Raw genomic sequence first — 57,671 nt, forward strand, 5'->3', positions numbered from 1 at the left:
CGACATCCGCACGCCCATGAACGCCATCGTGGGCATGACGGCCATTGCTGCGGCCAACGCCGAAAATTCCGTGCTCGTTCAGGATTGTCTGAGAAAAATCACGCTTTCCAGCCGTCATCTTCTCGGCCTCATCAACGACGTGCTGGACATGTCCAAAATAGAAAGCGGCAAGCTTTCCCTCAATATGGACGTGGTCTCTCTTCGCGAAGTGCTGGAAGGCATAGTCGGCATCGTGCAGCCGCAGATCAAGGCGAAGAAGCAGCAGTTCGACATACACATCCACAATATTCTGTCCGAGAACGTCTATTCGGACAGCGTGCGGCTCAGTCAGGTGCTTCTGAATCTTCTTTCCAACGCCCTGAAGTTCACGCCGCAGGGCGGCTCCATCCAGATAACGCTGTATCAGGAAGATTCGCCGCAGGGTGAATGGTTCGCGCGCACGCATATATTGGTGAAGGATACGGGCATAGGCATGACGCCAGAGTTCCAGAAGAGGATTTTTGAATCCTTTGCCCGTGAAGACAATGCCCGCGTGCATAAGATTGAAGGCACGGGACTCGGCATGTCCATCATGAAGTACATTGTGGATCAGATGCAGGGAACCATAGAGATTCACAGCGAAGTGGACAAGGGCACGGAATTCCACATCACGCTGGATATGAAGAAAATCAACACGCAGAGTGAACAGATGCGTCTTCCCGACTGGAACGTGCTGATTGTGGACGACGATGCGGAATTGTGCCGGACGGCGGCCGGAGCCCTGACCGAAATGGGGACGACCGTGGAGTGGGCGCTGAGCGGCCGAGAGGCCGTCGTCATGGCCGAAGAGCGTCACCGTGAGGGGCGGGACTATCACGTGATTCTTCTCGACTGGAAAATGCCGGAAATGGACGGCCCCGCCACGGCCCGCAGGCTGCGTGAGATTCTGGGCAGTCAGGTGCCGGTGCTGCTGGTGTCGTCCTACGACTGGAGCGAAATAGAGCAGGAGGCGCGTCGCGCGGGGATTTCCGGATTTATTCCCAAGCCGCTCTTCAAGTCCACGCTGTTCCAGGGGATGAAGCCGTTCATGGACGTCGATGCAGGCCAGGTCGGCAGCGTGGATACGGGAATGGCGGATCTGGCCGGTCGGCGCATTCTGCTGGCGGAGGACAACGAACTGAACTGGGAAGTCGCCAGCGCCATTCTGGAAGAGTTCGGCTTCCTTCTGGACTGGGCCGAAAACGGCCAGGTCTGCGTGGACATGTTCGGCAAGTCGGAGCCCGGCTATTATGATCTGATTCTCATGGACGTCCGCATGCCGGTCATGAACGGATACGAGGCCACCAGAGCGATTCGGGCCATGGACAGGGCCGACGCCGACGTTCCCATCATCGCCATGACGGCCGACGCCTTTTCCGAAGACATTCATCAGTGTCTTGAAAGCGGCATGAACGCGCATGTGGCCAAGCCCCTGGACATCAAGGTGCTCATGCGGCTCATTCAGAAGTATATCCGGTAGGAAGTTGCAGAGAGGCTGCCTCTCGCCTCCGGCGCGGAAGTTTGCGCCGGAGGCGTCGTTGCCGACGAGAGGCGACGCGGCAAGAAAAGCCGCTTTTGGAAAAAGGCAATGATTTCGTCATGTCTGCTTCATGCTGCCGTCATGATTTCTTTCTATGTTTGCCCCGTACGCGATGTTTCCGCAGAAAAGATCCGCTGGAAACGTCCGGAGCAGTTTCCCGGGGAAACTGCCATGCATCCACCGAAGAGGATGCTGCGCAAGGGGCGTGCGACCGCTGTCAGTTGCAGTGCGAATGCGCCTTGAAGCGTGTAGGTTTTGAGCCGTGAAGAGCTCGGAGCTTTTAACGTAAACCGCTCTCAAGGGGGCATACATGACTGTTGTCGGAAACAGGATGGTTCGTTTTCGCGTTGTTGCAACGCTGCTGCTGGCTCTTGTGGTTTCTGCCGTATGGCATACGGGAGCCTATGCGGATGTTGTGCAGATTGTTTATACTTCCGATCAGCATTACGGCATTTCCCGCAAGGCTTTCCGGGGCAGGAAGCAGGTTCCCGCGACGGAGGTCAATGCGGCGCTTGTGGCTTCCATCAACAAGCTGCCCGGGCTGGTGCTGCCGCCGGACGGCGGCGTGATGGCCGGCAAGCCCGTCGAGTGGATAGACTACGTCATTTCCACCGGCGACATCGCCAACAGAATGGAAGGCTCCAGGGAAAAGGCTCCCATGACGGCAACGGAATGCTGGAACGTCTTCATGGAACAGTACGGCAAGGGGCTTGCCGTCAAGGACCGCAAGGGACAGCCCGCCGAGCTGCTCGCCGTGCCCGGCAACCACGATATGACCAATGCCGTGGGCTTTTTCCGCCCCATGTATCCCGAGAAGGACAACGGCGCACTCCGCGCCATGCTGGAAAGATCCACGGGTAAAAAGGTGCCCGCCTCCTTTGATCCCTATGCGCAGCCTGTGGTGTTCAGCCGGGAAAAGGGCGGACTGCATCTTCTTCTCATGGGCATATGGCCGGACACCGCCAGCCGTGCCTGGATGGAAAAGGAATTGAAGAAGATGCCCGCAGGTCAGCCCGCGCTGCTCTTTACGCATATGCCTCCGAATCTTACCGCCAACCGCCTGACCAATCCCAACGGCGACCACGGCCTTTCCGCGAAGGACGGCTTTGAAAACCTGACGCCGGACGTGTCGAGCGTGCGCAGCGTCAAGGAACGTCCTCTCCGCGAACATCGTGAGCTGGCGGATTTTCTCAAGGCGCATTCGGCCATTCGGGCGTATTTCCACGGGCATGAGAACTTCAACGAGTTTTATGACTGGCAGGGCCCGGATTACACGATTTCTCTGCCGACCTTCCGCGTGGATTCCCCGATGAAGGGCGACGTTTCCGCCGGAGATGAGACGGAGCTTTCCTTCCTGCTGATTTCCGCGGATACGGACACGGGAAAGATGACGGTTCGCGAAGTGCTGTGGAACACCAACGCATCCGATATGATGACCTGGGGTCAGACGCGCACGGTTTCCATCGCTGTGGATGAGGCAAAGAAGTAGTCTTCCGATCAGGATCCGTTTTTTCAGGGCATGATCGTTCTATGCAGGCGATCATGTCCTTCGTGTTTAACGGTTTTTGGACCTTGTCCGCCGCTGCGCCTGTTCGGGAAGACGCCGAAAAACGAAGCGGATCTTGCCGGAAGGGAGCAGCGGCCGTTGATCCGCGGCAGTTTTCAGGGCGACGATGTTGGAAATCGGCGTCCGCATGTTGAAAAAGGAAATCTCCCTGTACGGATGGGGAGATTTCCTTTTCGGCGTTAATGGCGTTGTTGCAGGAAAGGGGGACAGTCTCGCGAAAGGCGAAGTCTGTTCTGCGACGTTGATCAGTCGGATGCAGAAGCCCGGGACATTTCATTGACGCGTTTTGCCAGCGCGCGTCCCCAGGGTCTGGAAATACAGTGGCTGCACAACTTGAGGCAGAGGCCGTTCCAGGCTTCTTCCGCCGCTTCCAGCGTGGATTCCTGCGGGCCGGACATGCCGCAGGTTCGACACCCGACGGAGTAGAACTTGCCCAGAACGTCGATGATGCCGATGTCGGTTGATGCACAGTAGGGACAGGCGTGCTTGGTCATGCTGTGAATCCTCAAATACATGGTGGAAGGAAAAGAGAGCGCGATTATATCTCAGAAAAGCGCGGTTGACGAGTGTAAAAAAAATCACGATTCACGCCGGAAAAAAGACTTGCTTCTGTTTTTTCTAAAAAAACTTACGGGAAAATCAAAAGGTTGTTCCGATGGCAGAACTGACGGAAAAGAGCGGAACAACAGCGCGCCAATGTCTGCTTTACGCTGGGAAAAGCTGCTTTTGGAACATGTTTCGTGAGCATGAAAGCGGTTTCACATGACGGGAGAGCTCCGAAGAGAAGAGCACAGGGCGCAGACGCGGGGAGGAGCAGAGCAGTCTGCTCCTTGATAACGGTCCTGAGAAACGGAATGTTTCTGCAACAGACCGCGCAGGTTGGAACATGACGTGCGAAGGTAAAGGGAAAGCGTGCGTCATTTGTCGAGGGAGATTTTTCTGTGCCATAGCTGGGGAGGGCGCGTCTTCCGGCCGTGATGGCGGAGGCAAAAAAGGTCGAAGACATCGTGCCGAAAAGAAGTTTGTTCAGGAAAACGCTAGACTTCTCCAGAAGATGACACGGCATCCGGAGAAAAACGCCGGAGCGGCAGGAACAGGTCATATTCTGTCCATGCACCTGTGGACGGTCCTCGTCATCGCGCTGGTTCGGATGATTTTTTCTGCTATCATTCGCAGCGGAAACAGGAAAAAGGCAGGAATTGCGGAGGAAAAATTGCCGACGGCATGCCCGCGGAGCATTCGCACTCTTGCCGATGTCGTCGAAGACGGCACGACGGCGGCAGACGTCGCCCCGGAGGCCGCGAAAGGCGTCAACATCAATCATTGACCGAGGAGAGTTCATGGATCGCTTTGTTTACATACACGGATTTAATAGCAGTGCGCGGAGTCTTTCCGGTCAGAAGCTGAGCGATCTGCTGAACGCAAAAGTGATCTGCCCCGAGTACGACTATGCCCGACCGTTTTCTGAATGCATGGCTTCCATTCGGCGTCAGATTGTCGAAGCTGTGGACGAAAACAACGACAGAATATGCGTCATGGGCTCTTCTCTCGGCGGTTTTTATGCCCTGCAGCTGAGACTGCCGTCCATCATGCACGTCGTGGCATGGAATCCCGTGGTGTTTCCTGCGTTGCAGCTTGCGCAGTTTCTCGGCCGCAATACGCGCTTCAGCGACGGGCAGGAATGGGAGTTTACCCGAAGCATAATGCTGAGCTACGCCCAGAGCCCCGATCCCCGTCCGTGGCGGAATGAAATGTGGTTTCGGGAAGAGCGTCGGGAGCGCGGCATGACGAATGACGCGTCCTGCGAGAGGATCGATCATGAGCGGGCGTTTTCGAGCTGCGCCGGAGAAAGAACGGCGATGTCGGCCGGAGCTTCGGTCCTGCAGGATGGGCCGGACGTGCCTCGCCGGGACATTTTCCTCGGCGACAGCGATGACGTGCTGGATGCCGATCTCACGCGCGCCTTCTGGCAGCACAGCGCCGTGCTTCACGATATTGTTTCCGGGCATCAGATTGTTGACTATTCGCATGCCGAAGCATTGCTGAAGAAAGGCAAGCTGCTGAACGATTTTTCGGACTGGAAGGCGGGCGAAGAGTGGTGCGTGCCGTTTCTGAAGGGCGGAGCGTTCAGCATGGCCGCCTTTTTCGAGCCCGGGGAGGATATGGAAAACGTGTGCAGACTGCTCAGCGTGGCCGAGGCGGACTATCTGGAGTTGCACGGGGAGAAGAACGGGGCTCCGCGTGATTTCCTGGGCGTGTTTTTTTATCCGAGGCATGAGGCCAGAATGAAAAGGCTGATCGCCGGTCTGGTGAGACATGGCGGAAAGAAGCGCTATCTGCTGCTCCGGGCAGATGGGCGTGTCTTGCGGCATCAGGTGGCGTCGAATTATCTGATGGACTCCGAAGTTCACGCGCGTCCTTCGGAGCGGAACGTGGCGGCGTTTCTTCGGAACGCGTTTCCGGGCTGGCAGGGAAAGACGCTGGAATGGCGCGAGCGCAGGAAGACAAGTTCCTTTAATCAGGCCGTGGCGCGTTCTCATTTTGCGGCGCTGTGGAGCAGGGAAGTCGATCCCGTGGAAGCGTTTGAACGCAGCGTTCATGCGGCGGATGGTCAGGAGGGGCGGAGGAATTAATCTGAAACTGCGTCGAAGATCCGTAACCATGCGTTGTTGCTCCGCCGAAGTGCAGGTCGGATACGACGGGGTGATGTCGTCTGCCTGGCGGACTGTGCGCTCGGCATGCGTCGGGAGCACAGTTTTTTTACCGGCGCGGCGCGAAACGCTCAAAAAGCACGGTGTGCCGTCATACCCGTCAACAGGCAGGGGGGATTCTCGGTAGCATCTCAAGTCGGTCTGGACTATCATGAGCAGGCATGCCGCAGTACTCATGCTTCGGCGCGCAGCGCGTATCGGAGTCCCCGGGGCGTTGTTGCTGCCCGCAGCATGATGGGCGGCGTCCGTTTTATGAGGAGAAACGCTGCCATGGCCATGATGATTCCGCCCGGTCCGCCCGGGGACGCCACCCTCGGAGAAAAGCGGCTTTACCGTCTTTTTGAAAAACTTCCCGTGCTTTTTACTGCCTGGATCAATCCTTCTCTTGATGGAGTCACGGCCGATCTCATTCTTTATGCGCCGAAGAACGGACTCATTGTCTTCGAGGTCAAGGATTGGACGCTGGATCAGGTGATTTCGGCGGACAGAAACGAGGTTCAGCTTCGTGTCGGCTGGGAGGTGGTGAAAAGGACCTGTCCTCTCGGCCAGACACGGATGTACCTGAACCGTCTGAAAGCCATGTTTCAGCGACCGGGAGAGAAGTTATTTCTGCTTCCGCTGCAGTGCGGCGTCGTGTTCCCAAACATGCGCCGAGCTGAATTTATGCATCGCCGGAGTCATGACGTGAGCATACAGGAGCTTGCCGACCCCGCAACCACGCTGTTCGGGGATGATCTTGACGCTCTGGAGCAGGCGCACGACAAAGGGGGCTTCTTTCAGCAGTTTCTTGACGTTCATTTTGCGCGGCCTTTTGCCTACGAGCACAGCGCCGGTCTTGTGCAGATCGTCAGGAAAAAACTGGGACAGAGCGTGATTGCAGCGCTTCCCGCCCGGGACTGGAAGCGGGAGGAAAAGACGCTTGTCGCACTTGACGAAGAACAGGAGCATCTGGCGCTTCAGCTGCCGGCTGGCCGACGTCTTCTTCGCGGTCCGGCGGGCAGCGGCAAGACGCTCGTTCTTGTCCGGAGGGCCGAGGAGCTTTTGAAAAAGGGCAAGGGCGGCCCCATACTGTTTTTATGCTATAATCATGCGTTCGCCGGGTATCTTCGCAGACTGCTTTCGGAAAAGGGTGTTCCTCTCGGCCCGGAAGGCGTGGACGTCGTGCCGGTGTTCGATCTCATGGCCCGCATGCTCGGCGGGCGTCTGGAGGAGAAGGCGCATTCCGAATACTATGAGACGATAGCGGATCTGGTGGTGGAAGAACTGGAAGCCGGAAGAGCGCTTCCCGGATCGTGGAGCGCCGTTCTTGTGGACGAAGCTCAGGATTTTTCCGCAAAGATGGTGCAGTTCGTCAAGCTGCTGCTTCCGCAGGGGGCCTCGCTGCTGGCGGCCATGGATGCGGATCAGCATTTGTACGAGAACAGCGCTCCCGATGCCTGGCGTGATATTCCCGGTATAAAGACGTTCACGCTGAAAAAGCGATATCGTTCCACGCGTCAGATCATGGCCTTTGCCGCAGACTGGCTTGATGCCGACGAGTACGTGTCCGACGAGACTCTCGGCGTTATGGAAGGAGAGATGCCGGAAGTCCGCCATGCTTCCGACAAGCAGGAGGCTGCCGCCTGGGCGGCCGCGGAACTGAGCGAGCGGCGACGGTCCGGTTTGTCTCAGGGGAATATGGCCGTGCTGTACGCCAAAACCGACGGCGATCTTCCGCAGCGGCTTTTGCGGGAGACGGCCCGGCTCGGCATGATGGCCGTATGGCCGGCGGAAGATACCAGAGCCAAGCGGCGCTATGACATCACGGTGGATTCCGTCACGATATCGACCATTCACAGCATGAAGGGCATGGATTTTGCGCACGTGACGCTGATTTTGCCGCGCAGTCTGGCACAGGGGCGGGAAAAGTCGCTTTTGAAGGATATCCCGGCCCGGCGCGACGCGTGGGAAAAGAGAAGAAAACAGCCGGGACAGGACGATCCCAAGAGCTGGCTGTTTCGAGCGCTTGTGTATGTCGGCATGACCCGGGCGAGGCAAAGCCTGTCGGTCATCTGGTATGAGGATGGGGCGAAAACGGCGACTCCGGACCACCGATAGATGTCCAGCCATTGGATGGTTGCCGCGATGCCGGGGGAGGCTCGGTTCGGTGGGGAGGCATAGGCATGCGCGATACTGCGGCAGGGCGCTGTGGGCAGCATGTTGCGGCCTCGACGTTTGCAGGGACGAAGGGTTCTTTCCCGGCAGGGGAGACCGACGTCAGGCGGCCTGACATGGAATATGGGGGGGGGGAGCGTTTCAGAAAAGCAGGGCCGTTACATGTATTGAAATGTCGTTACAGACCACGCCACTGCAAGAGAATGCGGCATCACTCGCGTCGTTTTGGCCTGTTCCGAGGGTATGGGAAAGAGGTCCGGAAGCTTGAATCTTAGTTTTTTATACGAGACAAATAATTAAAGTATTCCTTTAAGGATAACGAAGCATGTCGATGCCTGCCGGAGAGAAAAACAGCGGCCGGTCATTGTCTTTGAAAAAGTCCGGCAGAAATGCGGTTGAGCAGAACACGTTTTTGAGGCAGGGCGAAGGGACTTGCTTGACGAAAAATATTTTGATATCGAAATAAAAAACAGCGCAGGAGCGATCATGAAAAGTTATCCCGGTTTTTCCGTGTCCCCGTCGACGTCCCATACTCATCTGGAGAAGCGTCGCGTGGAACTGTCAAAGGGCGTATGGGCGTTTATCGGCTACAGTTCGTCGAATTTTGCGGCCATAGCATCGGAACACGGCTATATCATGGTGGATACGGGCGACAACGTGCCTCTGGTGCGTCAGGCTCGCAGGGAGATCGAAAGTCTGACGGCGGGACGTCTTCAGGGAATCGTGCTGACGCACAGTCACCTCGATCATCGATGCGGGGGCTCCGTGTTTCTCGAAGATGCGGGCGATGTGCCCATCTGGGGGCATTATGCCTTCGGCACGGAAGCGCGCGACGGCAAGGGGCTGGAAACGATACTTGGTCGGCGCACCCGTCGGCAGTTCGGCTTTGATATTCCGACGGCCATGTACACGCAAAACGCCATGCTTCCGCGTTTTGACGAAGAAGTTCCGGCCGTGCCGATTTCTCCCAACACTCCGGTGCAGGAAGGGCGCACGAAGCTTGACGTGGACGGAGTCACGCTGGAGCTGTACACGATTCCTACGGAGAGCGCAGACATGGTCGTGGTATGGCTGCCGGAACAGAAGGTGCTTTTCGGCGGCGACACGGCGTACGGCAGCTTTCCCAATCTTTATCCTTTGCGCGGCGGAGCTTATCGGGATGTGGAGCGTTGGGCGCGCGGCGTGCGCAGACTTATGGATTTCCCTGCGCAGGCTCTGCTGTGCGGGCACAATCTGGCGCTGTTTGGAGAGGAAATTTCTGATTTTCTGGAGCATTATGCGCAGGCTTTGGAATACGTTCATGCAACGACCATTCGCGGCATGAATGAAGGCATGGGCGTTGATGAACTGGCAGCGACCATAGAGCTGCCTGAAGAGCTGCGGGACTATCCGTATTTGAAAGAATTTTATGGTGCCGTGCCGTGGGCGGTACGAGCTGTTTTTGCCGCCAAGGTCGGCTGGTTTGACGGCAATCCCACGCATGTGATTCCCCTGACGCCGCGCGAGGAGGCGGAAAGGATGGCGCGCCTGGCCGGAGGTGAGGAGAAGCTCATGATGGCGGCCCGCGCAGCGCTGGCAGAAGGGGACTGGCGTTGGGCCTGCCGACTTGCGGACTGTCTGCTGGCTCTTGGAGCGGGGCATGAAGTCGAGCTTCTCAAGGCTGATGCCCTGGAAGCTCTCAGTCATGACATTCTGCCCATTACCGGCATTAATTATCTTCTCACCTGTGCTCTTGAATTGAGAAAAAACTAAGAGCCGCGTTATCGTGAGAGCATGTGAGAAGCGGCAGGCGCGAGGCTTCCCCTTTGGCGGCGTGATGTCGCTGCGGCAGTGCCGATGACACATGCCTATCCGAGAGGCCGGGAAGGCAAGACGTCCTGCACAGGGAAGCTTTTCCGCCTCTCGGAATTTGAATTTAAAGAGCAGGTGAGCTTTTTCGGTCTTCCGAGAGACGCCTGCCCATGCTGCCTGCGCCGGAGAATCCTTGGAAATCGGTTTTCATACGGGCTTCAGACGTATTTGAGGACGAGCGCCTGCAACAGGTCAGATATTTTCATCTGGAGCCTGACCGTCGTGTGCCGGCCACCGGCATTCGGTAAGCTCCATGTGGGTGAATACTGCCCGGAAAGAGGAATCTTCCGGGCTGCAGGCATAGACGCCGAAACGAATTTCATCCTTTGCGTCAAAGAGATGGCAGATGCGCATTTGATGAAAGACACTCCCGTCTTCAGAACATTCGATGCAGAAGTCGTCTTCTCTGCAGCTCAGACGGTACCACATGGACTTTACAGTTGCGGGAATTTCGGTGGTGGCCCAGTCGGAATATCCTCGATTCGTGACGACGCTGCCGAGATGCTGAAAAAACTCGTTTTCATACTCGACGGAAGCCTTCAGCCAGTTTTCGCTGTTCAGGTACAGCACTACGCCGCACTGATCAAAGCGATGCTTGCTTTCGGTAAATTCGGTTTTTACCGTAAAGGAAAAGAATTTTTCTTTTGTGGACATTTGAAGAACGGGCGCATTGTCATTGCGGAAATGATAATAGGTCCGCTGCCATAAATCCGTATGCGGCTTTGTCGTTATTTCGATGCGATCCTGCGAGACCTCGTAGTGCAGAGGCTCTCTTGTCCATTTCAGATGGGTGACGTCGAAGTTCATGTGCATGCCTCACAGCGATGGGAAAGAAGATTTTTTATACTGAAAGATGAGCCTGCGAAAATACGATACGGTGCTTTCGACAAGAGACAAGGCTCTGCTGAGGTCATCTATTTAAAGATAACAATGAGGGACCTTGTCGGCAAGCCTGTGCGGTGCATTTCCGATGACTGAGCGCCCTGTACTTGTTTTTTTGCGTTTTTTTTGACGCCAAAAAGACCGTCTTTGGATACATTAATGTTTTATAATTGGGAATAATTCTCGATTATAGAGGCATGTCCGGATGCCGGTAAGGCGGGCAACGGGGCTCGCGGGATGACCTGCTTTTACTAGTATTGTCATTTCTACAAAAATGGGAATCACACAATTTTCGAAATAGTATTGTGAAATTGAATACATATGTGAAAGCACATGACTGTGAATGCTGTTTTCTGCGTTCGTGATTCTTTTAAGAAGCGCTAAAACTGATGAAGGTGATATTGCTCCGCATAGGCCGTGGACTCCCGGGCCTTGTCCAGAAGCCAGTTGTGGAAGGCCCGCACCTTGGGACGCAGTATGCTCTTGTGTGTGGTGAGAATGTAATAGGTTTGCGGGGCAGGGAAGACAAGATTGAAGGGAACGATGAGTTCCCCTTTATGCAGCGCTTCCCGGAGCAGCCATTCGCGTCCCAAGGCCACGCCGAAGCCCTGTTTTGCGGCAATGATGGTCAGTTCCGCTCTGTCGAAGCTGTAGCCGGAGTGGAGCGGCAGGCCCGTAATTCCGGCCCACTTGCTCCAGATTTCCCAGCCCAGATAGTAGGGAAGGTTTGCCGCATTCGATGTTTCGTGGATCAGCGTGCAGTTCTTCAATGCCTCCGGATGTTCTATCAGATTATGCTCCAGCGCGTATTCCTTGGTGCAGACGGGCATGAGCTTGTCGCTGAGCAGCGGCGTGGCGTGCAGTCCTGAGGAAATGGATTCTCCGCAGTAGATGGCAAGATCCAGATTTCTGTCCTGTTTTTCAAGACCGAGAGGCGTGTTGTCGCTCAGTATGTGCAAAATGATCTCCGGATGCCGGTCTCGGAAGTCGTTCAGACGAGGCAAAAGCCAGCAACCGGAGATGGAAGGGGCACAGGCGATGAACAGATCTCCTCTGGATTCTTCTTTTTTAATGTTTTTGATGGCCTCATCTATCTGATTAAAACTGCTCTCCAGAGCATTATAGAGCGTGTTTCCTTCTTCGGTGAGAATTATTTTACGCGTCATCCTGTAAAAAAGTGGGAAACCAAGTTCTTGTTCAAGACTGTGAATGCGATGACTCACGGCACTTTGGGTAATGCAGAGCTCTTCAGAAGCCTTTGTGAAACTCAAGTACTTTGCTGTCACAAGAAAAGTATACAAAAATTGATTTGACAGCGAAAAATTATTGCTCATTGAATCAGCGCTCCTTGGCAATAGTGGCAGGAAATACCCTGCATGAAGATAAAATTATACGTTCAGGCTAGAGCATTTATCCCAATTTTTCATATAATATATTGAATTTATTTATTATATTTATATAATTTCAATGCCGTCGTCATGGGGTGTTGCACTCACAACTTTTTTTCTTTTTCGTGTTATTCTGTCGATGTCGGCCCCGGGATAATTTTGAATTTCTCATATCGATTTTTGTCATATACATAAATTTGATTAATGTATAGATGAAAAATCTTAGCTTGATAATAAAAGTTCATTTTTCTAAATAATAACGTATGGCATAAGTTTAGTCATTTTTTTAGGTAGTTGACGACTTATCGCCGGATTCGGAAGAGGTTGTTAAGAAGGTCTTCATCGAAAAATCACCTTGAGATATGTTGTCATGGAGAAATGAAAATGAGCAGTTCCGTCTTGTTTACTCCTATAAAAATCAATAGGATGACTTTGAAAAACCGCATCGTCATGCCGGCCATGGCTTCCTATCATGCCGCCGTCAACGGTGAGGTGACGGATAAGCTTATTCGATATCATGCTGAACGCGCCAAAGGCGGTGCGGCCATGAATATCGTTGAAGCAACGTATGTGGCGCGGAGCGGAAACAGCTTCGATCTGGGACTTGGTATTTCCGACGACTTCATGATTAAAGGACTTTCCAAATTGACGGAAGCCGTGCATCAGTATGACGGCAAAATTGCCATTCAGCTGCAGCACGGCGGTCGCTTCGGCAATCCCCCCACTTCCGGCAAGCCCCGCATGCTTGTATCCATGATTCCCGGTCTTGCTCCTTCGGAAAATGCCCGCGTCATGGACGCCGGCGATATCGAAGAGCTCGTGGAAGCCTATGCCCGTGCCGCGGGCAGAGCCGTTGAGGCCGGTTTCGACGCCGTCGAGCTGCACGGTGCGCATGGCTACCTTATTAATCAGTTCCTCTCTCCGCTGACTAACCGTCGCGACGACTGCTACGGCGGTTCTCTGGAAAATCGTCTGCGCTTCCCGCTGGAAGTACTTGCCGCCGTTCGCAAGCAGGTCGGCGACGATTATCCCGTGCTTTTCCGCTTCAGCATGATGGAGTTCATGCCCGGCGGCATCGACATGGATCAGGCTGTCTCCATTTGCCGCGCCATGACCGATCACGGCGTGGACATGCTGAATCTTTCCATCGGCATCGGTGAATCCGTGGAATACATCATTCCGCCGGCCAGTGTGCCGGACGGCTGGAATGCGGACAGAGCCGCAGTCATCAAGAACGCCATCGGCTCCCGCATTCCCGTGGCGGTTGTCGGCCGCATCTGCAACCGTAGAACGGCGGAATCCATCGTCGACTCCGGCAAGGCGGACATCGTAGCCATGGGCCGGGCCCTTTTGGCCGATCCCTTCCTGCCGAAGAAGCTGGCGGAAGGACGCGATGAGGAAATCCTTCCCTGCATCGGCTGCAACGAAGGCTGCACCGGAATGCTCAATGAGTGTCGTCCCATCTCTTGCGCCGTGAATCCCCGCACCGGATATGAGGGCGATTACCCCATGGACCCGGCCGCCGTTTCCAAGATCATTGCCGTCGTCGGCGGCGGCCCTGCCGGCTGTGAAGTGGCGCTCACCGCGGCCTGTCGCGGACACAAGGTCGTGCTGTTTGAGGCCGGTTCCCGTCTGGGCGGTCTGGCCAATGTGGCGGCGCTTCCTCCGGGAAAGGGCGTGTATGCGACGCTGGGAGCCTATTATGCCGGAGCTCTTGCCCGGGCCGGAGTGGATGTGAGACTGAACACCCGTGCCGACGTTGAGACTCTGCGGGCCATGCATGCGGATCATATCGTGGTGGCTACGGGCGGGGTGCCCATTGTGCCGGGATTCTGCCGTGGCGCGGAATATGTGCTTGCTCAGGACATTCTTGAAGCAAAAGTGCAGGCCGGAGCAAAGTGCCTTGTCATAGGCGGCGGCCTGGTGGGCAGCGAAACCGCGGAATTCCTTGCCGATCAGGGAAAGGCCGTCACCATCGTCGAACTGCGCGACACCATTGCCGCCGACATGGAATACAAGACCCGGCAGATGCTCATGCCGCGCCTTGCCGAACTTGGCGTGGTCAGCATGACGGAAACGGAAGTTCTTTCCGTCTGTGCAGGCGGGGAAGTGCGCGTGAAGACTCCCTACGTGGAAAAGACGCTCTCCGGTTTCGACACCATCGTCGTTGCCCTGGGCTACCGGCCCGACACGACGGTATGTTCCGAGCTGGCGGCCGCCGGTCTGGACTTCGTTCGCGTCGGCGATTGCAAGAAGGTTGGAAAAATCATCAACGGCGTCTGGGATGGTTTCCATATCGCATACAATTTCTAATACGACAGCCTGGAGCTAGTGTCTTCTGCTCCTGAACCATGAATGAACAGATTCCATGGTTCAGGATGCAGAAACAATAATAAATTATGAAGTCGGCATCTGAATAATACGGATCCTGGTGTTAGGAGGTGTTTATGTCGTTATCATTCAGTCGAGAATCACTAAAGCCAGTAGTCACTGTAGTTTCTATTATACTATGTGCTTTTCAGATATACTTCACTGGCGGTTTTGGTGTGACCGATACGCATATTCTACGAGGCACGCATCTCAGCCTCATCGCCATATTGACGTTCATGCTTATACCTCCTGTCAAGGTGAAGCCGGGAGAGAAGGAAAATCCTCTCTTTCTGGTTATGGATCTGGTGTTGATTGCGATTTCCATAGCCATCAATATTTATGTGTTTCAGCATGCGGAAGAGCTTGCAGAACGGCTGAAATATATCGATGAGGTGACGAATCAGGATATTTTCTACGGCACCTGCCTCATCATCGTCACGCTGGAAATCACCCGTCGCACGTCCGGCTGGGCGCTTGTCATCATCTCCGGCGCTTTCCTCGCCTACGGCATATGGGGACAGTATATGCCCGGCGGCCTCTCGCACAACGGCATTTCCTACGACAGACTCATTGAACAGCTCTTTCTGCTGACCGACGGCATCTACGGCGTGCCTCTGGGCGCTGCGGCAGGCATGATCTTTGCCTTCGTCATGTTCGGCGCATTCCTTGAATGCTCGAACATGAGCTCGGTGTTCATGTCGCTTTCCTGCCTGCTGACCCGCAACGCCAAGGGCGGCCCCGCCAAGGTGGCTATTTTTGCCTCGGCTCTTTTCGGCACCATCAATGGTTCCGCGGCTTCCAACGTGTACGGCACTGGCACGTTCACCATTCCGCTCATGAAGAAGGTCGGCTATGCGCCGCACTTCGCCGGCGCCGTGGAAGCCGTGGCCTCCACCGGCGGTCAGATGATGCCCCCCATCATGGGCGCGGCCGCCTTCATCATGGCCGACGTGGTCGGTGTGAGCTATCTCACCATCGCCAAGGCAGCGCTGATTCCTTCCATTCTCTACTACTTCACGCTGTACGTCTGCATCCATCTGGAAGCCGTGCGCAAGAACATGGGCACCATTCCCGCCGAAATGGTTCCCCAGACGTCCGAAGTGGTTCGTCGTCTCTACTACATGTTCCCGCTGGTGTTCCTCATCACCATCCTTCTGATGGGACGCAGCATCATCGCGTGCGCCTTCTATGGCACGCTGAGCATCATCGCCCTCAGCGTGTTCAGAGAAGAAACCCGCTTCACCTGGAAGCGCTTCCTGTACGCCCTTGAGCTTTCCGCGAAGAACTCCCTCATGGTGTCCGCAAGCTGCGCCTGCGCCGGCATCATCATCGGCATCGTGTCGCTCACCGGCATCGGCTACAAGTTCATCCTCGTCATCACGGAATTTGCCGACGGCAACCTGCTGCTCCTGCTTGTTCTGCTCATGTTCACCTGCATCGTACTCGGCATGGGCCTTCCTACCGCGCCCGCGTACATCATCGTGGCCACTCTTGGAGCTCCCGCCCTCATGAAGGTGGGCGTCCCCGCGGTGTCTGCCCATATGTTTGTGTACTTCTACGCCATCTTGTCGGTCATCACGCCACCGGTATGTCTGGCCGCCTACGCCGGTGCGGCCATAGCAGAGGCAAACGCCATGGAGACCGGCGTAACATCCATGAAGCTCGGCATTGTGGCGTTTGTGGTGCCGTTCATGTTCGTGTTTGAACCTGCGCTTCTCATGGAAGGCTCCTGGACGGAAATCGGCATTGCCGCGGCCTCGGCCATCGTCGGCGCCATCAGTCTTGCCGGCGGACTCCAGAACTGGCTCGTCTGCCGCTGCTACATCTGGGAACGGCTTATTCTTGTCCTTGGCGGTCTGATGCTGCTTTACCCCGGCGTGCTGACCGACATGGCCGGACTGGGCTGCCTTGCCCTGGTGTTCCTGCTTCAGAAAATACGCACGCGCAAAATCTGCGCCGCGTAAGGTCATACCGTCCATTCATCTCTAAATTTGGAGGATCCTATGCGTAAACTGTTGACTGCCGCCGTCATGATGCTCTCGGTCACCATGCTCCCGTTTGCCGGGCACGCAGCCGAAAAGACCAAGCTGACTGCCGTTTCCGGCCCCGTCTCCGGCGGCTGGTACCTTGGCATGGGGCTTGTGGCAAAGGCCTTCACGGATGCCAATCCGAACTATGAAGTGACCATGCTGCCCGGCAGCTCCATGTCGAACGTGGCCCTGCTGGAACAGAGAAAGGCAGATATCGGCATCGGCATGCATCCTACCGATCTTGCCGCCATCGAAGGTCGTGCCCCGTTCAAGAAGACCTATTCCAATATTTCCGCCATCGTCAATCTTAACGACACCGCGCCTCTGCATTTCGTCGTTACCAAGGAATCCGGCATTACCTCCATCGAGCAGATCGTGAAGCAGAAGATGCCCATCCGTCTGTCTCACGGCGCGGTTGGCAGCTCCGAACACACCTACTTCGGCTGGGTGCTTGAAGCCTACGGCGCCTCCTACAAGGACATCAAGAGCTGGGGCGGCAAGCTGTACAACAACAATTTCGACGACGTCGTCAACATGATGAAGGACGGCCAGCTCGACGCCATCGTCTGGGTCGGCCCCGGCGAATCCTGGTTCTTCACCGAACTCGTGCAGTCCGTGGATCTCGTGTGGCTGCCCATCGACAAGAAGGTCATCGACACCGTGTCCAAGAAGTTTGGTCTGTATCCCGGCACCATTCCCGCCAACCTGTTCAAGGGCCATGTCGGCAAGAATATCGACACCGTGGCCACCTGCAATGAAATCATTGTCCGTTCCGACATGGATGAAGATGTCGCCTACAACATCACCAAGGCCTTCATCACCAACATCGACGATATCCGCAAGGGCAATGCGGCCTGGGCCAACTGCTCGGCTGAAAAGGCCGGTCTGGACACCGGTGCTCCTCTGCATCCCGGCGCCGCCCGCTACTACAAGGAAGCCGGTCTGATCAAATAACTCACAACATCCGCGGGGAGTTTTTCAACTCCCCGTCACAAAAAGGAGTACTTCTCATGATTATTGATTTCCGTGCCCGTCCTCCGTATAAGAGCTATCTTAATCTGAGCCTTTACAAGCCCTGGCGTCCGCTTCCTGCCGATCCTGCCGAATGGGGAGCCTTTGAGCTGGGCCGCGAACCCAACGTCACTGCCGACGCCCACGACATGGATGCCTTCATCAAGGAAATGGACGACAACGGCATCGTGAAGGCCGTGCTCATGGGGCGTCATGCCGACGACTTCGGCGTGGTGGACAACAAGGACCTGTATGAGCTGACGCAGAAGTATCCCGGTCGCTTCATTCCCTTCGCCGGCATTGATCCCTGTGATCCCGACGCCGTGGAAGAAGTGGAACGCTGCCTCTCGCAGTGGGGTTTCAAGGGCATCAGCGTCGATCCCGGCTGGCTCAATCCTCCGCTTATGGGCGACGATCCCGTCTTCACTCCCATTTATGACAAGTGCCACGAGCTCGGCGGCATTCTGGTCATGAGCGTGAGCGCGGCTCTCGGCCCGGATCTCACCTATTCCGATCCGGTCATCGTGCAGCACGTTGCCAACCGTTATCCCGACATGAAGATTGTTGTGGCTCATGCCTGCTGGCCTCATGTTGAACGCATGCTCGCCGTGGCCATGCGTTGCCCCAACGTGTATCTGGTGCCGGACTGCTATGTGTACATCGACTGCATGCCTTTTGCCGACACCTATATCGAAGCCGCGAACTCCTTCCTGAAGTATCGCACGATCTTCGGCAGCACCTATCCTGAACGCAGCCTCAAGCAGACTATTGAAGGCTGGAAAAAGCGTCCTTGGGATCCTGAAGCTCTGGAACTTTCCCTTTACGGAAACGCCGCCCGGCTTCTTGGCATAGACTGATCTGAAGCAGGCCTTTCCCGGAGTATGACGACGGGAAGGGCCTGCCGGGTGGAAAAGCGTATTCTTCTCTGCTTGTACACGGATTAACATAAGAAATTTTCAGGCAACTTCTCAGAGAAGGATGTTGTGAAATGAGCACTCCTGTTTCGCTGACCCCTTTAAACATTCACACTCTTTCCATCCGAAACCGGTATGTCCTGCCCGGCATGGTGACGGACATGGCCGTGGACGGCGGATACGTTACGGAACGCCTGCTTGCCTACTACGAGGAACGGGCCAAAGGGGGAGTGGGACTGATAATTGTGGAAGCGACTTCCATTGACCAGTCTGGCAAGACGTTTCTTCATGGCCTTGACATCAGCGACGACCGTTTCATTCCCGGTCTTCGCAAGCTCACCGACCGGGTGCATGCCCACGGTGCGCGCATAGCCATACAGCTGCAGCACGGCGGTGGCCGGGCTCATCCCGAATATTCTCACATGGCGCGCCGGGTGTTCAGCGTCATTCCCGGCGTCTTTGAACCCGACAACGCTATCATTCTTGATGAAGCAGAGTTTTCCCGTCTGGCGGAAGCCTGGGCACAGGCCGCGGTGCGCGCTCGCAAGGCCGGATTCGATGCCGTGGAAATACACGGCGCGAGCGGATACCTGCTGGAACAGTCCGTGTCGGCGTTCACCAACAGGCGTACCGACGCCTACGGCGGCACGCTGGAAAAGCGTCTGCGTTTTCCTGCCGAAGTCATGCGCGCCGTTCGTCGCGCCGTAGGCGACGATTTTCCCATTCTTTATCGTCATACGTCCATTGAGGACGTGCCCGGCGGCAACGGCATAGATTTGGATACCACGCTGGCGTTGTGCGAAACTCTGGCCGACGCCGGTCTGAATGCCGTCGATATCACTGCGGGCATGCAGTATTGCTTCGAGCTCATGACGCCTCCAACCTGCATGCCCAAGGCATGGAACTCGGCCACGAGCCGAGCGGTCCGAGAGAAGCTGGGCGACAGGCTCAAGGTCATTCTCACCGGGCGCATTTCCGATCCGGAAACCGCGGAACGCGTGGTTTCCGAGGGGCTGGCGGATTTCGTCATCATGGGACGCGCCCTCATTGCCGATTCTCATCTGGTGGAAAAATTTGCTGCCGGCAGGGAAGAGGAAATCTGCCCCTGCGTCGCCTGCGGACAGGGATGTGTGGGCAATGCCGACAAGATGGTTCCCATCACCTGCGCGCTGAATCCTCTTTCCGGCAACGAGGCTTCTATGCCGTCTGTTCCCGCGGCGGAGCATCCGCGCCGCATAGTGGTGGTGGGAGCCGGACCTGCCGGGCTCATGGCGGCAGCCACGGCGGCGGAGCGCGGACACAGCGTCACGCTGCTTGAGCGTTCCGAAAAGGCAGGCGGTCAGATCAATCTTGCCGCCATTCCTCCGCATAAGAGCGATTTGCTTCGCATCGTCCGCTATTTCTACGGAAAGGCGAAGAGAGCTGGTGTGGACTTCCGCTTCTCCACGGAAGCGACGGTGGAAAATGTCGCCGCCCTGAAGCCCGACGCCGTGGTGGTGGCCGCGGGCAGCCGACCGGTGATTCCTCGTTTCTGCGCCTCCGTTCCCGATGCCGTGACGGCGCAGCAGGTTCTGCTCGGAGCCCCCTGCGGGGAAAAGGTGATCGTGCTCGGTGGCGGCCTCATCGGCTGTGAAACGGCGGAATTCCTTGCCGAGCAGGGAAAGTCGGTCACCATTGTGGAAATGCAGCCCCAGCTTGCCAAGGACATGGAGTGGTGCTCCCGTGTGCTTCTCATGCGCCGCTTGAAGGAGCTGAATGTGGAATGCCGCGCCGGCAACGAAATCCGCTCCATTGGTTCTGATCATGCTGTGACGGTGCGTCTGCCAAACGGCGCGGAAGAGGTGCTGGAAGGCTTCCAGAGCCTTGTCATCGCGGTGGGCTGTCGGCCCGATACGGAGCTGGCAGGAGTCTTGGCGGGGTCGCTGAAGTGTCCGTGCGTGTCGGTGGGAGATTGTGTGAAAACGGCCAAAATCATGGATGCCGTGCATAGCGGATTCCATGCAGCACTCGTCTTGTAACCCTTCTATTATCAAGGAGTTCATCATGCTTTTTGATTTCCGTATCCGTCCTCCCTTCAAGAGCTTCTTTACCACCGGCGGCATGTTCGGCGGACATCAGGGTTCCCATGATCCCGCGTACATTGATCCTTATGAAACGGGCAAGGATCCCATTCCGTCGGCCGACAAGGGTGACATGGACCTGTTCATGCAGGAAATGGAGGCCAACGGCATCGACAAGGCCGGCATCATCGGCCGCAACTGCGGCCCCAACGGATTCGTGGACAATGCCGACATCTATGAATTCATCAAAAAGGATCCCAATCGTTTCTTCGGCTTCGCCGGCATTGATCCCAACAGTCCCGACGCTGTGGATGAAGTGACCCGCTGCATCAGAGACTGGGGCTTCCGCGGCATCAGCCTGGAAGTGGGCTGGTGCTCTCCCTCTCTGAAGCCTGACGATCCCATCATTGATCCCGTCTATGAGAAGGTCAACGAACTCGGCGGCATCACCCTGATTTCCCTGAGCTTCTGCTATGGTCCGGATCTGACTTATTCCGATCCCATCACCATTCAGCATGTGGCCAAGAAGTATCCGAACATGAAGATATGCGTATCGCACGGCGGCTGGCCGCAGGTTCAGAGCATGCTGGCCGTGGCTCTGCGCTGCCCCAACGTGTATCTCATGCCCGACTGCTATCTGTACATCCCCGGATGGCCCTATGCGCAGGACTATGTCAAGGCCGCCAACACCTTCCTGAAGTACCGCACGCTGTACGCCAGCGCCTATCCTCTGCGCGGCTTCGCTCAGTGCTACAAGGGATGGTGCAGTCAGCCTTTCGAGCCTGATGCGCTCAAGGCCAATCTGTATGACAATGCGGCTCGTCTGCTTGGCCTGTAACAGCCTTTAACGTGCAGCAGTTGGGGCTTCCCATACGGTTTAAAAGTTACTGGGGAGGGTATTCATACCCTCCCCAGTAACGCACAGACACTTTTTCATGCTGTGGAGACGTTATGCCGAAGAAATCAGTGTCTCCTCTGAAAGTATGCCTTTGTTTGGCCCTGCTGTACTTTTCCTGGGGGGGAAGTTTTTTAGGTACGAAGTTTGTGCTGACGAGTTTTCCGCCGATTTTTCAAGGTGGAATTCGGCTGTGTACCGCCGGAGCTCTGCTTCTCTTTGTGCTTTCTTTTACCAGTCACGGCAGAATTTCCGGTCTGAAGGAGCTGTTCCATTACTGGAACATGGCTTTCTTCATCATGTTTCTTAACAATGTTTTTCAGGCTTTGGGACAGCAGAGCGTCCCCTCCGGTGTAGCCGCCATGCTTTACGGCAGCATTCCTCTGGCCATGGTTCTGGGCGGCTGGCTGATGCTGGGAGATAACAGACCATCCCTGCTTCAATGCGTGGGCATCGCAGGAGCTACCATGGGGATGGCGCTGCTTTCCTTCGGGGGAAACGACGATCAGCAGGCCGACATTTCTCTTTCCGGCGTGCTGCTGCTTATGGTGGGTGTGCTCAGTTTCGTTCTGGGGTCTCTGTACGCCAGATATTTTCTCCAGAATTCCAGGCTTTCTCTGTTCAGCAGCGTTGCACTGGTCATGTTCTTTGGCGGCGTGCAGTCGCTGGCGGCAAGCTGGATTATGGGAGAAAAGGTGAATTTGGATGCCGTAACGCCCGAAGCCTGGTATGGCATGATTTTCCTGACGCTGTTTACCAGCATTCTGGGATACGGCTGTTATTACTGGCTGCTGGCCAATACGCGGACCATTGTTGCTGTTTCTTTTGCCTACATTGATCCCGTTATTGCCGTGGTGCTGGGCGCACTTTTTGCCGGAGAAGCCGTAACCCTGCGTATCGTGTTTGCCTGCGCGCTGATCGTTGGCGCCGTAGTGTGCGTTTTTTCCAACAGCACCGGTCAAGGTTCCTCATCCCGGTCCCGCAAAAGAGCGTTGAAGAACGTGCCGATTCGGACCGCAAGGACAAACAATCTATAATTATATCAGAAGGATACAGATATGTCCAATAATGCTCCCATTGCTCAGGCTGACAGAATGGTCAACGCTCCGCTTTCCAAGATCCGCGAGGTCATTGCCTATGCCGGCAAGTTGGAAGCGCAGGGGAAGAGAATCGTTCATCTGGAAATCGGCGAACCGGACTTCAATACGCCTGATCACATCGTCCGCGCCTGCAAGAAGGCCATGGATGAAGGAAAGATGCACTACGGACCGGTGACCGGCATAGCCGAACTCCGGGCTGCCGTGGCAGCGCATTACAATAAGCTGTACGGAAGCAGCTATACTCCTGATGAGGTCATCATCACCACGGGCGTGGAACAGGGGATATTTCTGTCGATGAACGCCTATCTGAATCCGGGCGACGAAATCCTGGTTCCTGATCCCGGATATCTTTGCTATTTTACGCTGCCTCATATTGCCGGGGCAGAAGCCGTTTCCTATCCGCTTGATGAGAAGGATGACTTTCAGCTGAAGGCGGAAGAGCTGGAAAAGCTGGTTACGCCGCGCACCAAGGCCATTCTGCTCAATTCGCCTTCCAATCCCTGCGGCTCCATGCTGGACGAGAGCTCCCTGCGCATTGTGGCGGATCTGGCCGAACGGCATAATCTGCTTGTGATATCCGATGAAGTGTATGCCGACATGGTGTACGGCGGAAAGAAATACTGCAGCGCTGCGTCTCTGCCTTCTCTGAAGAAGCGTCTTATTGTGCTGCATGGTTTTTCCAAGTATTTCGCTATGACGGGCTGGCGTCTGGGGTATCTCTTGTGCGACCGCGCTCTGATCGATCCTCTTATGCGTCTGAACTTCTACAATCTGTCGTGCCCGAATACGTTCATTCAGTATGCAGGTCTTGCAGCGCTCACGGAAGATGATGCCCCGTCCCGCGCCATGATCCGGGAATATGAGAATCGCCGCAACTACATGGTGGAAGCCCTCAACACCTTGCCCGGCTGCTCCTGCCGCATGCCCGACGGCGCGTTCTACATCTTTATGAATATCGTGAACACCGGAATGACGGCGGATGAGTTCTGCCGTCTCATGATCGATGAGGCCGGTGTATCGTTGACTCCCGGACATGTGTTCGGCTCCATGGGCAAGGACTTTGTGCGCGTGTCCTACGCCAATTCCATGGAAAATCTGAAGCTCGCCGTGTCGCTCATGCGTGAATGCCTGGAAAAGAAAGGAGTAGCAAAATGAGCATGTTTTCCCGCAAGCTTCAGGAAGGGCAGGGCGTCATAGGAACTTTCTGTCATCTCGGCGGAGCGCCTGTTGCGGAATGCCTGAGTCTGTCCGGTCTGGATTACGTCATCATTGATACGGAACATGGTCCTTTCACAGAAGAAAGCGTAGGCGAAATGATTCGCGCCATACAGCTGCATGCGGCCGAACCCTTCGTGAGGGTGAGAGACTCATCCCGGGCCGCGGTGCTGCATGCGCTCGATCTCGGTGCAAGAGGCATCATTGTGCCCAATGTGCAATCCGTGGAAGAGGCGGCCTCGCTGGTGGAATATGCCAAGTTTTATCCCAGAGGCTCCCGGGGATTCGCCTTTTCCAGAAGTGCATCCTTCGGTTTCGCCGAAGGGCTCGGCAATATTCAGGAATACTTCAATAAAACCAACGAATATACGCTTCTTCTGCCCCAGTGTGAAACAAAGGGCGCACTGGAGAGCATCGAAGACATTGTTGCCCTCGACGGCATAGACGGCATCTTTGTGGGCCCGTATGATCTTTCCGTGGCGCTTGGCATGCCTGCGCAGTTTGATGCTCCGGCTTTTCGTCAGGCCTTGGAACGCGTGCTCAATGCCTGCAAGAGTCATGGGAAGCTTGCCTTCCTGTATGCAAACTCCATGGCGGAAGCCAGACGCAGTTTCGAGCAGGGATATCAGGGAGCGGCGATAGGCGTAGATACCGCCTTCCTTGTGGCGGGGATCAAGCGCATGCTGAGTGAATAGCAAGAATGATGCTAACGACTATATAACTCTGGCCATATATAAATAAAAACACCTTTTCGATGCGGTGGGGTCGCTCATGTCCTCATTGCCGTCGAAAAGGTGTTTTTCGTTTAACGATGATGCCCGATTCATCATCAGGTCTGGGCGATTTCCTTTACTGCTTATCGCTGCGTTTCGTCAGCTGCATGTTGAATCCGTATACTGCAGGAGTCATCAGGATAAACCGTAATGATACAACTGAATTTTTCGATGTGCTCCCCCAACATTGGGATCAATATCGGAAGTTTTTATCACTTCTCTCTGAAGTTCTCTTGATGCTGTGTTTGCTTCATTCTGTTCATACTCGTCGTTAATGGAGTTATGAACTGAGTCATGGTATGGTGATTTGTAGACTGAAAAGTATGTTCCTAACAGCCTCGGCTGTGTTTCCGAGACTGTGGACTTTTCAGTGATCCGACGAAGCGGATTCAGCCGCAGCCCCATACTATTTCTCTTCTCCGTGGTATTGTTTTGCAGTATTTCGGCCCCCTCGGTATGCACGCCTACCGTCACGATTTTCTGATGAACTTTGGCAGCTCTTCCGTATTCTCCTTTGAAAAATACGGAAAAGCTGGAACAGTTTGTGTACTTCAGGCGGGAATTGCCATCCATATCATTTATGTAGAAGAAAAACATATTGATTTAATATTGATATATGAGTATTTACCATATATAATATCTGGAAATTATATGAAAGTATAGAATTTTTAATTATGTGTAGCTAGTATAAAGGTGGTTCTGCAAATATTTGAGAAGTTATCGCAAGTGGTACACCAGTTATATGATATGATTACAGATGGATATAGTGGCTTCCGACATTCCGTCCTTTCTGCCCTACACCCGCGAAGTGGTGTTTCTGGAAGACGGCGAAGTGGCCCGCATCGAGGGCGCGAAATGGCAGGTGTTTTCGCTGGCCGATCTTTCGCCCGTGAAAAAGAGCGTGAGCCATGTGCCGTGGGACATGCAGGCCGCGCCAAGGGAGGCTGCAAGCACTTCATGCTCAAGGAGATCATGGAGCAGCCGCGCGTGATCACCGACTGCCTCACCGGCCGCGTGATGGAAGGGAGCGACGGCGCGCTTTCCGTGCACCTTCAGGAGCTCGACGACATTCCCGTGCCCACGCGTCTGCACATTGTGGCCTGCGGCACGTCGTACAACGCGGGTCTCTGGGGACAGCAGCTTCTGGAAAACGTGGGCGGCATTCCCACGGATCTCGACATCGCCTTGGAGTTCCGCTATCGCGATCCCATTCTGCTGCCGGGTGATCGGTCTTTGCAACGTGGTGGGATCGTCCATTGCGCGCGAGGCGGACGTGGTGCTCTACACGCAGGCCGGACCTGAAATCAGCGTGGCGTTCACCAAGACGATGTACAGTCAGATGGTGCTGCTGGCGCTCATGTCGCTCTATTACGGACAGCGCCGCACGCCGGCCGTGTTCGACAGGGAACTGCTTGCCGCGCTGCCGGAAAAGCTTTCGGCCGCGCTTCCGGCCATGCAGGAGCGGGCCGGACAGCTTGCCCTGCGTTTTGCCTCTTCGCGCAGCTTCTTCTATCTCGGTCGCGGTCAGTGCCACGCGCTCGCGCTGGAAGGTGCGCTCAAGCTCAAGGAACTTTCCTACATTCACGTCGAAGGCTACGCCGCGGGCGAAATGAAGCACGGTCCCATTGCGCTCATTGATCCGCAGTTCCCCACCTTTGCGCTCGCGCTCGACAACGCGCTCTTTCTCAAGGTGAAGTCCAACATTCAGGAAGTGCTGGCGAGACAGGGCAGAGTCATCGCTCTCGTGCAGGAGAAAACCGGAAAGGTTCCGGATCGTTCCGTGGAAGAGCTGTGGGTGCTGCCTGCGGCGCATCCGGTGATTTCCTGCTTCTTCGCGCTGCCTGCGCTCCAGCTTTTCAGCTATCAGATGGCGGACTACCTCGGCCGCGCAATCTGACAAAGAGTGTAACTGTAGAATAACTTTAATGATTGGCTCTTATTATACAATATTAATACAAAATAATTATTAGTATCATTGTTCTTCAGAATAAGTATGTCACTGTCGATTTGACAGATATATTTTCTTCTGGAGGATAATGTGAAAAGATTGTTCTTTTTTGTTGCGGTTGTGATGATTATGTTGTCATCATCTGCGTTGGCGGCAGATAGCACGGTCTACGGCGTCTATCTTGCTCCAAAATTTACGGTATCTGTGCTGCATACCAGAGGAAATCTTGATTTGTCTGCCTCGTCATGGGGGCCGCGCAGAGTGTTCGGAGTCAGAGCAGGTGGCGCTCTGGCTCTGGGATACGATTTCTGGAGAAAGTATCAGGTTCCGTTCCGCCTGGAACTGGAGTATGGAGCCTCCGAAAGTGTTTCAAAAACATCTTCTGTAAAGGTTTTCAGAAGGCGTTTTCCTTTCAGGGCCAAGATAGGTGTGCAGACACTGTTCGTGAATGCCTATATGGATATGCGGAACAACAGCGGCTTTACTCCGTATGTTGGGGCTGGGGCAGGCACGGCTTTCATTGATGTAGAAGGAAGCAGTATGGGAATGTTGGCATCCGACCATTCAACGGTTCCTGCAGGACAGCTTAGTCTTGGCTGCTCTTATGCCTTCAATAAGAACGTTTCTCTGGATATTGGATATCGTTTTGTTATTATGCGCGATACGGATGCTTCATGTGACTCCATTCGTTTGAATCTTCAGAAGAACTATATGCATCAGGTCATACTTGGTCTGCGAATTACTTTTTAATAATTGGCTCTGGAGCTGAAATTTTCGGTGGCGCTGTCATGAATATGGTAAACGGGAAAAACGGAAGAGCAGACGTGTGTTCTTGCCTTCTCCCGTAAGTTTTGCCGTATTCCTCACCTTTCCGCTTTTTGGGGCGGGAAGGTGAGGATTGTCGGAAAAAGGGGGGAGCCGTGTGCACGGCCGTAACCGGATGGGGGCAAAGCACACGGCTGATAGTGAACGGTGTGCTATGTCGCGGAGCACAGCCTGTCTACATTGCCGTGGAAGACGGTTCGCTGCGCCTTGGCTGCGTGGGGGCGGAGCCGCTTTCCCTGGTCGTGGATCATGCCGGCATTTATTAGATGCCACCGGCCCTTCAGATTTGGAGAATCTTTTGAACCGTGACGGCTGGGAAGTGCCTGCGCTCTTGGCCTCGGCAGAAAAGGCTCTTGTTGCCATCATTCGCCATGGTCTCAGCAAGTACAACCATGCATCGGATGCTTCGTCTCATCTTTTGGGAGAGGCGATGCCGGATTCTCCCCGCGTGCTTGTCATTGATCAGACTGTGGGGGATGCTTCCGTATCCTTCGGGTTGGCAGACGCATCTTCCTTTGTCGCCATGCTGGAAAATGCGAAGACCAGATTCTCCGGAGCTCGAATTTTTATAAAAACACATCCTGACGTTCTGGCCGGAAAGAAGCAGGGCTATCTTACGGAACGGGCGAAGGCGGAGGGCGCAACGCTCATTGCCGAGGATGTATCTCCGCTTTCTCTTCTGGCACAGGCAGATGAAGTATATACGGTGACTTCCCAGATGGGCTTTGAGGCGCTCATGCTTGGCAGGCGTGTACATTGTTTTGGCATGCCGTTCTACGCGGGCTGGGGTCTTACGGAAGACGCCGTTTCCTGCCCGCGCAGGATGAAGAAGCGTACGCTTCTGGAAGCGTTTGCGGCAGCGTATCTCTGCTATGCAAGATATGTGAATCCCGTGACCGGGCAGCGCTGCGACATTCACGATACCATCGAGAGGCTTGTCGTGCAGCGGGAGAAGAATGAACAGAACCGTGGGGTTCACGCCTGCTTCGGCTATTCACTGTGGAAGCATCCTCATGCACGGGCCTATCTGCAGAGTACGGGCGCTTCGTTTCGCTTCTTCAAATACTTCCATGGTGAACAGAGGGCCGTCGCGTGTGCGGCGCGCCGCGGAGGCGATGTGGTGGTGTGGTCGTCGAAGTGCGTGGATGGAAGTTTGGAAGAGCTCTGCGGACGTGCGGGCGTTGCTCTTGTTCGCATGGAAGATGGCTTTATTCGTTCCGTGGGGCTCGGAGCGGAATTTCAGTGGCCGTATTCTCTGGTACTGGACAGAAGGGGAATTTATTACGATCCCTCACGTCCCAGTGATCTTGAAGTCATTTTGCAGGGCATGCCGGAGAGAAGGGCACGACGATCTGTGTGCACGCGCCCGGGTGCTTCGTGAATATATCGTGGACAAGGGACTTACCAAATACAATGTGGGACAGCGTGCGTTTTCCCGGGACAGCTGGCCTGCGGATCGCCGGGGGCTGCTGGTGTCCGGTCAGGTGGAGGACGACGCTTCGGTGCGGCGGGGCGGCTGCGGCTTCCGGGGAAATCTTGCGATGCTGAAAGAGATGCGCCGTCGCAATCCTGGGGCATTCATCATCTCATCCCACTGACGCGCCGTTCTTTCTTTTTCCGATCCAGTTGGATTCCGATTCTCAGGTACGACGTTATTCCCCATTCAGCGGCATAAAGGAGGCCATTGCCTGGGTAATGGCTTCCTTTGCAAAGGATGCGCCCAAAGACATGCATCTGGTCATCCGCAATCTTCCTCTGGACAGCGGACTCATTCGTTGCGACCTGTTCATCCGCAGTTTCAGTGAGGCTTGCGACATAAAAGATCGCTTGTTCTTTGTGGAATGTGGCAATGGCAAGGACATGATACGAAGAAGTCGGGCCGTGATTCTTTTGAACAGCACCATGGGCATGCAGGCGCTGGAGCAGACCTCACCAGAGGCATGTTTGAGTCCTGCCGTGATATGGAAGAGACAAACTTCCTTGCCGATATGCTCAAACAGAAGGACGATGCCGGACAGTACCTTGACGAGGAATCCATCAAAACCGCGGCCATGCTCTACGGCAACCTTTCCGTGCTTGTGGAAGTGGGCGGCGATGCGCTTTCCATTGCCGTCCTCAAGTATGTTTCTCCGGCCGTAAAAACCGCCATGGCCAAGCTCGGCGTAGAGTCCCCCAAAATATTCGTGAAGGATGCCGTAAAGGCGGCCGTATTCAACAAGTCGGCATGGCCGGCGCTGCGGCGTTTTGTTGCTGGTATGGGACTCGGTGCCGGCACAGAAGGTGCTGAAGAGGTGGTACAGGAAGGCATCTCAGGGCAGATGGAGGCGAGCACAAAAACTGGCTTGTCAACCTTGGAGTAAACTATTCCGGGAAAATCAGAAGGGACTGCTTTTCGACGGCCATGGGTGTAAATGTGGAAGCAGACATCGAGGGAGCAAAGGTCGGAGCATGGTTTGTCCTTCTCCCCGGAGTAACCCAGCTGGCCATAGGCAGCGCCCGTATTTCGAGGGTCAGAGAATTTGCCTCGTCCGTGGAAAAGTGACGGACACCATCAATGCCACACAGACAAAACAGTTCTTTTCTGTGTGTATGGAGAGTTTCCTGAAGGCCCAGGGACTCAATCAGACTGTTTTCATTCCTGCAGACGTCGCATGGCAGATGCAGCGCGAGGGGGGGGACATCGCCGCGCAGCTCGTGTGGGAACAGCAGACGCTGGGAGAATCCGCCGCGCTAGGGCATGATATCGCCGTACCTCTGGCCAGACTGGAGTCTCGACCTGACGCCGACGCTATGCAGCGCGTGGCGCAAATCCTGAAAGAGGGGCCGGCCTCACCCAGCGCCATGCAGGCACAGGAACCGAATCTCTATCTTGCCGACGATGTGAATGCCATCAACGAGGCAGCGTCAGAGTGGGAGTTTGAGCAGAATATCTTGTCTCACGACATTGTGCGGCTGCGCTCCGCATTGACGGAGGCGGTGCGCTCCATCCGCGGTCTGCTGAACGACCTGACCAGCTTCGCCGATACTGAGACCGGTGTCGGAAATTATGTGGGCTCCGTTGTGAAGCTGGTGGAAAATGCGGAGCAGAGACTTGCGGCATATGGGGAACAGGCCGGCTAAGCTGTTGACGACCTCATGAACCGCTTGCAGATACAGGGACTTGTACGAGACGAGAAGGGACGGACAAGAACTACCGAAGAAATGGTGGAGCAGATGGCAGCAGAAGAAGCGCAGGCGCAGGCCGACGCTCCGTTCTGGGAAAACGTATGGGGAAGGCTCGATTCTGACATCCTGAAGCAAGATTTTCCCGAATCCAGAAACGAGCTCGCCAAGCTGCACGGCCGTGGTCTCTTTGCCAGAAAGGGCGAAGGCCTTCCGATAGATGAACTCGCCGACATCCTGAAAAATGCAGGATGGCTCCCGCAGAATGCCGACTCGTCGACGCTGGTTGAGATGCTGAGGGAGAAAAAGACGCCGACCAGAAAAGAAGCCGGTAGAGGTGGGCATCCCTATCAACAGGAACATACGAATAGTTTCGGCGTTCCGATGTCTCGTGTGACGAAAATTGAAGGAGCAGTCAGCCGCAAAGAGCTGGACGCTGCCCTTTCTGCACTCGCGGGGAAAGATCTGCCCAACCTGATTGAAGGAGTAACGGCACAGGTCAACGCCAATCAGAGACGGAAACTGGAAAGGACCAAGGCTGGCGATAAGTCGATGTCCAATGGCTTTACCCGCAGCGAACACGAAGGAGTCGCTGCCCGAATCGCCAATGCATGGAAATGGGCGGCGGAGGCAGGACGTGATGGAGACAAAAAATCACATGCCTGATGTCGGCCTACGAAGATATGTCTCAGCGCTGAATCTCAATGGAGATGACGCCTGTGCCTGGATACCGTAAAAAGAATCGTCCAAGGGACTGAGGATATATTTCGTGGGACTCGTGGACAACAAGAAGCTCCGGGAATCAGTAAGCAGCGGAGCAGACAAAGCGGCTACGGATGCTCTCCACCGGAGCTTTGAAGAAATCATACTTCGGCTGAATATGCTTGTCAATGAACAGAAACAAGCTCTTTTTCAGAGCTCGGGACGCGGCGCGGCGTATGAGTCCATCGTTGACGACTTCATGAACCGCTTGCAGAGACTTGTACGAGACGAGGAGGGCCGGGCGCAAGCCGACGCCCTGTTTTGGGAAAACGTATGGGGGCCGCATTGACCCTGACAGCCTGAAGCGTGACTTTCCTGATGCACGGAACGAGCTCGCCAAGATGCACGGCCGTAGTCTCTTTGCCAGGAAGGGAGAAGGCCTTTCGATAGACGAACTCGCCGACATCCTGAAAAATGCAGGATGGCTCCCGCAGAATGCCGATTCTTCGACGCTGTTGAGATGCTGAAGGAGAAGAGGAGGACGGCCGAGGGAAGACGTGGCAGAGTTTCTGCGACAACGATAGTCTTGAATCAGAATATTTTTTTTAGAAGTAGCATACCCGGATACGGTAAACCTGTTGGGGAAGTAACACCGGAAATTGCTGCAACACTACAGCTGAATAAGCTCGGTGCTATTGTGCTGGATGAGACCGGCATTCAGCACAATAGAGATAGACACGGAAAAGAACTTTCTTCGATGGGATTTTCTCCAGAAGAATTTGTTGATTATGTGTTGCGTAATTTTGATGCCGTATATGCTGGCAATACAAATAATAGTTATCAGCTTGCCTGTGTGGTCGACAACCCAAAAAAGAGTAATCATTAAATTAAAATTTGAGGAGATAGGAGAGTATTATCGGGTATCTTCGGCTGGCCCTGTTCGACCGGAATACTATAGAAAAGAAACACCGCTTTGGGAAAGGGCGCAGTCCAATCATTCCGTTACCGGAACCCCTGACGCTATCTCGGGCCAAAGCGGTATTGCAGATAGAAATATACCGCCGAATACTTCGGAACACAATACGCTTTTTCATCCGCAGGAAACAGGCATAGCCTTACGGGTGTACGCTGCGGCTTCCGGTTCCATCACTCCTCTTGACGGGAACTACTACATCCAGTTTTTCCGGGGGGGGGCAACCTGTCCACGCTGGCTCATGAGATCATGCATGCCGTTCACCTGGAAATGGAGAGGCTGGAAAGTGAAGGCTTGGTACGCCGGAACTGAAACGAGATCTGCAGAACTTACGCTCCTGGACTTCCCGCATGGATGAAGACTCCAACTTGAAGGCGGAGTACGACAGGTATCAGCGCGGACAGTTTGGCGGCCGTAGCTTTGAGGAGCTCACGCCGGAAGAACGTACTATTTCCAGAAACATAGCCAAACAGGAAATGGTGGCGCGCGGCCTTGAAGCTTATCTGCGCGAAGGCGTTTCTCCTTCGCGGGGCATGGAAGGCGTGTTCCGCCGTTTCAAGAAGTGGCTCATGCGCGTGTACCGTCAAGCCGCCATACTTGACGTGGAATTGACAGACGAAGTTCGTGAGGTCTTTGACCGCATCGTGGCCAGCAATGAGGACATTGAAGCTGCAGCCGCGGCGCGAAGAGTGCGTGATGAGTCTGCTGGAATACTTGACGCCCTCGGCGCAAAGGGAGCGTACAGGTTGACCGTGGAAGGATGCATTGCCGCGCAAGGATAAGGCGCTGATGCGCTGAGGAGAGACAGGGCAAGGAATCGCCGTGAGAACGTGAAGCCAGAGGAGGGAGTACAGACAAGGAAGCATACGCTACCCAATTTACGCTCGGGACAGAAACTCAAATCGATATTCCTGCCGGATATCTGGATACTTCTTCTTGTCTACCTTTGACATAAACATATCGAGCGGCCTTGCAAATACCTTGAGTGTGTCTTCATCGTACAGGTCATAAAGAGCCTCATAGATAACGAGAGTTTCTCTGGTCTCGGAGTGCGTGGCATATCCTAGAATTCTGTAGGTGTACATGGGAGAATCTGCAGGGTAGCGTTCATGCTTGAAGTGCTGAACGATGTCGCCGGACTTGAAGGGAGGACGATTGTCTAATTCTGGCATGAGAGACTCCTGAAAGAAGAAAGGATCAAGGTTGTGATGGAAACAGCTTTTTCGTCCGAGACAGTTTTGCCAAAGACAGTGATTATTTTGGAATAGCAGACGCAAACGAAGCCGACAAGGGGCTAGTAATGAAGAGGCAGATGCAGCGCTGATGCAGGAATTTGTTAGGTCCTTTTTCGCCTGAGAACTAGCTGCTTTTAATTATGGCAGGCTAACCTGCTGATAAGACAGGAATAAAAAATATAGAATAGTTGTCAGAATCTGGAACGATGTTTTGGTAGCCTCATGCTGTGTATATCCAGAAGGAGGTTCCCTTGTCCAATGTCCCCCAGATTTTTAAAAAAGCAGAGCTGTTCCTTAGATACTCCCGAAATCTGTTATGGCAAACGCAGGGCAGCACAGTGGCTTCTTGCCCTCTCAGAGGGGGGGGCTGAATCTTACTGCGGAACTTTTCAGTTGCGTGCAGTGGCTTTTTGGTGATTTGCGGGAGCTTCTAGAAAACATAGATCTACAGACTTCAAAATTCAAAAGTTCGTCTGGAATTGCGGCACATCATGCTGTTCAAAATATATTGGACAGTGAAGTACATCATTATGCGAGTGCATGTAGTGTACTTGTTGAGGAACATCCTTGTGTATGCTCATATATTGTAGAACAGATTGTACAGAGATGCCGACAGGTAGCAGAAGAAGTAAACACTTCATTACATGTAGAATTTCTATCATTTGGATGTGAATTCAAGCGAGTGTTTGGACTTGATGATGATGACATTGCTATTTGCGAGTTTATATATATTATCCATAGTTTTTCTGAGGTCAAAAACTATTTTGATATCAGATTTAATATATTTAATGTCAGTAATCGTAGGATGATGGCGCAGACACTGAGCATACAGCAGGATGTATTATCTGTTCATATCAGTATGTTGCATTCTTTTGGCATAATCGAATATTTACCTGACCATTCTTTGGGGCTGACGGAAATGATTAAATCCTTCTGGTCATCGGAGTTATCCTTTGAGGAAGGATACTTCTGCAGTAAGTTTTGTGCAGAGTTGTTACCGTTGAAGTCTTTTCACAGAACAGACGAAGAATTACGTCATGTGAGCCGTCTCTTGAAGGAACAGGTTGACTTTCCAGTAAATTTTTTGATTTACGGACCTTCTGGGGCGGGTAAAAAGACTTTTATTCACAGCCTGGCCAGAACTCTTAATATGCAGGTATGGTTTGTAAGTAGTCGGGATAAAAGAAGAGATAGTGAGTACCGAGCTTCATTTTTTGCGTGTCTTCATAGGGCTTCCAAGCAGAAAGAGTCCATTATCGTTGTAGATGGTGCAGAAAGATTGCTTCATATCGTTTTTAGCAGTGATACGGATATTATTTCTTTTTTGAAGAGAATCGGTCAAAAAATCGTTTGGATAACCGATGAAATAGAAAAAATTGATCCAGCGTTCAGGTCGTATTTTACTTACAGTATGTATTTTGAAGCTCTTGGACTGCATGAGCGTATAGAGATGTGGCGGAACGTGATGAAACGTCAGGGGCTGTCGAGACGGTTTCATAAGTCTTCTATAACGAAACTTTCCTTAAAGTATCCAGTAAAAGTGAATATTGTTGAAAGTTCAGTAGTACAGGAAGCAGGATTATATCCTGTTGGACGCAAGTTTTACGATGCTATTGATCGTATTCTTTATGCTTATCTTCGTTTTCAAAGTAGAGGTAGTTTTCAACATAAAAAAATTATAATACAGTTTCAGATTTTACATTGAATGGTGTATGTAATGAAGAAAATATTTTTTCATTTATAGATTTTTGTCATAATATGGATAAAGCAATTCGTTCTGGAGAAACATTACCACTTGGATGTGGTAATATATTATTTTATGGACCACCTGGTACGGGAAAGACTGCACTTGCCCGCTTTATTGCAGAATCTTTCCATGAAATGGAGCGGAGTGGTGCAGTTCTGGTCATTGATGAGGCGGACTCTTTTCTCTATTCCCGCGATATTGCTCACCAGTCGTGGGAAGTTACTCTTGTAAATGAGTTTTTGACTTCATTGGATGAAAGTCAAGGATTTTGTATATGTACTACAAACAGAATAGAGCATCTTGATAATCCAGCTCTAAGGAGATTTTCTTATAGATTGCAATTTCTATATGCTAATAGAGTACAAGTTGAATCTCTTTATAATACAATTCTTGATCCTTTATGTAAAGATATAATATCGGATAGACTTCGGAATAGACTTGCAAGTATGTTGTATCTTACACCTGGTGACTTTCATGTCGTACGGACAAGATATAGTCCACTTTTTACGAAGCCGGAGAAGGTAACTCATGATCTTCTTGTGCAGGCGCTTTTACAGAAGATGGAATTGAAGCTTGATTCGACAAAGTATTCTTTGCAGAATATAGACTGAAGATGATGGTCAGAAAATTTATTTATTTCAATGGTAAGGAAAAATTATGAATCCTTCTGAACGTCTGCTTTCTTTATATTCCATGCTTTTATTTTCACCTAAGGCGATAAGCCTTAAAGAACTATCAAGCCGGATGGGTTGTTCAAAGCAGACCATCATACGAGATATGAATAAGCTGGAGGCCTCAAGTTTTGGCAAGCTTGTTTGTGAAAAGCAGAATCGTGAGTGTTTTTATAGGCTGGAGCGTCCCGGAAAGCTTCCTAAACTTAGTCTAGACGCCGGTGGTCTTCAGCAGCTGGCACTCTGTCGTTCTTTTTTAATGCATATTTTGCCAAAAGATATGCAGGATCGGACAGAAAAAACGCTACAGTGTGCATCGGCTTATATGCAGAATACCATGGAAGTCGATTATATCGGAGTTGAAAATAGTAAATCTGTTTTTAAAGGAGCAATTGACTATACTCATTTAGGAAAGATATTGGAGTTGCTCATTGCTGCTATACATGAACATCAGGTATGTCGTATTTGTTATCGTGCAGCTGTTCATGGAAAGAAAAAGACATACTGCTTTGCACCAAAAGGACTCATTGCATATCATGAAGCTCTTTATGTACGCGGATGGGTAGTATTTGATAAAGGAAATGTAATACAAAAATATGACCAACCTACGGATTTAGCAGTTCATCGTATAATCAAAGTCAGATCTACAACTCGTAGCTCTGACTCTTTACCTGACATGGCCTGCGATGATGACATGAAATTTGGTCTTATTCAGGGATATTCTTTTAATGTAAAAATATGGTTTGATGTATCAGCAGCAACATATGTCAGTGAGCGGATATGGAGTGTTGATCAATCTATTGTTCGCCATCAGGATGGGAGTCTCACTTTGACCATGACCTGTCGAAGTGAAGTTGAAGTGATCTCTTGGGTGTTGAGTTTCGGTGATGCCGCCGAGCTGCTTTCCCCAGTCTGGTTGCGACAGGAAGTAGTAGAGAGGGTAAAAAATATGGCAGAATGTTATACTGGTAAAAGGATAGGGACTGACTCTTGCTCTGAGAAATAAATAAAATGTCAGAGCGGCTAAAGATTCAGTAAGAAGAATTAATGTAGACATACTACCATCAGGAGAAAAGTATGATATCTAAAATAGTTGAAGAGATGTATCTGAAAAACACTGCAATAAAAGTACTCAGTTATGAGGATATGCAGGATTTATTAATGTCATTCAAGAAAGAACCAGGTGTTATAGATGCAGAATCTGTAGAAGGGGACTGCATTGATATCTTGGAAAACGCAATGTCTTGTATGCCTGCTGTGATGGTTGAAAGTTGGGCAGATGGAGAAAAAGCTGCTGTTACTGCTGCCGAGATAGCCGTTAATCAGGTCCTCGATATTATTTCTTCCTGTAATCATAGATATATTATTATAAACTATATGACTGATGAATATATCAGTCTAGATACTTTTTTAGAAGTAGAATCATTTATTAAAGAAATGATGGGAAATGCATACAATAATAAAAATACTTTGTTTATGGTGACTGTGAAAAGTAATATTTCATCTGATTTCACATCGTTTAATATTGTTATATCTGGTATAAGTGATAATTAGATAATTTAAATATATAAAAACTATATTTATGATAATTTGTAAATTATGAAGTTTTGACGAATATATGCTGATCTGTATAAAATATAAGGCGACTGGATTATAGTGCGCATCGACACTTTTTCCAGTTACTTCATGCTATGACGCAAACTCACAATCTAGAGGAAAAATGTTTATAGGCTTCACAAATGGGAAGATAGAAGCCCTCATTTTTGAGGGGAGGACATGCGAGTCAAGCTCCGGTTTCCCGGGGCCTGACTCGTCGGGATATTTTAACGTGATTATCTCATTGATGGTATCCTAGACAGTCTTGACTTCATGAAGGGGAACAGAGTCTATGTGTATGGAGACGGGTAGCCTAGAAGCATCAGCAATGCTTTGAGTTTCATCCCTCTGTGCACTTAGTCTTTCCCTCTTTTTGCGATAACTACAGTTGTTTTCGACTCGGTGAGGGGGCGGCTTCCAGAGTGTTTCAGCTGTAGGTCAGCTTGACTTTGTAATATGCACGCAGAGAGGTAATTTCTGCTTCGCTTAGGGAGGGCAGATTGTTGATCTGCTCCTGAAGATCGTCGATTCGAGAGAGTGATTCAGTTAGTGACATGAGATGTCCCATCGGGCTATTCTGCTTAAAAAAGACGAAGCAGAAGCTCAAATCGATATTACTGCTGGATGTCGGGATACTTCTCCTTGTACTCCTTTGACATGAACATATTGATTGGCCTTGCGAACACCTTGAGGGTATCTTCATCATGCAGGTCGTAGAGAGCTTCATAGATGACGAGGTTTTCCTGGGCTCGGAGTGCGTGGCAGGTCCAAGTCCTGCAAATGTACATTGAGGAATCGACAGGATAGTGTTCATGCCTGAAGTACTGAATTATGTCGCCGGACTTGAAGGGAGGGGGGACGAGTGCCTGATTCTAGCATGAGAGGCTTCTGATGGAGTACAGCCTTTTTTTATAAAAATGGAATACAAACGAAGAAGATGCTGACAATATGACCTGTGGATTGCCACTGAATAAAAAAGTTTTGATAAAAGGGCTCCTCGGCAAAAGACCAAGGAGCCCTTTTTTGTTAGTCCTTCAGGCAGTTGAGGGAGCGGAAGCGACCGAAACAGAAAACCACCCGCTAAGCGGGTGGAACACAAAACGGTTATACCTAAAAAAACACCTTTTCGATAAGACGGAGTTGTTCAGGCTCCCGTCCACATCGAAAAGGTGTTTTTTTATGGCGAAAGAACAAAATCTGGCACATACGAAATGGCTGTGTAGGTACCATATTGTCTTCACTCCGAAGTATAGGAGAAAAGTGATTTATGGGCAATACCGTGAAGAAATAGGAAAAATAATACGACAGCTTTGTAATTACAAGGGAATTGAAATTATTGAGGGGCATATGATGATAGACCATGTGCATATGCTTGTCATGATACCGCCAAAGTATGCGATATCGTCGGTTATGGGGTATATAAAGGGTAAAAGTTCACTGATGATTTTTGATAAATTTTCCCAGCTGAAATACCGGTATGGCAATCGGAGATTCTGGAGCGTGGGATATTACGTCAGCACAGTAGGTTTGAACGAAGCAACGATCAGGAAATATATACGGGATCAGGATCGAGAAGATATCATGCTCGATAAGAGGACGAGCAGGGAATATACGGATCCGTTCAGTCCAAAGCAGGGAAAGCTCCTTTAGGAGCAGGCTACGAGTCAAAGTACATGGGGGCTTGAACTGTTGAAAAAGAGAGGGCGCCGACCAGAGAAGTTCAAGCCGGCGCCCTTAAGGCGCGAGTAAGTAACAAGCCACCCGTTTTACGGGTGGTCCTGACTCGGCATCTTCTTCCGTATCTTTCACTATTTCTATGGCAATTTGAAGAACCAGAATGTCTATTGCTAGCCAAGTTGTCGGTTTGATGGATGACGTCACGGCCACTTTCTTCTTTCAGTCATTGCGTATTGAAGAAACCGAAACATAGTCGGAGTAATTTTGTGGATGTCGGTAATGGTTTCAGCACAAGGGATTATGCTGCTGATGAATGGAGTGTCGATGCCGGTACCCAGCACTTCCATTCCCATCCATTGCACTTCTGTTATCGTTTCTTTGTCAGACTCAGGATCGTCCGGGTAGCCGTCCGTCACCACCAAGACGATTTTTCGATGTTCAGGCCCTGTCGAAAGCCTCCCAAGTACCCACCACAAGGCTTCCTTCAGAGGGGTACTTCCATGATCTTCCACGCCGAAAGAGTTCACCACTCGCTCTCCATGTCGCAGTAGAGGATAAACAGTAGCAGCAACATCTTTTCATACCATCCAGAGAGCGGCGGATTTCAGTTTTTCCTAAGAGAGAACGTAAGTGATTCGGCACAGTTATTCTAAAATACCTGATACCGCGATGATGAGAAAGGTAGGTCTTGTACTTCGAAAGGTACCGGGAGTGAGAAGCTGTTCCGGGAATATTCAGCGGCTCTAAGTCGTTCATATGTCGTACCTGAAACGTATCCAGAAGGTGTATCCAGTACGAACGAGCCGCGATTAAAAGAAAAACCCGCTGTAAAAACAGCGGGTTATAAATATTTGGCGGAGAGGAAGAGATTTGAACTCTTGGTACCTTTCGGGTACACACGATTTCCAATCGTGCTCCTTAAGCCGGGCTCGGAAACCTCTCCGCGACAGGTGTGTTTCTAGTATAGATGCCCCCGGACGTCAAGCAAAAAATTGGAAAATTCCAAATTTTTTTTCAACGGATGTTTTCCAGGAGAATTTCACCGAATTTTGAGCAGGAAACAGCCTGAGCTCCGGTCATCTCCGCTGCCAGATCGGGAGTGACAGTCTTAGCGGCGATGGCCTTGAGAATAGCCTGCCTCACTTTGTCCGCTGCGGCGGCAAAACCGAGATGCTCCAGCATGAGAGCGCCGGAGAGCAATAGACTGCCGGGGTTGGCGATATCCTTGCCCGCGGCAGTGGGAGCCGTACCGTGCGTGGCTTCAAACAGCGCCAGAGTGTCGGACATGTTGACGCCGGGGGCCATACCGAGACCGCCGACCTGAGCCGCGAGAGCGTCGGAGATATAATCTCCGTTCAGATTGGGCAGTGCAAGAACGCTGTACTGTTCGGGGCGAAGCAGGGCTTCCTGGAACATGGCGTCGGCAATGCGATCTTTAATAATGATCTTGCCCTTGCTGTTTTCCGGCGTGGCTTCCTTTTCGGGAATGGTGACGTCGCCGAATTCTTCTCTGGCAACTTCATATCCCCATGCGCGGAATCCGCCTTCGGTGAATTTCATGATATTGCCCTTATGCACCAGGGTGACGCTGGGAAGATGGTGATCCAGCGCGTACCGGATGGCGCGGCGGACAAGACGCTTGGAGCAGAACGCCGACATGGGCTTGATGCCGATGGCGGACGCTTCGCGGATTTTTGCCCCGAACTCGGAACGCAGAAATGCGGCGAGCTTTTCCGCTTCGGCGGAGCCGGCCTGATATTCGATGCCAGCATATACGTCTTCGGTATTTTCACGGAAAATGACCATGTTGACGTTTTCAGGATGCTTGACGGGCGTGCTTATGCCTTCAAACCAGCTGACGGGGCGAATGCAGGCGTACAGATCAAAGGCCTGACGCATGGCCACATTGAGACTGCGCATGCCGCCGCCCACGGGCGTGCCGAGCGGTCCCTTGGTGGCGACGGACGCCGTTTTCAGGGTGTCGAGGGTTTCCTGAGGAAGGGGAGAGCCGGTCAGGCGCGTGGCTTTTTCACCGGCCAAAAGTTCCACCCATTCCAGTTCCTCTTCGCCGTCCGTGGAGGCCTGCATGGCAGCGTCCAGAACGGGCCGGGTCACCTTCCATATTTCAGGACCTATGCCGTCGCCTTCAATCCAATAAACAGTGTGTTTCATAGTAGCCTTCCTACAGGGAGAGTTGTTCCGCCTTAGCGCGGGTTTTTCTGAGAAAATAGCGTTCCGCCATTTTCCGATGATGTGCGGGCATGGCGAGATCTTCCGTTTTGTTCCAAGGAACAAAACGGTGGGGAACATCGTCGAGTCTCGCGGAAATTTCGTTCATGGTCAGCGGGGGATCGGCGGCAATGCGAAAAAAGTGGGCGGTGAGTCTGTGATTTGTGTAGCCGTGCTGAACCTGCCCGAGAGGAGCAATGATTTCCACCGGAACGCCCATTTCTGCCAGCGTTCGTATGACCGCTTCCTGCGGAGATCCGGAAGAGACCTCCGTTCCTGGGAATTCCCACATGTTGCCCCAGAGTCCCTCGGGACTGCGACGAAGCAGCAGCACCTTACCTTCCACAATGAGAATACCGTGCGCTGAGGTGACGGGAATGGTGCGGGCTTTTGCCTCGACAACAGGACGTTCCTTTTCCACACCCAACTTGTGCGCCGAACACCAGGAGACAAGCGGACACTGCAGGCATTGCGGAGACTTGCCGCAGACCAGAGCGCCGAGCTCCATGAGCGCCTGATTGTAGGCGCGGGCCTGTCCGTGAGGCAGAAGACGCTGCGCTTCCTGACGAATGAGTGCGGCCGCCGGATTTTTTTTGACGGGAGAGTCGATGTTCATGAGTCGGGAAAAGACTCGCTCGACGTTGGCGTCGATGGATACCATGTCCTGCTCATAGGCAATGCCGAGAATGGCGGCCACGGTATAGTCGCCAAGTCCGGGCAGAGAGGAGAGCTCCTCCTGGGAGTCGGGAACGGCGCCTCCGTGGCGTTCAAGCATGATTTTTGCGGCCTGATGAAGAAAACGCGCGCGCCGATAGTAACCGAGACCTTCCCAGTAGCGGAGTATTTCTTCTTCCGGGGCTTCGGCCACAGAGCGCACGTCAGGGAAACGGCCCATCCAGCGCTGAAAGTAGGCAACACCGCGTTCCATCTGCGTCTGCTGAAGCATGACTTCGGATATCCATACTTCATAGGGCGTGTAATGCACTCTCCATGGCAGCGGACGCTTGTGGAGGGCAAACCAGGCGAGCAGGGCGTCGGTGATCTTTGTAACGTCATTCTGGGGGAATACGGAAAACATCGAGGCAGTATATACGGCAACGATGGTGCTTACAAGACAATGTCGGTCGGTTTTTAAAGAAAAAATGAGTATTGAGCACGCCGCTCGGAAAGGGGGGATGAAGCGAGTAGGGGATGCGGCAATTTTTTCAGGAGAAGAACCTGGTTATGGACTCCAAAAGTCTTGATGCCGGAGTCTGTGATTGCTTTTTGCGATGTAGTGATTCATACTGAACGCAATACATATGATTTCCGCGCTGGATGCGGGCGGAAATAGTTGTCCTACTGAGAGGATTCTTATGAATTTTGTGTTTATTTCTCCACAGTTTCCCCAGTCGTACTGGAATTTCTGCGATCGGCTGAAGGCTCGCGGCGTCAATGTTCTCGGTATAGGGGACACGCCCTATGACGAACTGTCAGGCGAGCTTCGCGGCTGTCTTACGGAGTATTACCGGGTGGACTCTCTGGAAGATTACGACCAGGTTTACAGAGCCATGGCGTTTCTTACGTTCAAGCACGGCCGTATAGACTGGGTGGAAAGCAATAACGAGTACTGGCTCAGTCAGGACGCCCGTCTGCGTGACGATTTCAATATCAAAACCGGCATGAGCGTGGCGGAGGTCGCCAACGTGCGGCGCAAGTCAGCCATGAAGAAGTTTTATCAGGAGGCCGGAGTGCCTGCGGCGCGCTGGCATCTTATCGGCGATCTGGAGAGCGGCAAGGCCTTTGCGCATGAAGTGGGCTATCCGGTGTTCGTCAAGCCCGACGGCGGCATGGGCGCTTCCGGCAGCTACAAGATTTCAAGCGATGAAGAGATGGAACGCTTTTATGCAGGCAAGGAGAATGTTCCTTATATTATGGAGGAATATCTCTGCGGAGACATCTGGTCCTACGACGGCGTTTCCGATTCCAAGGCCAATGTGATTTTTGAAACCTGCACATCGTGGCCGCCGTCCATTGCGGATATAGTGAACAACAAGGATCATCTGGCCTACTACACTGCAAGCAATCTGCCAGACGATCTCAAAGAAGTCGGCCGCAATACCATCAAGGCCTTCAATGTGCGCAGTCGTTTCTTCCATCTGGAGTTCTTCAGGCTCAGGGAGGACAAGCCTGGTCTTGCCCGCAAGGGAGAGCTGGTAGCTCTGGAGGTGAACATGCGTCCTGCGGGCGGATGGACGCCAGACATGTTCAACTATGCCAACAGCGTGGACGTATATTCCATATGGGCCGACATGGTCACGCACGACAAGACCTTTGTTGATCTCGACCGGCAGAAGTTCTTTGCCGTCTATGCCGGCAGACGCAACGGCAAGCCCTACGTGCATACGCCGGAAGAAATTCGTGCGCGCTATGCCGGGCGCATCGTCATGGACCTGGACATTCCCGAAGCCATTTCCGGGGCCATGGGGAATCATCAGTGGACGGCCATTCTCGACACGGCCGAACAGAAGGATGAATTCATTCACTTTGTGCAGGAGACGTACTGATGGAGTATCAGCGTCACAGCCAGTACAGTAGGATTCTCGACCGGGAACTGCCTTTTCTTGTTTTCGGCCATACGGGCAAGCCTGTGATGGTGTTTCCTACGCAAAACGGACGGTGTACGGATTTTAACGACTTTCAGATGCCGGAAACCGTAGCGGAGCATATTCATGCCGGACGCATTCAGCTGTTCTGTGTGGATTCCATTGATGAAGAAACATGGTCGGACAAAAACGGCGACAAGGGGCGTCGCGCATGGCTTCAGGAGCAGTGGTTCCGCTACTGTACCGAGGAGTTCACGCCGCTCATGCTGCAGATGAACGGAACCAGGCAGGCTCCGCTGACGGCTGGATGCAGCATGGGGGCAACGCATGCGCTCAACACGTTTCTGCGTCGTCCCGATTTGTTTGATGGCGTCATTGCCCTGAGCGGAGCCTACGATGCCCGATATTTCTTCGGCGACTACATGGACTCCAACCTCTACAACAACTCCATAGTCGATTATATGAGGTGGTTCCCTCTGGATCATTCCTATATTCCCATGTTCAATACCCGGAGCATATACATATGCACGGGGCAAGGTGCCTGGGAAGATGAAATGATACGCACTACAGGCATACTGAAGGCGATTTTTGAAGAAAAGGGCATCCGCGCCTTTTTTGACTTCTGGGGACACGATGTGGATCATGACTGGCCCTGGTGGAGAAAACAGTTCCCGTATTTTCTCAATAAGATTCTTTAATGCAGGCATCGGTCTTGAAAAATATACGGGGGGGGGATTTCCCTCGTATATTTTTTAATGACCACGTGTCCAACAAGACGAAGTCGATAGCGTACCGGTCAGAGGGGCTTTTGTTTCCTGAGTTTCTGCCCGAGTTGGTCGGTCGGCGTCAGGCGGCAAAGACGATTCCGCACGAAGACAGCATGACTTGTCTCAGAGTTTGCCTACCTCATTCGGCTGAGCGGTTCGTCGCCTGAGTGTACGAAAGGGCATAGAACGAAGCTTGCCCGGAGAATCCGCACCCCTTTGAGCGTGACGCCTGCTGAAGTCGGAGAAGAGCCTAGTTTCCGCCTTTGAAAAAAGACATGGCCTGCCGCACGAGATTTGAAGCCTGTCTGGTCAGTCCGCCGTCGGCAGTAAGCGATTCCTTGAGGGCAATACGTTCTTCCAGTGACAGGGCGTCCATGTGCCTGGCAAGTTCATGACGTTTGCTGTTTTCCATGGATTGAAAGTTTTTGACGAGTTCATCCCTGCGTTTTGCCATGACGGCGACATTGGGGCGATCCGGCGTCACCACGCGGGGGAGGTTGTAGCGGATGAACTCATCAATCAGAGCGACAGGACTTTGTTCGGCGACGAATGTCAGCTCTTCCGCGTACAGGGGAATGACCTCATAAAACGTCACGGCTTCGCCGTTATGGAGACGGCACTGCCCCTCGCGATCGTTCATGCCTATCAGCATGGCGGAGCAAAGCCCGGTATTGTCGGCAAAAGGAAGGCCCTGCGAAAAACTGAAGGTATGCCCCCAGGAATTGTAGCTTTGTGTCGTTTCAGGCAGGGAAGCAATATTCATCAGCAGACGAACGGGCCAGGCGTCCTGCTCTTCGGCAGATTGTACGTTCCAGTCAGCAGGCAGGCGTATCAGATATTCGGCCCGGGGAGGAAGCTCGCTGTCTTTGGGAACGCTCATGGGGCGAGCCCCGGCACCTATGGTGAGGAGAATGGTTTCTTCTCCTGCAGAAGGGGAGGTCTGAGCGGAAAAGAGTCTGCCGATATGTTTCCGACTGGGGGATGTGAGGGCCAGGATGTCGAGTGCGCCGCCCGAGGGCAGTTGCGTCTGTCCTATGCCGGAGATGGTTCCGAAATGCTTCTGCACATGCGCCATGAGAAGGTTGCGATCGGCGTTGTCGTACATGGAAGGCGTCGAGGACGATTTTACCGCGCAGGACATACAATGCTCCTGACATGTTCCTCCGAAGTACGGAGAACATGGAAAAGGTTCAGAAAAATCGGCGTTCACTGGCCGGTTCCGCGGCTTTGCCTGCCGCGGCAAAAAAAGGGGATTCCCGCATTGTGCGGGAATGTTCTTCATGGATAGCGAAAAGTTGAAAAAAAAGATACCCCGTCATCGACGGGGTATCTTTCAAGCAATACTAAAACTTTTCAGACGCTTCAGGAAAAACTATACGGTGAGGGATCCCGCCCGGAAGCGTCAGAAGCGCATTAGAAGTAGCGCTTCAGCAGACCGGCGAAACCGGCGCCGTGACGTGCTTCGTCCTTGGCCATTTCATGCACGGTATCGTGGATGGCATCATAGCCCTTGGCCTTGGCCTTGCGGGCGGTTTCCATCTTACCGGCGCAGGCACCGGCTTCAGCTTCAGCGCGCATCTTCACATTGGTCTTGGTGCAGGGCACGAGCACTTCGCCGAGCAGTTCAGCGAACTTGGCGGCGTGTTCGGCTTCTTCAAAGGCATAGCGCTTGAAGGCGTCGGCGATTTCAGGATAGCCTTCGCGTTCGGCCTGACGGCTCATGGCAAGATACATGCCCACTTCGGTGCATTCGCCGGTGAAGTTGGCGCGCAGTTCTTCCATGATGTCGGCGTCTTCAACCTTGCCGTCGCCGACATGGTGTTCGGTCACGAAGCCGGCGTTGCCTTCTTCCGCACGGAACTTGGAGCCGGGAGCGCCGCACTGGGGGCACACGAAATCTTCAGGAAGGCTTTCAGCTTCAACGGTATAGCCGCAGATGGGGCAAACAAACTTTTTCATTGTATTATTCTCCTGATGGATGCCGCAACGATGGAATCGTGCAACGAATTTTGCGGCAAAGGAAAGCAAACGTTTTCTCTAAGCCGCAATGAGAAAGGGGCGGAAAGAAATTCCTTCCGCCCCGTGCGGAATCAGATTACTTGGAGAGCTCGGTCAGTTCGTCGAAGCGTTCCTGATACTGCTGAGCCAGAGTGGCGCGCATCTTCTTGGCGAGTTCGGGCTTAGCCTTTTCAAGCTGGGCATAGCGGTTTTCGCCGAGCAGGAATTCATCGAGAGTGCCGTCGGGCTCCTTCTTGTAGTCAAGAATGAAGGGGTTCTTGCCTTCTTCCTTGAGGGTGGGGTTGTAGCGGTACAGAGGCCAGTAACCGGTCTGCACGGCAAGTTTGGCTTCTTCGAGGCTGCGGCCCATGCCCTTGCGGATGCCCTGGTTGATGCAGGGAGCGTAGGCAATGATGAGCGAAGGACCATGATAGGCTTCGGCTTCCTTGAAGGCCTTGAGCACCTGGTTCATATCGGCGCCCATGCTCACGCTGGCGACGTACACGTAGCCGTAGGTCATGGCCATGCGACCGAGTTCCTTCTTGCGGACGGGCTTGCCGCCGGCAGCGAACTTGGCGATGGAGCCGAGCGGAGTAGCCTTGGAGGCCTGGCCGCCGGTGTTGGAGTACACTTCGGTATCGATGACGAGGATGTTGATGTCGGCGCCGGACGCAATGACGTGGTCAAGGCCGCCGTAACCGATGTCGTAGCCCCAGCCGTCGCCGCCGAACACCCAGAAGGACTTCTTGGTGAAGAGATCCTGCATGGTCCAGAGCTTTTCGAGGGCGGGATTGCCGTCAACGTCGGTGAGTTCGTCGAGCACGGCTTCTCCGTATTCACGGGAGAGCTTGGCGTCGTCCATGTTGTCGAGCCAGTTCTGGAGGGCGGTCTTCAGTTCTTCGCTGATGCCGGGCACTTCCAGAGCTTCGCGGCAGGCAAGGGCGAGGCCGTCGCGACGCTGCTTGTAGGCGTCGTGCATGCCGAGGCCGTATTCGGCGGCGTCTTCAAACAGAGAGTTGCCCCAGGCCGGGCCGAAGCCGTCCTTGTTCTGGCAGTAAGGCGTGGTGGGAGCGGAGCCGCCCCAGATGGAGGTGCAGCCCGTGGCGTTGGCGATGACCATGCGTTCGCCGAACAGCTGGGTGAGCAGCTTGACGTAGGGAGTTTCGCCGCAGCCGGCGCAGGCGCCGGAGAATTCCAGCAGAGGCTGGCAGAGCTGAGAACCCTTGAGGGTGCCGCGATCGACCAGGTCGTCCTTGATGGAGATGTTTTCTTCGGCGAACTTGAGGTTGGCCACCTGAGCGTCGAGCTGGGTTTCGAGGGGCTTCATGACCAGAGCCTTTTCCTTGGCGGGGCAGACGTTGGCGCAGGAACCGCAGCCGAGGCAGTCCTGAGCATACACCTGGATGCGGAACTTGAGGCCCTTGAGTTCCTTGCCCATGGCGTCGATGGTGACGAAACTTTCAGGCGCACCTTCGAGTTCGTCTTCGGTGGCGAGCACGGGACGGATGGCGGCATGGGGGCAGGCCATGGAGCAGCGGGTGCACTGGATGCACTTGGTGGAATCCCATTCGGGCACGAACACGGCTACGCCGCGCTTTTCGCAGGCAGTGGTGCCGAGCGGAACAACGCCGGTGGGATCAAAGGCGGACACGGGCAGGGTGTCGCCCTTCTGAGCAAGAATGGGACGAACCACGTTGGCGATGTAGGGATCGGTGTCGTGGTAGATGGAAGGAGTGTCGGCGGCGTCGGCCCAGGATTCGGGGTACTTGATCTCGGTGAGAGCTTCAAGAGCCTTGTCCACGGCGGCGATATTCATGTTGACGACCTTGTCGCCCTTCTTGCCGTAGGTCTTCTTGATGGCGGCCTTGATGTAGTTGATGGCGTCATCGATGGGCAGCACGTTGGCGAGCTTGAAGAAGGCGGTCTGGGTAACCATGTTGATGCGGTTGCCGAGGCCCACTTCCGCAGCCACCTTGCCGGCGTCCACGTTGAAGAACTTGAGGTGCTTTCTGGCGATGGTGCGCTTCATCTGACCGGGCAGTTCGCGCTCCATGTCTTCCAGGGAAGTCCAGCTGGAGTTCAGCAGGAAGGTGCCGCCGTCCTTGATGCCTTCAAGCACGTCATACATGTGGACGTAGGAATCCTTGTGGCAGGCGATGAAGTCGGCGCGGTTCACCAGGTAGGAGGACTTGAGATAGGACTTGCCGAAACGCAGATGCGAAACGGTGAAGCCGCCGGACTTCTTGGAGTCGTAGGCGAAGTAGCCCTGAGCGTACATATCGGTGTTGTCGCCGATGATCTTGATGGCGTCCTTGTTGGCGCCAACAGTGCCGTCGGAGCCGAGGCCGAAGAACTTGCACTGCACGGTGCCGGCGGGCACGGTATCGATGTCGGCGCCCACTTCGAGGGACAGGTTGGTGACGTCGTCTTCAATGCCCACGGTGAAGTGGTTCTTGGGAGAAGCAACCAGCATGTTGTCGAACACGGCCTTGGCCATGGCAGGGGTGAATTCCTTGGAGCCGAGGCCGTAGCGGCCGGCGAGGAGCTTGGGGAACACGCGGATCTGATCGCCGTGTTCCACAAAGGCGGTGCAGACGTCTTCGTACAGAGGTTCGCCGAGAGAGCCGGGTTCCTTGGTGCGGTCGAGCACGGTCACGGTCTGCACGGTGGCGGGCATGACATTCAGCATGAGCTCGGCGCTGAAGGGACGGAACAGGCGAACCTTGACAATACCGACATGTTCGCCCTGAGCGTTCAGGTAGTCGACCACTTCTTCCATGACGTCGCAGGAGGAGCCCATGGCCACGACCACGCGATCGGCTTCGGGATCGCCGTAATAGTCGAAGGGCTTGTAGTTGCGGCCGGTGATGGAGGCAACGCGCTTCATGGCGTCAATCACGACGGCGGGCACTTCGTTGTAGAAGGGGTTGCAGGCTTCGCGGTTCTGGAAGTAGATGTCGGGGTTCTGGGCAGTGCCGCGCTGGTGGGGATGTTCGGGATTCATGGCGTTGTCGCGGAATTCCTGAACCTTGTCCCAGTTCACGACCTTGCGGATGTCTTCATAGTCGATGACTTCGATCTTGCGGATTTCGTGAGAGGTGCGGAAGCCGTCGAAGAAGTGGCAGAAGGGCACGCTGGAGTCGATGGCGGCGAGATGAGCCACCAGAGCGAGGTCCATGGCTTCCTGGGGGTTGTTGGAGCACAGGAAGGCGAAGCCGGTCTGACGGGCGGCCATGACGTCCTGATGGTCGCCGAAGATGGACAGAGCATGAGAGGCCAGGGCGCGGGCAGAAACATGGAAGACGGCAGGCAAAAGTTCGCCGGCAATCTTGTACATGTTGGGGATCATGAGCAGCAGGCCCTGAGAAGCCGTGAAGGTGGTGGTCAGAGCGCCGGAAACGAGGGAGCCGTGAACAGCGCCGGCGGCGCCGGCTTCGGACTGCATTTCACGGATGGCGACGGTCTGTCCCATCAGGTTCTTCTGGCCCTTGGCGGACCATTCGTCGGCCAGTTCGCCCATGACGGACGAGGGCGTGATGGGGTAGATGGCGGCAACGTCGCTCAAGGCGTAGGCAATGTGCGCGGCGGCGGTATTGCCGTCCATAGTCTTCATGTGTTTGGCCATAAAGTCCTCCTCATAGGATGCCCGCCAAGCGGCGGAAAAGTGCCCGCGTAAACCGCGGAAGATTTCAGAGTCAGTCGGTCACAACAGGCTGGAAGGGGGATAGGCGCGCCCCTCCTGTGACCGAACGGGAGAAAAGTAATACTGTTTGAGTAAACAATCAACCGTTTTCCCTTTGCCAACATATCAAAAAACTCATTTTTCGTAAAGATGGGGAGCGAAGGGGGCGAAGTAAAAAAGAAGATTATCATTTACCGGCGACGGGGAATAGGGGAAGATTCCAGAGACTGCTCTCAGTCGGCGGAAATTTTGGCGCGCCTTGTCGCGCAAGGGGGAAACTATGGACTACAGCGATTCCGTGGACCGGCTCAACCGAATTCTGGTTCGGGCGCATCGCATCATTCAGCACGAGCTGCTCAGGCAGGGGGTGGACGATCTGGTGCCGTCGCACGGCGCCGTGCTGGAATATTTGAGCCAGGCAGGCATACCGCAGCCGGTCACGGAACTTGTGGTGGCGTTGAAGCGCCCCAAGTCGTCCATCACCAAGGCGACGGACTGTCTGGAACACGGCGGATACGTGTTCAAGCGTCCCAATCCCGGCGATGGCCGCAGTTACCTTGTGGGACTTACGCCTGCGGGCAGTGAGGCGCTGGAGCTTTTTCGGGGAGCCTATGCGTCGCTGGAAAAGAAGCTGTTCGCCTCCATTTCGGACGAACGCAGAGAGGAGTGCATGCAGACGCTAGCGGAGATGGAAGCCAATCTGGAGCGCTTTCTCTGAGCGTGGCGCAGAACTGAAATTGCGTGAAGATGCAACGTGTGCGGCCGGACGCAGCCTGTCCCCATTTGCCCATTAATTAAAGGAATAAGACTTGCGGAGACGATGGAAGAAAGCGGGCCGTGCTTCTGGCATTTTTTATCCGTGGGAATAGCGTCCGACGTAGTGCGTATTTGTCTGTCGGGCGCTGCCGGAGATCCTCCCGCTCCGTTTTTTCTGCCGAAGCCGTGCATTGATAAAGGCCGCTCGGCTTGTGTTTGTCGAAAAAGCAGCCGAGAGGTCTTCTTCCTGACGACGCGGCGAGCATGCGCCGGGGCGCTCATAAAAGGAAAGCGGGCAGAGATTTGTCTATCTTTGCCCGCTGAAGAATTGTCGGAAATATTCCGGGGAAAAACAGGTTGGGGGGAAAGGTCCTTGTCTTTTGCCAAAAGGAGCCTTTCTCCGCTTTTTTTTATTACTGAGCGTCGTTGTTTCTTGCCGCGAGTCCCATGAGGGCGTAGGTCAGACTTGCAGCCGCAAAGTCCGAGACGATGTGTCCTTCGCGCGGGGCGAGTTCCACCACGTCGAAGCCCAGAACGCGCCGTCCCTGCATGGCCCTGGCTGCAAGGTCGAGCGCCATGTACCAGTCGAGACCGCCGGGCACAGGAGTTCCGGTTTCGGGCATGATGGAAGGATCAAGACCGTCCACGTCAAAGGTGATGAAGATGTTGCGGGGAAAATCTTCGGGAATGAGATTGCCCGGAATGCCGTGACGGCACAGATACGGGGCGTCCCAGCTGAGGACGCCGTATTCCTTTCTGGCTTCCAGCTCTTCGCGGCAGTAGATGCGGTTGCCGAGCTGCACAAGCGGCAGGTCAAGATCCTTGACGGCCCGGCGCATCACGCTGGCGTGGCTCCACTTGCTGCCTTCGTAGCTGTCGCGCAGATCGGCGTGGGCGTCGAACTGAATCACGCCGAAGCGGCCGTAGCGCTCCTTGAGCGCCGCCATTTCCCCGTAGGTGAGGGAATGCTCTCCGCCGAGCACCACTGGCATGGCTCCGGCGTCGAGCGCGGCCAGCACGGCCTTCCTGACGTTTTCCATCACCTGTTCCGGCGCGCCTGAGCAATCGACGGGGCGCTGCGTAAAAATGCCTTTTTCTCCCGGATAGCTTGTGCCGTCGTAGAGTTCGAGCTGATCGGAGGCGTCAAGAATAGCTTCCGGGCCGTTCGCCGTGCCTCCGGCATAGCTGACCGTGGCCTCGTAGGGCACGGGAATGACGTGAAAGCGCGCCTGATCGGCGGGACGGGGCGGCACTTCCGAGGAAAGAAAACGGTTCTCGTATTCGTTCAGCATGTAATTTCTCTGATGATTAGTCTGTGTTGCGCATGCGGAAGCCGGGCTTCCGTACCTTGTCCGAGGGCTCCGCAGAATGCGGAAAACGTTATTGCGCCTGACCGGAAGAGGCGTCGGCCTGAGACGGTTCGGCGAGACTCTTGCGGAAGATGCGGCGCATGTTTCTGCTCACCCATTTGCCGAAGTTGTCGAGATAGACGTAGTACACCGGCGTGATGTAGAGCGTGACGAGCTGGGAGAAGATCAGGCCGCCGGAAACGCAGATGCCGATGGGCTGACGGGCTTCCGCGCCCGTGGCGCCGATGCCGAACGCCAGCGGCAGCGCGCCCATGACGGCGGCAAGCGTGGTCATGAGGATGGGACGGAAGCGGATGAGGCAGCCCTGAATGATGGCGTCTTCCGTGTCCAGACTTCCGCTGCGTTCGGCCGCAAGGGCGAAGTCGAGCACCATGATGGCGTTTTTCTTGACGATGCCGATGAGCATGATGATGCCCACGAAGGCGGTCATATTCAGTTCTGAATTGAAGAGCCACAGACTGAACAGCGCGCCGAACGCCGCGGACGGCAGACCGGAAAGAATGGTGATGGGGTGAATGAAGCTTTCGTACAGAATGCCGAGCACGATGTAGATGAGCAGCAGCGCCACAACGATGATGAGTATCATGTCGTGAACGGAATCCTGAAAATCCTGGGCCGTGCCGGTGAGGCTGCCGGTAACCGAGGCGGGCAGGATGTCGCGGGCGGCGTTTTCCACGTCGGCCATGGCTTCGCCCATGGCGTAGCCGCTGGCCACGTTGAAGGAAATGCTCACGGCGGGGAACTGTCCTCTGTGGTTCACGGAAAGAGGTCCGGCCTCGAACTGCCGGGTGACCAGGGTTTCCAGCGGCACGAGCTTGCCCTTGCCGGAACGCAGATAGATGCTTTCCAGAATGCTTGCGCTGTCCTGAAGGTCGCGGGCGACTTCCATTTTCACGGTGTAGTCGCTGACGTCCGTGTAGATGGTGGAGATTTCGCGCGTGCCGAAGGCGGAGTAGAGCGAGTTCTCTATCTGCGAGAGAGTGATTCCCAGCATGGTGGCCTTGTCTCTGTCCACGATGAGCCGGATGGACGGGTTCATGAGCTGCAGATCGGAGCCTACGTCGCGCACGCTTTTCACGTGATGCAGAGCTTCTTCCACGTCGCGGGCGGCGGCGTAGAGTTCGGCGGTGTTGCTGCCCACGAGCGTGTAGGTGTAGATGCCGGTCGTGCTGCCGCCGGCGCCCTGCATGTTGGCGTTGCGCAGCGAGACCATGAGCGTGGGATTGTTGTCCAGCGCCTTTCTGAGCCGGTCGATGACGACGTTGATGTTGTCGCGTTCGGAAATGGGCTTCAGGCGGATCATGATGTTGGCGGTGTTGGTGTCGGCTCTCGTGCCGCCGCCGATGGTGGTGGTGAAGCTGCGCACGGCCGGATCGGCGGAGATGATCGGATGCAGTTCTTCCACGGCCTTGGTCAGTGCCTCGAAGGAAATGGATTCCTCGGCGCGGGCGTAGAGTCGTATGCGACCGCCGTCGATGGCCGGAAAGTAGCCCGTGGGCACCAGCGTGGAGAGCCACCATGTGGCCGCGATGAGCAGCAGCGAACCGACGAAGGTGATGAAGCGGTGACGCATCACGCAGTGAAGACTGCGCGAGTACAGTGAGAGCAGGGCGACGAAGCCGCGCTCCATGGCGGCCTTGATGCCGGAATGCTTCAGATGCACGGACTGATCGGTGAGAAACAGCGCGCTCATCATGGGCGTGAGGCTGATGGAGATGAAGAAGGAAATGGAAATGGCGATGATGATGACGGCCGCAAATTCAAAGAACATGCGGCCTGCCGTTCCGGGCAGGAAGAGCAGCGGAATGAACACCGCGCCGAGGGAAATGGTCATGGAAAGAATGGTGAAGCCGATTTCTCCCGCGCCGTCCATGGCGGCGTTGAAGGGCGACTTGCCCATTTCCCGGTGTCGTATGATGTTTTCCAGCATGACGATGGCGTCGTCCACCACGAAGCCCACCACCAGAATGAGGGCCATGAGCGACATGTTGTCGAGGCTGAAACCTGCGGCAAACATGAGCGGGAACGTGGCCACCACGGAAAGCGGCAGGGCAAGGCTCGGGATGATGGTGGCCATGCCGTCGCGCAGGAAAATGTAGATGACGAGCACCACCAGCAGAATGGTGAGCAGAAGCGTGAGTTCCACTTCCGTCACGGACTCCTTGATGGGAATGGAGGTATCTTCCACCACGGCCATGTCGATGGAGGGCGGAAGCGTGTTTTCGATGTCGGCGAGCAGGTCGAGGATGTCGCTCACGATCTGCACGGTGTTGCCGCCCGGCTGCTTGGTCACCTGAACGATGACGCCGGGATTGCCGCTGATGAAGCTGGCCTGGTTTGTTTCTTCCACGCCTTCTTCCACGTCGGCGACGTCGCTCAGACGCACGGGAGCGCCGTTGCGCCATGCGACGACGATTTTGGCGAAGTCTTCGGCCTTGATCAGCGAGCCGTTGTCCTTGATGTTGCGTATGCGGTCCGAGCCTTCCAGCTTGCCGGTGGGAAGGGTGACGTTGGCGGCGTCGATGCCGTTGCGGATTTCTTCCGCGCTGACGTCGCGAGCCTGCATGAGGTCGGGCCGAAGATTGACGCGCACCGCGTAGCGCTTGGCGCCGCGCACGTCGGATTTCGACACGCCGGCCACCATGGAGAGACGCTGGGAGACGTAGTTTTCCGCATAGTCCGTCAGCTGCTGCCGCGTGATGGTGTTGGAGGTGAGCGCAATCTGGATGACGGGCAGGGAATCGGGGTCCAGCTTCATGAAGCGGGGCATCTGCGTCATGGTGTCCGGCATGCGCGAATAGGCGATGGAAATGGCCGACTGCACGTCCAGAGCCGCGCCGTCGATGTCGCGGTCAAGCTCGAACTCCACCCGCACCATGGTTCGACCGAGCTTGTTGGTGGAGGTCATGTTCTTGATGCTGGCAATGGTGGAGAGCTGTTTTTCCAGCGGCTTAGCCACGGAGGTGGCCATTGTCTCGGGCGACGCGCCGCTCAGCGTGGCGGAAACAATGATGACCGGATAGTCGATGTTGGGGTTCTCGCTCAGCGGAAGGCGCAGATAGCTCATCCAGCCGAAGACGAGTATGCCCATCATCAGCAGCGTGGTGGCGACGGGGCGCTTGATGAACGTAGTGGAAATGTTCATTGCTGCGCTCCCCCGGCGGCGGTGATTTTTCTGTCTTCCTGCAGGCGCACGGGCATGCCGTCCTTCAGGCGCACGTGGCCTTCAAGCACGACCTGCTCGCCGCTGGCGAGTCCCTTGGAAATGACGGTGATGCCGTCGTTTTCCACGTCGGTGCTCACAAGGCGCACGCGGGCGATGCGGTCGTCGCCCACCACATAGACGAAGGGGCCGTCCGGGCCGAGCATCACGGCGCGGCTCGGCACGGTGACGGCGTTCTTTCTCGTGTCGAGCTGTATCTTCACGCGGAGAAATTCCCCGGGCCACAGTTCGGTGCCTTCGTTGAGAAAGCGCGCCTTCAGCGGCACGGTGCCGGTGTCGGCATCCACGTTGCCCACGAAGATCACGTCGCCGACAAGGGGCTTGCCTTCCTTGGAATCGGCCGACACCTGCAGGCCCGATTTCTCCCGGACGTTGCGGCGTATGAGGGGAAGATGCTTTTCCGGCACGCTGAAGGTGATTTCCGCGGGCTGAAAGGCGTCCACAACCACAAGGAGCGTCTGCGCCGTGACGACGTTGCCTCTGTCCACTCGCACGTCGCTTGCGCGGCCGTCCATGGGCGCGCGTATTTCGCAGTAGGAGAGATCAAGCTCGGCCTTTTCCAGAGCGGCCGCATCTTCGCGCACGTCGGCCTGCGCGCTGACCATGGTCACGCGCGCGGCATCTGTTTCCGCAGCGCTGGAGAAGCCGCCCTTCTTCATTTTGAGAGCGCGGGAGTAGTCGTCCTGAGCCTTGGCAAGCTTGGCCTTGTCGCTTTCAAGTCTGGCCTGCGCCTGATGCAGCGCTATCTGATAGGGTTCCTTTTCAATGACGAAAAGAAGCTGTCCCTTCTTTACCATTTCGCCGTCGTTCACGAGAACCTGCTGCAGTTCTCCGCTGGTGCGCGAAACGATGTTCACCGATGCGGAAGGCTCCACGGTGCCGACGGCCTCAAGCATGTAGGGAACGTCTCTTGTTCCGGAGGCGACGAGCGTGACCAGCGCGGTGCGGACGGCGCGGGGCTGCGTTTTTTCGGATTCGCCGGAGCAGCCGATCAGCAGCGCGGCGCAGACAAAACACAGAAAAATTCGAGCGGACATGGAGACTCCCGGGGGATGTTGACTTATTTTGTCATAGTACGAAGAGAAAAAATTTGCTGTCAAGGAAAGGACGGAAAAGATTTTCTTTCAAAAGATTGCAGAGCGCTGCATAAAAGAAGAGAGCCGTTTTCATGGGTTCATGAAAGCGGCCCTTCTGAAGATGGCGTCAGGATTTGTCGTCGGAGCGTTCGCTGACAAGATGCTCCATCTGGCGGCAGATGCCCATGAAGATGTCCATTTCATGGCGACGCAGATCGGCCCTGTCGAAGAAGCGGGCAAGCGGCAGGAAAAAGTGCTCGGGATTGTCCCTCGGAATGGTGCCGATGTCCATGAGGGCGTTCTTCAGCGTGCGGAAGAGAAAATCCCGTTCCTCGGACGTGACGCGGCGGGACAGATTCGGATGGGCGTCGATTCTGGCGGCGTCGGGCAGGGCGAGGAAGCATTCATAGATCATGAGCAGCACGGCCTGCGCAAGGTTCAGGGAGGAGGCGTCCGGCGCGGTGGGAATGGTGACCAGGCGTCCGCAGTTTTCCAGATCTTCGTTGCTGAGTCCGCGATCCTCCGGGCCGAACATGATGGCGACGTCTTCGCCGAGGACGAGACGTTCCGCAATTTCCGCCGCGGCCTGACGGGGCGTGATGAGCTGCTGTCTGGCTCCGCCCGTGCGTGCGGTGGTGCCGACAACCAGCGTGCAGGGAGCCACGGCCTCCTGTACCGAATTCGTAACCGTGATGGAGTCGAGCAGCGGCTTGCCCTGACTTGTGGCCGTAGGCAGAGCTTTTTCATAAATCCAGCGGCGGGGTTCGGCGAGATACAGGGGCGCGTGGCCGAAGTTGGCCGAGGCGCGCGCGGCCATGCCTATGTTTTCGGGAAAGTTGGTGCGGACCAGCACCAGACGCAGATGCCGCATCATAGCGGCGATTTCGGAAGCGTTTTTCATATCATCATCGGGCAAAGCCCGCTCCGTAGGTTGTTAGAGAGAGTCGGGCCACACGTGAGAGGCCGTGAG

51 protein-coding genes, 1 tRNA gene and 1 pseudogene (2 of these 53 cut by a window edge) are annotated in these 57,671 nt (G+C 54.3%); 35 read left to right on the forward strand and 18 right to left on the reverse strand.

Annotated elements, in window-relative coordinates; all coding sequences use genetic code 11:
- Positions 1–1,498: the 3' portion of a response regulator gene (locus tag ABGT79_RS13295; RefSeq protein ID WP_346666583.1), read on the forward strand. It extends 1,061 nt beyond the left edge of the window; 1,498 of the gene's 2,559 nt are visible here — the last part of the coding sequence; its start codon lies beyond the left edge, outside the window; it ends in the stop codon at positions 1,496–1,498.
- Positions 1,499–1,889: 391 nt separating this feature from the next.
- Positions 1,890–3,047, forward strand: coding sequence for a metallophosphoesterase (locus ABGT79_RS13300; protein WP_346666584.1), 1,158 nt, complete (start codon positions 1,890–1,892; stop codon positions 3,045–3,047).
- Between the two features lie 323 nt (positions 3,048–3,370).
- Here the strand turns inward: ABGT79_RS13300 and ABGT79_RS13305 are convergent, their stop codons facing one another.
- Positions 3,371–3,619 carry a hypothetical protein gene (locus tag ABGT79_RS13305; protein ID WP_294485865.1) on the reverse strand — a complete coding sequence of 83 codons (249 nt, stop codon included), beginning with the start codon at positions 3,617–3,619 and terminating at the stop codon, positions 3,371–3,373.
- Positions 3,620–3,638: 19 nt separating this feature from the next.
- On the opposite strand from ABGT79_RS13305, the gene ABGT79_RS13310 reads away from it, so the two are divergent.
- The 5 genes from ABGT79_RS13310 to ABGT79_RS13330 all read left to right on the forward strand — a co-directional run bounded on the left by ABGT79_RS13310 (position 3,639) and on the right by ABGT79_RS13330 (position 9,742).
- Positions 3,639–3,869 (forward strand): hypothetical protein, encoded by a 231-nt coding sequence (locus tag ABGT79_RS13310; RefSeq protein ID WP_346666585.1) that lies wholly within the window; start codon positions 3,639–3,641, stop codon positions 3,867–3,869.
- Between the two features lie 310 nt (positions 3,870–4,179).
- Complete coding sequence (locus tag ABGT79_RS13315; RefSeq protein ID WP_346666586.1) at positions 4,180–4,452, forward strand: hypothetical protein; 273 nt, start codon at positions 4,180–4,182, stop codon at positions 4,450–4,452.
- Positions 4,453–4,465: 13 nt separating this feature from the next.
- A complete protein-coding gene (locus ABGT79_RS13320; RefSeq protein WP_346666587.1) occupies positions 4,466–5,758 on the forward strand; it encodes a YqiA/YcfP family alpha/beta fold hydrolase in 1,293 nt (430 codons plus the stop codon).
- 348 nt (positions 5,759–6,106) lie between these two features.
- Entirely contained in the window at positions 6,107–7,933 is a 1,827-nt protein-coding gene (locus ABGT79_RS13325; protein ID WP_346666588.1) for a DNA/RNA helicase domain-containing protein, read from the forward strand.
- A gap of 543 nt (positions 7,934–8,476) precedes the next feature.
- Positions 8,477–9,742 (forward strand): alkyl/aryl-sulfatase, encoded by a 1,266-nt coding sequence (locus ABGT79_RS13330; protein ID WP_346666589.1) that lies wholly within the window; start codon positions 8,477–8,479, stop codon positions 9,740–9,742.
- Positions 9,743–10,033: 291 nt separating this feature from the next.
- Here the strand turns inward: ABGT79_RS13330 and ABGT79_RS13335 are convergent, their stop codons facing one another.
- A complete protein-coding gene (locus ABGT79_RS13335) occupies positions 10,034–10,648 on the reverse strand; it encodes a DUF1349 domain-containing protein (protein ID WP_346666590.1) in 615 nt (204 codons plus the stop codon).
- Positions 10,649–11,103: 455 nt separating this feature from the next.
- Positions 11,104–12,057, reverse strand: a complete 954-nt coding sequence (locus tag ABGT79_RS13340) for a LysR substrate-binding domain-containing protein (RefSeq protein ID WP_346666591.1) — start codon at positions 12,055–12,057, stop codon at positions 11,104–11,106.
- Between the two features lie 438 nt (positions 12,058–12,495).
- On the opposite strand from ABGT79_RS13340, the gene ABGT79_RS13345 reads away from it, so the two are divergent.
- From ABGT79_RS13345 to ABGT79_RS13385, 9 genes are all read left to right on the forward strand, one after another.
- Positions 12,496–14,424 carry an FAD-dependent oxidoreductase gene (locus tag ABGT79_RS13345; RefSeq protein WP_346666592.1) on the forward strand — a complete coding sequence of 643 codons (1,929 nt, stop codon included), beginning with the start codon at positions 12,496–12,498 and terminating at the stop codon, positions 14,422–14,424.
- A gap of 134 nt (positions 14,425–14,558) precedes the next feature.
- A complete protein-coding gene (locus tag ABGT79_RS13350; protein ID WP_346666593.1) occupies positions 14,559–16,445 on the forward strand; it encodes a TRAP transporter permease in 1,887 nt (628 codons plus the stop codon).
- A 39-nt stretch (positions 16,446–16,484) separates the two neighbouring features.
- Positions 16,485–17,465, forward strand: coding sequence for a TAXI family TRAP transporter solute-binding subunit (locus tag ABGT79_RS13355; RefSeq protein WP_346666594.1), 981 nt, complete (start codon positions 16,485–16,487; stop codon positions 17,463–17,465).
- 56 nt (positions 17,466–17,521) lie between these two features.
- Positions 17,522–18,379, forward strand: coding sequence for an amidohydrolase family protein (locus tag ABGT79_RS13360; RefSeq protein ID WP_346666595.1), 858 nt, complete (start codon positions 17,522–17,524; stop codon positions 18,377–18,379).
- Positions 18,380–18,510: 131 nt separating this feature from the next.
- A complete protein-coding gene (locus ABGT79_RS13365) occupies positions 18,511–20,454 on the forward strand; it encodes an FAD-dependent oxidoreductase (protein WP_346666596.1) in 1,944 nt (647 codons plus the stop codon).
- Positions 20,455–20,479: 25 nt separating this feature from the next.
- Positions 20,480–21,334: an amidohydrolase family protein gene (locus tag ABGT79_RS13370; protein WP_346666597.1), complete on the forward strand. Its 855-nt coding sequence runs from the start codon at positions 20,480–20,482 to the stop codon at positions 21,332–21,334.
- 113 nt (positions 21,335–21,447) lie between these two features.
- Positions 21,448–22,428 carry an EamA family transporter gene (locus ABGT79_RS13375; RefSeq protein ID WP_346666598.1) on the forward strand — a complete coding sequence of 327 codons (981 nt, stop codon included), beginning with the start codon at positions 21,448–21,450 and terminating at the stop codon, positions 22,426–22,428.
- Positions 22,429–22,449: 21 nt separating this feature from the next.
- Positions 22,450–23,646: a pyridoxal phosphate-dependent aminotransferase gene (locus ABGT79_RS13380; RefSeq protein WP_346666599.1), complete on the forward strand. Its 1,197-nt coding sequence runs from the start codon at positions 22,450–22,452 to the stop codon at positions 23,644–23,646.
- Entirely contained in the window at positions 23,643–24,401 is a 759-nt protein-coding gene (locus ABGT79_RS13385; RefSeq protein WP_346666600.1) for an aldolase/citrate lyase family protein, read from the forward strand. Before ABGT79_RS13380 ends, ABGT79_RS13385 begins: the two co-directional genes overlap by 4 nt.
- Before the next feature lie 213 nt (positions 24,402–24,614).
- On the opposite strand, the gene ABGT79_RS13390 is transcribed toward ABGT79_RS13385, so the two are convergent.
- Complete coding sequence (locus ABGT79_RS13390) at positions 24,615–25,052, reverse strand: hypothetical protein (RefSeq protein WP_346666601.1); 438 nt, start codon at positions 25,050–25,052, stop codon at positions 24,615–24,617.
- A gap of 187 nt (positions 25,053–25,239) precedes the next feature.
- Between ABGT79_RS13390 and ABGT79_RS13395 the strand changes: the two are divergent.
- The 11 genes and pseudogenes from ABGT79_RS13395 to ABGT79_RS13445 form a co-directional block, all read left to right on the forward strand.
- A pseudogene (locus ABGT79_RS13395) lies at positions 25,240–26,399 on the forward strand (SIS domain-containing protein); the annotation flags it as partial.
- Between the two features lie 118 nt (positions 26,400–26,517).
- The gene (locus ABGT79_RS13400; protein ID WP_346666602.1) at positions 26,518–27,177 is read left to right on the forward strand and encodes an outer membrane beta-barrel protein; all 660 of its coding nucleotides are present in this window, start codon (positions 26,518–26,520) and stop codon (positions 27,175–27,177) included.
- Between the two features lie 373 nt (positions 27,178–27,550).
- Positions 27,551–28,633, forward strand: a complete 1,083-nt coding sequence (locus tag ABGT79_RS13405; RefSeq protein WP_346666603.1) for a hypothetical protein — start codon at positions 27,551–27,553, stop codon at positions 28,631–28,633.
- A 7-nt stretch (positions 28,634–28,640) separates the two neighbouring features.
- Complete coding sequence (locus ABGT79_RS13410) at positions 28,641–28,850, forward strand: hypothetical protein (protein ID WP_346666604.1); 210 nt, start codon at positions 28,641–28,643, stop codon at positions 28,848–28,850.
- 28 nt (positions 28,851–28,878) lie between these two features.
- Positions 28,879–29,391 carry a hypothetical protein gene (locus tag ABGT79_RS13415; RefSeq protein ID WP_346666605.1) on the forward strand — a complete coding sequence of 171 codons (513 nt, stop codon included), beginning with the start codon at positions 28,879–28,881 and terminating at the stop codon, positions 29,389–29,391.
- Positions 29,392–29,399: 8 nt separating this feature from the next.
- Positions 29,400–29,612 carry a hypothetical protein gene (locus ABGT79_RS13420; protein ID WP_346666606.1) on the forward strand — a complete coding sequence of 71 codons (213 nt, stop codon included), beginning with the start codon at positions 29,400–29,402 and terminating at the stop codon, positions 29,610–29,612.
- Positions 29,613–29,790: 178 nt separating this feature from the next.
- Entirely contained in the window at positions 29,791–30,372 is a 582-nt protein-coding gene (locus ABGT79_RS13425) for a hypothetical protein (RefSeq protein ID WP_346666607.1), read from the forward strand.
- 81 nt (positions 30,373–30,453) lie between these two features.
- The gene (locus ABGT79_RS13430) at positions 30,454–31,080 is read left to right on the forward strand and encodes a hypothetical protein (RefSeq protein ID WP_346666608.1); all 627 of its coding nucleotides are present in this window, start codon (positions 30,454–30,456) and stop codon (positions 31,078–31,080) included.
- Between the two features lie 103 nt (positions 31,081–31,183).
- On the forward strand, positions 31,184–31,465 hold the full coding sequence (locus ABGT79_RS13435) for a hypothetical protein (protein ID WP_346666609.1): 282 nt from the start codon (positions 31,184–31,186) through the stop codon (positions 31,463–31,465).
- A 132-nt stretch (positions 31,466–31,597) separates the two neighbouring features.
- Positions 31,598–32,002 (forward strand): hypothetical protein, encoded by a 405-nt coding sequence (locus ABGT79_RS13440; RefSeq protein ID WP_346666610.1) that lies wholly within the window; start codon positions 31,598–31,600, stop codon positions 32,000–32,002.
- Positions 32,003–32,439: 437 nt separating this feature from the next.
- Entirely contained in the window at positions 32,440–32,871 is a 432-nt protein-coding gene (locus ABGT79_RS13445; RefSeq protein WP_346666611.1) for a hypothetical protein, read from the forward strand.
- A gap of 96 nt (positions 32,872–32,967) precedes the next feature.
- On the opposite strand, the gene ABGT79_RS13450 is transcribed toward ABGT79_RS13445, so the two are convergent.
- On the reverse strand, positions 32,968–33,261 hold the full coding sequence (locus tag ABGT79_RS13450) for a DUF1653 domain-containing protein (protein WP_346666612.1): 294 nt from the start codon (positions 33,259–33,261) through the stop codon (positions 32,968–32,970).
- A gap of 379 nt (positions 33,262–33,640) precedes the next feature.
- Here ABGT79_RS13450 and ABGT79_RS13455 point away from each other — a divergent pair, with 379 nt between their 5' ends.
- The 5 genes from ABGT79_RS13455 (at position 33,641) to tnpA (ending at position 38,988) form a co-directional block, all read left to right on the forward strand.
- Positions 33,641–35,029 carry an AAA family ATPase gene (locus ABGT79_RS13455; RefSeq protein ID WP_346666613.1) on the forward strand — a complete coding sequence of 463 codons (1,389 nt, stop codon included), beginning with the start codon at positions 33,641–33,643 and terminating at the stop codon, positions 35,027–35,029.
- 53 nt (positions 35,030–35,082) lie between these two features.
- A complete protein-coding gene (locus ABGT79_RS13460) occupies positions 35,083–35,682 on the forward strand; it encodes an ATP-binding protein (protein ID WP_346666614.1) in 600 nt (199 codons plus the stop codon).
- 46 nt (positions 35,683–35,728) lie between these two features.
- Entirely contained in the window at positions 35,729–36,748 is a 1,020-nt protein-coding gene (locus ABGT79_RS13465; protein ID WP_346666615.1) for a WYL domain-containing protein, read from the forward strand.
- Between the two features lie 71 nt (positions 36,749–36,819).
- Positions 36,820–37,296, forward strand: a complete 477-nt coding sequence (locus ABGT79_RS13470) for a hypothetical protein (protein ID WP_346666616.1) — start codon at positions 36,820–36,822, stop codon at positions 37,294–37,296.
- Between the two features lie 1,221 nt (positions 37,297–38,517).
- Positions 38,518–38,988 carry an IS200/IS605 family transposase gene (gene tnpA, locus ABGT79_RS13475; RefSeq protein ID WP_346666677.1) on the forward strand — a complete coding sequence of 157 codons (471 nt, stop codon included), beginning with the start codon at positions 38,518–38,520 and terminating at the stop codon, positions 38,986–38,988.
- Between the two features lie 227 nt (positions 38,989–39,215).
- On the opposite strand, the gene ABGT79_RS13480 is transcribed toward tnpA, so the two are convergent.
- From ABGT79_RS13480 to ABGT79_RS13500, 5 genes are all read right to left on the reverse strand, one after another.
- Complete coding sequence (locus ABGT79_RS13480) at positions 39,216–39,545, reverse strand: hypothetical protein (protein WP_346666680.1); 330 nt, start codon at positions 39,543–39,545, stop codon at positions 39,216–39,218.
- The gene (locus tag ABGT79_RS13485) at positions 39,454–39,771 is read right to left on the reverse strand and encodes a DUF6538 domain-containing protein (protein ID WP_346666617.1); all 318 of its coding nucleotides are present in this window, start codon (positions 39,769–39,771) and stop codon (positions 39,454–39,456) included. The genes ABGT79_RS13480 and ABGT79_RS13485 overlap by 92 nt, the downstream gene beginning before the upstream one ends.
- Before the next feature lie 96 nt (positions 39,772–39,867).
- Positions 39,868–39,958 (reverse strand) — tRNA-Ser (locus tag ABGT79_RS13490).
- A gap of 71 nt (positions 39,959–40,029) precedes the next feature.
- Entirely contained in the window at positions 40,030–41,187 is a 1,158-nt protein-coding gene (icd, locus tag ABGT79_RS13495) for an NADP-dependent isocitrate dehydrogenase (protein ID WP_346666618.1), read from the reverse strand.
- Between the two features lie 10 nt (positions 41,188–41,197).
- A complete protein-coding gene (locus tag ABGT79_RS13500) occupies positions 41,198–42,322 on the reverse strand; it encodes an A/G-specific adenine glycosylase (RefSeq protein WP_346666619.1) in 1,125 nt (374 codons plus the stop codon).
- 277 nt (positions 42,323–42,599) lie between these two features.
- On the opposite strand from ABGT79_RS13500, the gene ABGT79_RS13505 reads away from it, so the two are divergent.
- Together ABGT79_RS13505 and ABGT79_RS13510 are read left to right on the forward strand one after the other, a co-directional pair.
- Positions 42,600–43,790 (forward strand): hypothetical protein, encoded by a 1,191-nt coding sequence (locus ABGT79_RS13505; RefSeq protein ID WP_346666620.1) that lies wholly within the window; start codon positions 42,600–42,602, stop codon positions 43,788–43,790.
- Positions 43,790–44,527, forward strand: a complete 738-nt coding sequence (locus ABGT79_RS13510; protein ID WP_346666621.1) for an alpha/beta hydrolase-fold protein — start codon at positions 43,790–43,792, stop codon at positions 44,525–44,527. Before ABGT79_RS13505 ends, ABGT79_RS13510 begins: the two co-directional genes overlap by 1 nt.
- Positions 44,528–44,846: 319 nt before the next feature.
- Here ABGT79_RS13510 and ABGT79_RS13515 read toward each other — a convergent pair whose 3' ends face one another.
- The 3 genes from ABGT79_RS13515 to nifJ all read right to left on the reverse strand — a co-directional run bounded on the left by ABGT79_RS13515 (position 44,847) and on the right by nifJ (position 50,219).
- Entirely contained in the window at positions 44,847–45,737 is an 891-nt protein-coding gene (locus ABGT79_RS13515) for a suppressor of fused domain protein (protein WP_346666622.1), read from the reverse strand.
- A gap of 272 nt (positions 45,738–46,009) precedes the next feature.
- Positions 46,010–46,555, reverse strand: coding sequence for a ferritin family protein (locus tag ABGT79_RS13520; RefSeq protein WP_346666623.1), 546 nt, complete (start codon positions 46,553–46,555; stop codon positions 46,010–46,012).
- Positions 46,556–46,691: 136 nt separating this feature from the next.
- Positions 46,692–50,219 carry a pyruvate:ferredoxin (flavodoxin) oxidoreductase gene (nifJ, locus tag ABGT79_RS13525; protein WP_346666624.1) on the reverse strand — a complete coding sequence of 1,176 codons (3,528 nt, stop codon included), beginning with the start codon at positions 50,217–50,219 and terminating at the stop codon, positions 46,692–46,694.
- A 337-nt stretch (positions 50,220–50,556) separates the two neighbouring features.
- Here nifJ and ABGT79_RS13530 point away from each other — a divergent pair, with 337 nt between their 5' ends.
- On the forward strand, positions 50,557–50,994 hold the full coding sequence (locus ABGT79_RS13530) for a hypothetical protein (RefSeq protein ID WP_346666625.1): 438 nt from the start codon (positions 50,557–50,559) through the stop codon (positions 50,992–50,994).
- 451 nt (positions 50,995–51,445) lie between these two features.
- Here the strand turns inward: ABGT79_RS13530 and speB are convergent, their stop codons facing one another.
- From speB to ABGT79_RS13555, 5 genes are all read right to left on the reverse strand, one after another.
- Positions 51,446–52,324, reverse strand: coding sequence for an agmatinase (speB, locus tag ABGT79_RS13535; RefSeq protein ID WP_346666626.1), 879 nt, complete (start codon positions 52,322–52,324; stop codon positions 51,446–51,448).
- 88 nt (positions 52,325–52,412) lie between these two features.
- Positions 52,413–55,547, reverse strand: a complete 3,135-nt coding sequence (locus tag ABGT79_RS13540) for an efflux RND transporter permease subunit (protein WP_346666627.1) — start codon at positions 55,545–55,547, stop codon at positions 52,413–52,415.
- The gene (locus tag ABGT79_RS13545; RefSeq protein WP_346666628.1) at positions 55,544–56,662 is read right to left on the reverse strand and encodes an efflux RND transporter periplasmic adaptor subunit; all 1,119 of its coding nucleotides are present in this window, start codon (positions 56,660–56,662) and stop codon (positions 55,544–55,546) included. Before ABGT79_RS13545 ends, ABGT79_RS13540 begins: the two co-directional genes overlap by 4 nt.
- A 166-nt stretch (positions 56,663–56,828) precedes the next feature.
- Positions 56,829–57,602 carry an RNA methyltransferase gene (locus ABGT79_RS13550; RefSeq protein WP_346666629.1) on the reverse strand — a complete coding sequence of 258 codons (774 nt, stop codon included), beginning with the start codon at positions 57,600–57,602 and terminating at the stop codon, positions 56,829–56,831.
- A 33-nt stretch (positions 57,603–57,635) separates the two neighbouring features.
- Positions 57,636–57,671, reverse strand: partial view of a DUF456 domain-containing protein gene (locus ABGT79_RS13555; RefSeq protein ID WP_346666630.1) — the 3' end only. The gene runs 480 nt beyond the window's last position; 36 of the gene's 516 nt are visible here — the last part of the coding sequence; its start codon lies beyond the right edge, outside the window; the stop codon is at positions 57,636–57,638.

Source organism: uncultured Mailhella sp. (genome assembly GCF_963931295.1).
In the GTDB taxonomy this organism is placed as follows: Bacteria; Desulfobacterota; Desulfovibrionia; order Desulfovibrionales; family Desulfovibrionaceae; genus Mailhella.

What these genes read in the sequence shown, in the direction of transcription:
- ABGT79_RS13300 (WP_346666584.1), top strand. Translation starts at nt 1,890, where the DNA reads ATGGTTCGTTTTCGCGTTGTTGCAACGCTGCTGCTGGCTCTTGTGGTT.
- ABGT79_RS13530 (WP_346666625.1), top strand. Translation starts at nt 50,557, where the DNA reads ATGGACTACAGCGATTCCGTGGACCGGCTCAACCGAATTCTGGTTCGG.
- ABGT79_RS13460 (WP_346666614.1), top strand. Translation starts at nt 35,083, where the DNA reads ATGGATAAAGCAATTCGTTCTGGAGAAACATTACCACTTGGATGTGGT.
- ABGT79_RS13420 (WP_346666606.1), top strand. Translation starts at nt 29,400, where the DNA reads ATGGCCAAGCTCGGCGTAGAGTCCCCCAAAATATTCGTGAAGGATGCC.
- ABGT79_RS13540 (WP_346666627.1), bottom strand. Translation starts at nt 55,547, where the DNA reads ATGAACATTTCCACTACGTTCATCAAGCGCCCCGTCGCCACCACGCTG.
- ABGT79_RS13360 (WP_346666595.1), top strand. Translation starts at nt 17,522, where the DNA reads ATGATTATTGATTTCCGTGCCCGTCCTCCGTATAAGAGCTATCTTAAT.
- ABGT79_RS13550 (WP_346666629.1), bottom strand. Translation starts at nt 57,602, where the DNA reads ATGAAAAACGCTTCCGAAATCGCCGCTATGATGCGGCATCTGCGTCTG.
- speB (WP_346666626.1), bottom strand. Translation starts at nt 52,324, where the DNA reads ATGCTGAACGAATACGAGAACCGTTTTCTTTCCTCGGAAGTGCCGCCC.
- ABGT79_RS13315 (WP_346666586.1), top strand. Translation starts at nt 4,180, where the DNA reads ATGACACGGCATCCGGAGAAAAACGCCGGAGCGGCAGGAACAGGTCAT.
- ABGT79_RS13430 (WP_346666608.1), top strand. Translation starts at nt 30,454, where the DNA reads ATGGTGGAGCAGATGGCAGCAGAAGAAGCGCAGGCGCAGGCCGACGCT.
- ABGT79_RS13470 (WP_346666616.1), top strand. Translation starts at nt 36,820, where the DNA reads ATGATATCTAAAATAGTTGAAGAGATGTATCTGAAAAACACTGCAATA.
- ABGT79_RS13365 (WP_346666596.1), top strand. Translation starts at nt 18,511, where the DNA reads ATGAGCACTCCTGTTTCGCTGACCCCTTTAAACATTCACACTCTTTCC.
- ABGT79_RS13445 (WP_346666611.1), top strand. Translation starts at nt 32,440, where the DNA reads ATGGATGAAGACTCCAACTTGAAGGCGGAGTACGACAGGTATCAGCGC.
- ABGT79_RS13355 (WP_346666594.1), top strand. Translation starts at nt 16,485, where the DNA reads ATGCGTAAACTGTTGACTGCCGCCGTCATGATGCTCTCGGTCACCATG.
- ABGT79_RS13450 (WP_346666612.1), bottom strand. Translation starts at nt 33,261, where the DNA reads ATGCCAGAATTAGACAATCGTCCTCCCTTCAAGTCCGGCGACATCGTT.
- ABGT79_RS13350 (WP_346666593.1), top strand. Translation starts at nt 14,559, where the DNA reads ATGTCGTTATCATTCAGTCGAGAATCACTAAAGCCAGTAGTCACTGTA.
- ABGT79_RS13505 (WP_346666620.1), top strand. Translation starts at nt 42,600, where the DNA reads ATGAATTTTGTGTTTATTTCTCCACAGTTTCCCCAGTCGTACTGGAAT.
- ABGT79_RS13320 (WP_346666587.1), top strand. Translation starts at nt 4,466, where the DNA reads ATGGATCGCTTTGTTTACATACACGGATTTAATAGCAGTGCGCGGAGT.
- ABGT79_RS13455 (WP_346666613.1), top strand. Translation starts at nt 33,641, where the DNA reads ATGGCAAACGCAGGGCAGCACAGTGGCTTCTTGCCCTCTCAGAGGGGG.
- ABGT79_RS13385 (WP_346666600.1), top strand. Translation starts at nt 23,643, where the DNA reads ATGAGCATGTTTTCCCGCAAGCTTCAGGAAGGGCAGGGCGTCATAGGA.
- ABGT79_RS13375 (WP_346666598.1), top strand. Translation starts at nt 21,448, where the DNA reads ATGCCGAAGAAATCAGTGTCTCCTCTGAAAGTATGCCTTTGTTTGGCC.
- icd (WP_346666618.1), bottom strand. Translation starts at nt 41,187, where the DNA reads ATGAAACACACTGTTTATTGGATTGAAGGCGACGGCATAGGTCCTGAA.
- ABGT79_RS13485 (WP_346666617.1), bottom strand. Translation starts at nt 39,771, where the DNA reads ATGAACGACTTAGAGCCGCTGAATATTCCCGGAACAGCTTCTCACTCC.
- ABGT79_RS13325 (WP_346666588.1), top strand. Translation starts at nt 6,107, where the DNA reads ATGGCCATGATGATTCCGCCCGGTCCGCCCGGGGACGCCACCCTCGGA.
- ABGT79_RS13510 (WP_346666621.1), top strand. Translation starts at nt 43,790, where the DNA reads ATGGAGTATCAGCGTCACAGCCAGTACAGTAGGATTCTCGACCGGGAA.
- ABGT79_RS13305 (WP_294485865.1), bottom strand. Translation starts at nt 3,619, where the DNA reads ATGACCAAGCACGCCTGTCCCTACTGTGCATCAACCGACATCGGCATC.
- tnpA (WP_346666677.1), top strand. Translation starts at nt 38,518, where the DNA reads ATGGCGAAAGAACAAAATCTGGCACATACGAAATGGCTGTGTAGGTAC.
- ABGT79_RS13390 (WP_346666601.1), bottom strand. Translation starts at nt 25,052, where the DNA reads ATGGATGGCAATTCCCGCCTGAAGTACACAAACTGTTCCAGCTTTTCC.
- nifJ (WP_346666624.1), bottom strand. Translation starts at nt 50,219, where the DNA reads ATGGCCAAACACATGAAGACTATGGACGGCAATACCGCCGCCGCGCAC.
- ABGT79_RS13330 (WP_346666589.1), top strand. Translation starts at nt 8,477, where the DNA reads ATGAAAAGTTATCCCGGTTTTTCCGTGTCCCCGTCGACGTCCCATACT.
- ABGT79_RS13465 (WP_346666615.1), top strand. Translation starts at nt 35,729, where the DNA reads ATGAATCCTTCTGAACGTCTGCTTTCTTTATATTCCATGCTTTTATTT.
- ABGT79_RS13345 (WP_346666592.1), top strand. Translation starts at nt 12,496, where the DNA reads ATGAGCAGTTCCGTCTTGTTTACTCCTATAAAAATCAATAGGATGACT.
- ABGT79_RS13380 (WP_346666599.1), top strand. Translation starts at nt 22,450, where the DNA reads ATGTCCAATAATGCTCCCATTGCTCAGGCTGACAGAATGGTCAACGCT.
- ABGT79_RS13440 (WP_346666610.1), top strand. Translation starts at nt 31,598, where the DNA reads ATGGCTCCCGCAGAATGCCGATTCTTCGACGCTGTTGAGATGCTGAAG.
- ABGT79_RS13515 (WP_346666622.1), bottom strand. Translation starts at nt 45,737, where the DNA reads ATGTCCTGCGCGGTAAAATCGTCCTCGACGCCTTCCATGTACGACAAC.
- ABGT79_RS13370 (WP_346666597.1), top strand. Translation starts at nt 20,480, where the DNA reads ATGCTTTTTGATTTCCGTATCCGTCCTCCCTTCAAGAGCTTCTTTACC.
- ABGT79_RS13520 (WP_346666623.1), bottom strand. Translation starts at nt 46,555, where the DNA reads ATGAAAAAGTTTGTTTGCCCCATCTGCGGCTATACCGTTGAAGCTGAA.
- ABGT79_RS13500 (WP_346666619.1), bottom strand. Translation starts at nt 42,322, where the DNA reads ATGTTTTCCGTATTCCCCCAGAATGACGTTACAAAGATCACCGACGCC.
- ABGT79_RS13335 (WP_346666590.1), bottom strand. Translation starts at nt 10,648, where the DNA reads ATGAACTTCGACGTCACCCATCTGAAATGGACAAGAGAGCCTCTGCAC.
- ABGT79_RS13340 (WP_346666591.1), bottom strand. Translation starts at nt 12,057, where the DNA reads ATGAGCAATAATTTTTCGCTGTCAAATCAATTTTTGTATACTTTTCTT.
- ABGT79_RS13310 (WP_346666585.1), top strand. Translation starts at nt 3,639, where the DNA reads ATGGTGGAAGGAAAAGAGAGCGCGATTATATCTCAGAAAAGCGCGGTT.
- ABGT79_RS13545 (WP_346666628.1), bottom strand. Translation starts at nt 56,662, where the DNA reads ATGTCCGCTCGAATTTTTCTGTGTTTTGTCTGCGCCGCGCTGCTGATC.